The sequence below is a fragment of the Streptomyces sp. BRA346 genome (assembly GCF_052851135.1).
Genome location: NZ_JAIWIH010000017.1, coordinates 54,874 through 108,975 on the forward strand (window position 1 = coordinate 54,874; position 54,102 = coordinate 108,975).

Sequence of the window (54,102 nt, forward strand, 5' to 3'; positions counted from 1 at the left end):
GACGAGTGCGATGGCCGAGCGCAGCCAGTCGGTGCGCAGGGTGGGCAGGTCGGTGCCGCCGAGCCGGACCGTGCCGCGCTCCGGGTGCTCCAGCCCCGCGAGGACGCCCACCAGCGTGGACTTGCCGATGCCGCTGGCCCCGACGAGGGTGAGGTGCTGCCCGTACGGGACGGTCACGGTGGCGCGGTCGAGGACGGGCGCGGAGTGCGGCCCGTAGCGGAACGTCACCTCCTCCAGGGCGAGGTCGAAGCGGTCCGTGGTGTGCGGGCCGCCCGGGTCGGGCGGGGCGGGGGCGGTGTGGCGGGTGAGCCGCGCGAGCACGGTGGCCAGTTCGAGGCCCATGTTGCCGACGGAGTGGACCAGGGCGCGCAGCGCCGGTTCGAGGCTGGTGACCAGATAGGTGGCCGCGCCCAGCAGCTCACCCGGGGTCAGCGCGCCGCCCGCCACCAGCCGGGGCCCCAGCAGGAGCAGCAGCACCAGCGGGGTGCGGGCGGCGAGGCCGATGAGTCCGGTGCGGACGCCGCCGACGGTGGCGACGGCCTCGGCGGCGCGCGCGTTCGCCCGTAGCCGGTCCTCCAGGTCGGCGGTCGCCCGGCCCACGGCGCCGCAGGCCAGGACGTCGCGCAGGGCGCCGATGACGCGGCCGGACTCCTCGGCGACGGTCTCCTCGCTGTCGAGGGAGGCGTCGTAGCGGCGCCGCCAGGTGCGCGAGAGCCGCAGCAGCGCCAGGCCCGTCACGCACAGCACCGGGAGGAGCAGCAGCCCGACGGCGGGGGCGAGCGCGGTCAGCCCGGCGACGGCGGCGAGGAAGGTGAACCCGGAGGTGCAGGCGGTCATCAGCAGGTTGGAGAGCAGTTGCCGGGCGCGCTCGGTCTGGTCCGTGATCCGGGACACGGCGCTGGTCCGCGGCGGCCGACCGGCCGCCACCGCACCGTGCAGACCGCCGCGCACGGTGACGGTCACCAGGTGGTCGCGCATCGCCTCCACGACGGTGGCCATACGGGGCACGGCCTGCCGGGTGCCGTACGCGCCCGCCACCATGACCAGCCCGTAGACGGCGAGCGTGGCGAGACCCGTGCGGGCGTCGTCGGCGAGGAACCCGTGGTCGAGGGCGGTCGCGACGAGCCGCCCCGACAGCAGCGCGGGCGCGGTGCCGAGCAGTGACCAGCCGATGAGCAGGCCCAGGTCGCGGCGGTGCGCGGCGAGGACCGGGCGCAGCGGATGACGCCCGGTGCGGGAGGGCTTGCGGTGGGCTCCGGTGGGGGGCATGCCGCTCACCACCCCAACCGCAGCCGCATGGTGGGGTGTTCGGCGCCCGGGAGCCGCAGCCGGAGGGTCTCGTCGGGGGCGGGGGCCTCCGGGGCGGGGCGCGGGTCGGGCGGCTGGAAGACGGCGCGGTACGCCGGGTCCTTCAGCAGCGCCTGGTGGGGCGCGAGCGCGCGCAGTGTGCCCCGGTCGAGCCAGGCGACCAGATCGGCCCCGGCGGCGGTGGACATGCGGTGGGCGACGATCAGCCGGGTCGTCCCGGACAGCACCCGGTCGAGCGCGGCGGTGATCTCGGACTCCGTCGCGGTGTCGACGCTGGAGGTGGCGTCGTCGAGCACCACGAGCCGGGCCTGCCGGGCGGCGACCCGGGCCAGGCCGAGGCGCTGGAGTTCGCCGCCGGAGAGCCGGAGCCGGTGCAGCGGGGTGGCCAGTCCGTCCGGCAGCCGGGTGACGAAGGCGTCGGCGGAGCCCGCCCGCAGGGCGGAGGCGACCCGGTGCGGGGGCGGGGGATCGTCGGCGTAGGCGAGCGCGTCGCCGAGGGTGTCGCCGAGCAGCGTGGGGCGTTCGAAGGCGTAGCCGACCGCGCGGCGCCGCTCGTCGGGGCGGATGTCGCGCAGCGGCACCCCGTCGAGGAGGACGTCACCGGAGTCGGGCGCGAGCAGCCCGCCCGCGACCTCGGTGAGCGTGGACTTGCCCGCGCCGGACGCGCCGATGACGGCGACGCTGTGCCCGGCGGGCACGTCGAGGTCGACGCCCTGCAGCAGCGGGGTCCCGGACCGCGCCACGCGGACGCCGCGCAGCGTGAGCCGCCCGGGCCCGTCGGGCAGCGGGCGGGTCCCCTCGGGCGGCGCGGGGACGTCGAGGAGTTCGCCGATCCGGGCGGCCGAGCCGCGGCACCGGGCGAGCTGGGCGAGCATCGCGGTCTGCTTGAGCAGCCCGAGCGCGTAGCCGAGATACGCCTGGGAGGCGAGGAGTTCGCCCGGGGTTATCCGGCCGTGCAGCACCCCGAGCCCGGCGACGGCGAGGACGCCGATCTGGACCAGCGGCGTCACCAGCCCGGCCTGCCAGGTCGCCTTCCGCTGGGTCTGCCAGAAGTCGAGCCCGGCGGCGCGCAGCCGGGGCAGCGGCGCGAGTACCCGAGCGGTCTCCTGCTCCGCCGTCCCGGCCGCCCGGATCGTCCGGGCGCCGCGCAGCGCGTCCACGAACCGCTCCGCCAGCTCCCCGTGGATCTCCTGGTACGTGTGGGTGGCGGAGCCGACCCTGCTCATCAGCCAGCGGCCGAGCCACCCCATCAGCGGCGCCCCGAGCAGGAAGAACAGCCCGAGCCTGACGTCGATGAGGAACAGCGCGACCAGCCCGCCGAGTGAGGTGAGGAGCGACGCGGCGAGCCCGACGAGGTACTGGGCGGCGGGCGCGGTCCCGGCGCTCGCCCCCAGCAGCCGGCTGAGGACGTCGCCCGTGCCGAACGCGTCCTGCCCGGCCCGGCCGAGGGCCAGCACCTGGTGCAGCACCCGGCGGCGCAGCGCCAGGGTGGCCCGGGCCGCCGAGCGCTTCTCCAGGATTTCCCGGGCGGCCTCGGTGGCGGTGGTGAGGGCGAGCAGCGCGACGACGAGGATGACGGCCCGGCCCTGCGGTGCCTTCCCGATCGCCGCGTCCAGCGCGCTCGCCAGGGCGGCCGGGAGCAGCAGCCGGGTGGCCGGGTCCAGCACCGCCACGGCGAGCAGACCGGGCGCGTGCCCGCCGCTCGCGCGCAGCGCGTCGCGCACGATGCCGTTGCTCGATGGCATGGGGTACTCCCTTGGCGCCCTGGGCGGGTCGGACGGCTCCCCGGAGGGGACGGCGGCGGTCAGGCCGCCAGCGGCGGCGGGCCGACGGGCCCGGTAGGCCCGGCAGGGCCGATCGGCGGCGGGCCGACGCGGCGGCGGACCTCGGGGAACACCTCGGTGGCGAGGCGTTCGAGGTTCCGCAGCGAGCCGTGCCGCTCGCCGGACACCTCCACCTGGCACAGCACCCGCCGCGCCCCGCACGTCGTGATGGCGTGGACGAGCCGTTCGACGCAGGTGTCGACGGTCCCCACCGGATGCTCCGCGAGCATCTTCCGCGCCATCCGTTCGACGGTCTCCTCGTCCTCCTCGGGCGTGGCCTGCCGGGGCCCGTCCGCGCCGCCGATGATGATCTGCGAGTCCTGGTTGGCCCGGAGCGAGCGCTTGGCCCGGTCCCGCATGAGGGCGTGGGCCTGCTCCTCGGTGTCGGTGACCTGGGCGTAGACGGCGAACGCGTGGTCACCGGCCGCCGGATCGCGGTGGCCGCGTTCACCGGCGAGGGCGGTGTGACGGGCGATCATGTCGGCCTTCGCGGCCGCGTCCTTGTCGAAGTACAGCAGCATCGGGATGCCGCGCTCGGCGGCGAGGGCGACCGAGTCGGGGGAGCTGGCCGCGACGTACACCGGTGGGCCCTCGGGGGTGCGCGGGGTGGGCGAGACCGTCACGGGCCGGAAGCGGTGGAGCGCGGAGTCGGCCGACACCTTCCCGGTCCACGCCCGGAGCGTGAGGTCGAGCGCCTCGCCGAGGCCGTCCTGCCAGTGCGCCGGGCCGCCGCCGATCACCTCGTACTCGACGACCGGCAGCCCGCGCCCCACGCCGAGGACGAACCGCCCCTGTCCCACGTGGTCCATGAACGCGGCCTGTTCGGCGATGTGCACGGGGGAGTGCAGCGGGAGCAGGGCGACGGCCGTGCCGACCCGCACCCGGCTGGTGGTGCCGAGCAGGAACGAGGCGAACGACATCGCCGAGGGCGCCACCACCGACGGCAGGAAGTGGTGCTCGGTCACCCACACGTCGTCAAGACCGAGTTCCTCCGTCTTACGGGCCACGGCCACCGAACGCGCGAGCACATCGGCGTCGCTCTGCCCCTCGTGGCGGTTGGCCGATATCAGCGTGCCGAAGCGGAGCGATTCGCGGACCGATTCGCGGACCGGTTCAGCGGCGGTCATGGGCGCGCACCTCCATCATCGTGCGGTAGAGCGTCACGTCCTCGCGCTCGCCGACGGCCTGCCCGTCGGCCTCCACCCAGGCGTGCGCCCGGAACGGCTGGGTCCGGACCCCGGTGCACCAGTCGGGCCACACCCCCCACATCCGGCACAGCAGCGCCGTGGCGACGGAGCGCTGAAGACACTGCTGGGCGGCGCACCGCCTGCTGACGGCGACGACGGCGGCGCGGGCGGCGCCGGCGGTGGCCGCGTCCGCGGGGCGGGCGCCGCGCCGCGCCGACTCCAGCACCCGGCGCAGCCGCCGTGGGCGCAGCCGTACGAGCAGCCGGGCGGCACCGACGGCGAGCCGCGCCGCCGCGCGGTGGTGCCACGGGACCCGGGTCCGGTTCTCCAGCGTGACCGGCATGCTCATGCGGTCACCAGCTTCGACCGGCGCAGCGAGGCGAGCAGCTTCTCCACGTCCTCCGCGGCCCGCTCGGACCCCTCGGGGGTGCGGGCGCGGAGGGTGTCCACCACCTCGGGGACCCCGTTGCCCTCCAGGAGCAGCCGCAGCACCAGCGACGCCGTGCGGTTGAGCTGCCAGTAGCGGCCCTGCTCCTCGTCCAGCAGGACCAGGCCGTCCTCGGTCTCGGACGCGGTGACATGAGGGGCGAGCGCGATGGTCATCGGGAACCTCCAACGGGCTGCGGGCGCGGGGCGGCGGTGGCGGTGGCAGTGGCCGCGGGCTTGCCGAGCGCGGCCACCGAGCGCAGCCAGGACTCGGTGCCCAGGGTGTTGAGCAGGGGCAGCATCGTCATCGACTTCGGGTGCGGGGCCAGGAGCGCTTCGCGCAGCCGCGCCGGGTCGATGAGCCCGAGCCGGGCCAGGTGCGAGTCCTCGCAGAGCGCGAGCAGCTCGGCCCGGTGGTGGCGCAGCCCCGCGTACACGTCGGCGCTGAACTCGCCCTTGGTCGGCCGGTCCAGGATGGCGTCGGGCACGACCCCGCGCATCGCCGTGGCCAGCGCGTTCTTGTACGTGTTCGGGGCGGCGCGGTCGGCGAAGCGGATCGACAGCGCCGCCTCCAGCACCCGGTCGTCGGCGTAGGGGCTGTGCCAGGGCACCCCGTACCGGGCGCAGAGGCGGCTCGCCCGGCGCAGCGCGTTCCCGCCGCGCCGGGCGGCCTGGAGCGCCATGTGCTGGGCGCGCAGCGGATGCAGCGGCGCGGCGTCGGCGCAGCCGCGCAGCCGCCGGGCCGTCTCGGCGACCGCGTCACCGGTCGCCCAGGGCGGCATCCGCACCTCGAAGCCCCAGCTGACGGATGGTTCGGAGGGCGGCGGCGGGGGCGTGTCGAGGCGCTGCGCCTGGGCCGCGATCCAGGACCCGTACGACTGGTTGTCGGCCAGCGCGCGCAGCAGCGGCGCCAGCTTCCATCGGCGGTGGGCGCGGCCGACGCGGACGATGTGGGCGGCGCGCAGCGGATGGGAGCGCACCAGCGTGTGGTCGTAGGCGGGCGCCGCGTAGAACAGCTCGTCCCCGTTGTGGCCGCTCAAGTGCCCCCGGGAGCCGCCCGTGGCGAGGTGGCGCGCCTGGTCGGCGAGGCGGGTGCGGGTCCTGATCCAGGGGAACGGGCCCTCCAGATCGGGGTCCGGTTCGAGCAGCCCGGCGAAGTTGAGGGGCATCTCGTCCCGGGGGATGATCCGGTGCTCCGCGCCCGCCATGGCCCGGGCCGCCCGCGCCGCCCACACCTCGTCGTCGTTGGCCGCGTCGGCGGCCTCGAAGCGGTAGGTCAGCAGGTCGGGCGTGAGCGACGCGGCAAGGAAGCACACACTGGTGGAGTCCATACCGCCCGAGAGGTCGGCGCTGAGACGTCCCCCGTCGTCCCAGGACGCCGACATACGGGCCTCCACCGCGTCGCGCAGGGCCTCACGGATCGCCTCCGCGCCCTCGGCCAGCGGCACTTCGGGTTCCGGCACGGTCCACCAGCGCGCGGTGCCGCAGCCGCCGTCCGGCGCGAGCGTCAGGTAGTGGTCGGCGGGCAGGCGCTCCACGCCCTCCCACAGACTGCCCTCCTCCAGCGGCCCGGGCGGCGCCGCGTGCAACAGCAGGTCCGCGAGCCGCTGTTCCGCCACCCCGGCACCGGTCAGGGCGGCGAGGGTGTCGGGCCGGTCGGCCGCGACGGTGACGCCCTCCACGGCGGCCGTGTAGATCTGGCACGAGGCCCCGGCGCTGCCCTGCGCCCTGACGACGCCGTCGACGGCCGCGACCAGATGGAAGTTCCCCGCGGTCGTACGGGCCAGCCGGTCGAAGTCGGCCGGGCGGCGGGCGTCCGCGAGCGCCGTGGTGAGCGTGGTGGGCGTCGCCCCGCTGGGGCCGAGCAGGGCGACGCGCCGGGTCCCGGCGGCGGCGTGGACGATCTCGTCCGCGCGCCACCGGCCGACCACCCACGGGCGCCCGGACGCATGCGGAAGCACCGTGAGCGGGGCGTCCGTCTCCCCGGCCGCCGCGGCCGTGATCCGGTCCGCGATACGGCTCCCCGCGGGGGAATCCGGAAGAATCACGAATTCCATGTCGTCCTTCGTCCTCGGCTTTCGCTGCTGGGGGCTGGTGGGAGGGGACCGGGCCGGTCCGGCGTATCGCGTTCACGCCGTACCGGCCCGGCCGCACATTCCGGGAAGGTTCAGCCGGAAGGGTTCAGCAGAACATCGCGCATTCCTGCACGGCGTCCCAGCCGTGGCCCTCGCCGCCGAGCGTGACCTCGGCGAAGTCGCCGATCTCCTCGATGACGGCGGGCTCGTAGACGGCCGTCTCCTGGTGCATGGTGTTCATTTCCTTCTCGCTTTCCTCGCTGTGTGGAAAAGGGGTTCAGCGTGCGCCGGTCAGCAGAAGATCCAGCAAAGGCCCTCCCAGTCGGCGCCACCGCCGCCACCGCCGAGGGTGACCTCGGTGAAGTCCCCGGCGTCGACAATGGCCGGTGCCTCGTACGTGATCGTCTCGTCGTTCATGAGAACAATCCCTCTCTCTATTGCCGTCGTATGCAGAATCGACCGGGGAATCGGAGGCCACCGCTTTCCCGGCTCATCCCTTACGCTGCCAGCCGACGGTGGTACGTCAGTGGTACGGGCGTGGTACGGGGCCCGTTCCGGCGGGCCGCCGCCCATTCCCTGGCGAAAAGACAGGTCAGTGCGGGCAGGCGATAGCGGAATCGGTCCAGCGGCTCCACGAGATGGAGCGCGGCGAGGCTTTCCAGGTCCCGGTACGCCCGCCGCCATTCCGCACCCGTGTACGAGGCGGCCTCATCGACCGTCATGTCCGGCATCGGATGGGTGCCGAGCAGCTCGAACAGCGCCCGCGCCCCCGGCTCCAGGTGCAGTACGGAGCCGCGCCACGCCTCGCGCAGACCGGGATCCCGGCCGTCGCCGGAGTCCAGCAGATCCAGCCGGAGGCGGTCGTCGCGCAGCAGGGCGGCGAGTTCGGCGGCCGGGGTGCCCGGACATCGCCGCGCGTACTCGGCCAGCAGCCGGACCGCGAGCGGCAGCCCGTCGGTGAGCCGGGCGAGTTCGGCCATGACGGTCCGGTCCGGGTCCGCCACGGCGTCCCCCAGCAGCTCGGCGACCTCCGCGTCGTCCAGCGGGCCCAGGCCGACGCGCCGCGCGCCCCAGCGCACCACCAGACCGCCCAGCCGCCGCCTGCTGGTGACCACCACCAGACAGCTCTGCGCGGGCAGCAGCTCGGTGACCTGCTCGGCGTCGCGCGCGTTGTCCAGCAGCACCAGCAGCCGCGCATCCGCGGTACGGCTGCGGAAGAGCGCCGCCCGGTCGGCGGTGTCGTCCGGGATACCGGCGTCGGGCACACCGATGCCGCGCAGCAGCGACGCCAGCGCGTCGTACGGCTCCACGGCGGGCCGCGCCTCGTAACCACGCAGGTCCAGGTAGAGCTGGCCGTCCGGGAAGTGGTCCGCGGCGCGGTGCGCCCAGTGCACGGCCAGCGCGCTCTTCCCCATTCCCGCGGCCCCCTCGATGACGACGGGCGGCGCGGTGTCGGCCCCGGCGCGGAGGAGGGAGTCGAGCGTGGCCAGGGCGGACGCGCGGCCGGTGAAGCCGGGGATGCCGAGCGGAACCTGACGCGGGACCGCACCGGCCGGGCGCGCCGCACCGCCCTCCGGCCCCGGTACGGCATCGGCTTCGGCCACCGGGGCGCACCCCGCACCCGGCTCCGGTTCCGCGTCCGGCTCGGCGTCGGTCAGCAGCCGCCGGTACAGCCGCTGGAGCCCGGCCCCCGGGCTGACGCCCAGTTCGTCGGCGAGCAGCACCCGGGCCCGCTCGTACTCGTTGAGCGCCTCCGGCCTGCGTCCCGCCCCCTCCAGCGCCCGCACCAGCTGCTCCCGGAAGCGCTCCTGCAAGGGGTGTTCGGCGATCAGCCGCCGTGCCGCGGTGATGACCCGCTCGTACTGCCCGGCGTGCGTCTCCAGCTCCATCAGCCGCTGTGTCGTCTGGATGCGTTCCTCCTCGACGGCGGCGGTCAGGTCGCCGCGCAGGGCGTCCGACGCGACGTCGCACAGCGCCTCGCCGCGCCACAGCCCGAGGGCCCGCCGGAGCAGTTCCGGCTCCCGCCCGGTGCCCCGGGCGTCCGCGGCCTCGGCCCGCAGCCGCCGGAAGAGGTGCAGATCGACGGCGTCGGCGTCGAGGTCGAGCTGATAGCCGTTCGGCGTCGACCGCACCGCGCACGCCGCATCGGCCCGCGGCTGCCCCAGGGCGCGGCGCAGCCGCCGCACGGTGCCGCGCAGCGTGGTGCGCGCGGACGGCGGCGGGTCCCCGTCCCACAGCGTGTCGATGAGGACGTCGGTGGAGACCGGACGCCCGCAGCGCACGGCGAGCGCGGCCAGCAGCGTGCGCTGCTTGCCCGTCGGCACGAGCGGCCGTCCGTCGTCCGCCACCGCCTCGAACGCGCCGAGCAGGTTGATCCGTATGGTGCTCATGAACGTGCTTCCCCCTGTGTTCGAGCTGGGGTGACCAGCCCTGTTGACCGTAGGGAAGCGCGGCGGGAAGCACAGACGGCCGAACGACCGACAATCTCTCAGGACGGGCCGAGCTGGACCGTGGGGTGGGCGCCGGTGTCCGTCAGGGAGCCGTTCTGGGAGCCGTGGAGGCGGGCGTAGGCGCCGCCGAGGGCGAGCAGTTCGTGGTGGGTGCCGGTCTCCACCAGGCGGCCGTGGTCGAGGACCAGGATGCGGTCGGCGTCCGGGGCGAGGTTGAGGTCGTGAATCCTCATCTCCGCAGCATATGGAGGATTACGGCCGCTTTCCGAAGCCCATCTGCGTACCGGTGAGGTCGGCCACGATCCCGTCCGGCTCCACACCGATGTTCTGGATCTTGATGTCCTTGGCCTTCTCCGGCAGCTGGAAGGAGAGCGACAGCTTCTCCGACAGCTCCGGCAGCTTGTACTTGGTCAGCGCGGCCGCCACCGTCGGGTCGATGCCGAGCTTCTTGATCAGCTCGGGGTGCTCGTTCGTCACGTCGACGAGGTTGACCTTCGTCAGCGCGGGCACGAACGACGGAGACCCGGTGATCTTGTCCAGCTGCTGGTCGTCCTGACGCGCCCGCCCGGCCGGTTCGGGAGCGATCCCCAGTCGCTCCGCCACCGACGGCACCTCCAGCAGTGCCCGCGCCTTCGCGGTGTCGTCGCTGATCTGCTTGGCCGCCTTGGGGTGCAGCCGCAGCCCGGCGTTCTTGCCCGGCCGGTAGGTGGCGATCCCGGGTATCTCCAGCCGCATGCCCGTCACCTCGGTGGAGATCCCCCGGTCTCCCTGGCGCTGTATGTGGGCCATCGCGTGCAGCGACACGTTCTGCCCGGCCACCGGCAGCTTGCCGTCCGCGCGCACCGAGTTGGGGCCGAAGGCCCGGAACCGCACCTGGGAGGCGCCCAGTTCCCGGTCGAGGTCCTCGAAGGCCAGCAGGACGTCGCCCTTCATGCGGTCCACCACGGCGCCCTTGATGGAGGTGGGCAGGTCGGCGTTCAGCCGGATGTCCTGGGCCTGGACGTTCACCTCGGCGAGCGAGACGCGGTCGGCCGCCACGTCGGGCACCGCCACGTCGACCTGCTTCAGCTTCTTGTCCACCACCTGGGTGAGGAACGGGAAGCCGTGGATGGTCACGTTGGGGGCGGTGGCCAGCTTGAGCTTCTTCTGGAGCGCGGTCTCCGCCTTGCGCTCCACGTACATCACGGCGACCCGATCGGCCAGCACCGCGATCACCGCGAGCACCAGCACGCCGATGACCAGCTTCGCGGTGAGCGGCACCGCCTTGAAGCGCCCGCGCCCGCGCCGCCGCCCGCGCCGGGAGCGGCCGTGGTCGGGCGGCGACCACGGCTCGCCGTCCTCCCCGTTCACGCCGTCCTTGCCGCCGGCGCTCCCGAGGTCGGAGGTGTCGTCGTCGTCCGGCTTCAGCCCGAGGCCGAGCGGGTCGTCCGGGTCGTACGGATCGGCCAACTCGGCGAGTTCCTCGTACGGGTTGTTGTACGGGGCGCTGGGCGCGTCGCGGTCCGCGTCGGGCGACGCGTCGTGCTGCGCGGCGGCGTCATCCGCGTCGTGCTGCGCGGCGCCGCGCGAGTCGTCGGGGTGCGAGCCGCGGTGCGAATTGTGGGGACGAGGTGAAGATATGCGTGTGGGGGATCGCATCATCCAATACCACCACGCCATACTGGTCCACCCGCAAGTCCTAGCGGCGATACGTGGCGAACGGCACGCTCATGCGGCGGTCCGCGCCGTGCCGTCCGGTCACCGTCCCCTCACCGCTTTCACCCGCGTTCACCGCCCGCCGCGCGAAACCGCCCGTGCCTCGGTGACGGTGACGCACCGCCCGTTCATCTCCTGTCCATCCAGCTGGGCCATGGCCTTCTCGGCGTCCATGTCCGCCATCTCCACGAACCCGAACCCCCGGGAGCGCCCGGTGTCCCGGTCGGTGATGACGGTCGCGTCCATCACCGCCCCGAACTGCGCGAACAGCTTCTCCAGGTCGTCCTTCGTGGTCTGGTAGCTCAGATTGCCCACGTGCAGCCGCTTCGACATGACCCGCTCTCCCTGCCTGATCCGCGACGCCGTCAAGGTGGCGCCAATCGGGTCAATCGTCGCAGCGAGGGAGGAAGCGGGCCATCGTGATTGGGCTGAACCGGTTACGGGCCCCGGAAGTGCCAGTGCCGTCACCGGACGACGCCGACACCTCCCGGAAGGCTGTGGTGGCAGCGAGTAACCTGGTGTGATGGTAGACGTGGGGGTTGGCGAGTTGCGGCGAAGTTGTGAGCGCCTCGTCAAGCAGGGAGAAGCCGCCGAGAAGGCGGGGGACAACGCGGTCAGCGGATTACTGTTCTTCTACGCTGCTGAGTGCCGGTTGAAGGCTGAGGTGCTGCACTGGATTCTGCGCCGTGAAGACACATCCGCCTTACCCAGTGATCTGCGGACGCACCATCTGCGGCGCTTGGCCAAGGCGCTCAACCTCCAGGATCCGGGACCCGGGCCGGACCCGTTGAGGTGCCATCGGCACAAGGGCGGCGCTTGGATCGAGAGTCATGAATTGCATGAGGCGTGGCGCTATGGTGCCGAACTGCGAGCGGATGATCAGAAAGCGGCTGTGGAAGCGTTGAAGACACTGGTGAAAGACGCCAGGAAGGGATCTTGAACGTTATGGCTGGCAAGCTCTTCACCTGGGTCGACATCGATTCACAACTTGCGGAAGCTGCCGTCGAGGGCCAGTGGCCGCAATGGCTGCTGGAGGTGGATGCCTGGTGGGACGGGCTGGAGTTGACGGTTCGCCCAGGGACTGAGGCCACGGACGTTCGCGAGTGGCTGGACAGTCAGTTCGGCCTCGGTTCGACTGCCGAGCACGAGGTGGGCCTGGAACTCGCCCTGGACCGCCCGACGGCTCACGCTTCCGAGGCGCTTCCGGTGCGTCTGGTCGAATCACCTGACCTTGGGGCGGCTCCACGCCGCCCCAAGCTCAGCGAACGCCGTGTCACCTCAGCTTTGGGCGATGCCTTGCCTCGTCCGGAATCCGCCCAGTTCGCCGAGGGTAAGCAGCTCATTGCATTCCACTCGTTCAAGGGTGGGGTGGGGCGCACGTTGCATGCCGTGGCATTGGCCGATCTCCTCGCTTCCCAAGGTCAGCATGTCCTCCTCGTCGATGCGGACCTGGAAGCGCCCGGCATCACCTGGATGTACCAGGCGCAAGGGGGGCGCTGTGACATCGCGTACGAGGACGTCGTCGCACTTCTCCACTCCTCTCAGCGGGGCGACCCCACTCAGGCTGTCGAAATCGCCGCCGCTTACCTGCCCAACCAGCGGGTCTCTCGCTATCCAGGAGCGGGGCGGGTGACCGTCTTGCCGGCCAGCAGGCGTACGCGGCTCGGGCCACCCCGTATCAGCCCCGCCGACCTGCTGACCGAGGACCGCTCGCCGTACTTCCTCAGCGAGTCCCTGGCGGCTCTGGCCGTCGCGGCCCAGGCCGACACCGTCGTGCTGGATCTCCGGGCCGGGGCTTCGGAACTGGCGGCGCCGATCCTGCTGGATCCCCGGGTGATGCGGGTTTTCGTCACCACGATCAGCAGTCAGTCGCTCCAAGGAACCGAAACCATGATCCGGCAGTTGGGGGCTCAGTCCCCAGCGGTGGCGGGGGTGGATCCCACTCCCGGAGCGATCGTGACGCAGTACCGGCCTGACGTCCACGACGGTCATGCCGAAGAGGCACGTAGGGGGCTGTCGGCGGCACTGTCGTCCACGATCGCCCTTGCGGGGACGACTGCTGACGAGTACGCACCGGACGACTTGGCGGTCGATGAGCAAGTCCTGACGGAGCCGGTGCTGAGCCGGTTCCGCGAGGAACTGCTGGCACTTCCGCAAAGTTGGGACGCGGTGGTGGAAGTCGTTCGGCGCTGCGCTCTGCCCGGCCTACTCGTCGAATTCGGCGCGAGCCTGGCACCGCCGGTCTCGACGCGGCCGGAGGAACCGGCCACGCTGGACAGCCGTCGGCGTGCACTGGAGAGCACTGCTCGTCGTCTCGTCTTCGCCGAGAGGAGGGGCATGGACTCCGGTCTCGGGTTCCTTACCACCGAGCCGGTACGCCGACTGATCGCAGATCACAGCACCGACCTGCCGGTGGCAGTCGTGGTGGGCGCGAAGGGCGCGGGCAAGACGTTCACCTTCGCCAGGATGTGTGCTCAGGGGACATGGGAGGACTTCGCCCGGGAGAACGGACAGAACGTCGAACGGGCCGCGATGGTCATCCCGGTCCTGGATCCGGCCAATATCGCGGAGCCGCAGGCGGGAGGGGCGTCGCCGCAGAAGCTCAGAGACCGTGCGGCAACTGGGCCAGGCGTCACAGCCGACGAAATCCGGAGCCACCTCAACACCGGCCTGCGGGACGAACGGGCTGATGACCCGGAGTTCTGGCGGTTGCGCTGGCTTGAATGTCTGGCTTGGTCGGCGGGTGCCAGGAGGGAGGAACGCGCTGAGGACTTCCTCATCAAGCGGACCCTGGACGCGTCGGGGGCTTGTCTCTTTGTCATCGACGGCTTGGAGGACTGGCTGGAGTCAGTGGAGGGGGAACGAAAGCGCATCGCGCTGCGGACGCTTCTGATCGAGGTTCCGGCCTGGCTTCGTCGGCTTCGCAATCGCTTGCTCGGCCTTGTGATCTTCGTGCGTCAGGACCTTGTGCGTGCGGCGATCAGACAGAACCTCGGGCAGTTCATGGACCGCTACGCTCCCTACGAGCTGCGCTGGGACACGGAGGACGCGCTCCGGCTCGCACTATGGGTCGCGACGAACGCCGACGCGGTGGCGAAGCCGGAGCCGCTGATCGCCGACATGGCCTACGAGGAGATCGTCCAAGCCCTGCTGCCCCTCTGGGGCGCGAAGCTCGGGACCGACAACTCGCGCGAGGCATGGACCGAGCGGTGGGTCCCCGCGGCCCTCGCGGACTTCAACGAGCAGATCCAGGCGCGGGATGTCGTCCGTTTCCTCTGTGAGGCGGCCGCCGCCTCCGTGGGAGACGAGCGTTGGCCGGACAGAGTGCTGATTCCGGCGGCCATGCGCCACGCCTTGGGCTCGTGCAGCCAAGCGAAGGTGCAAGAGATCAATCAGGAGAACCCCCGCCTCGGGAAACTCCTGCAGCACATGATGACCTTCTCGGACTCCGTCAGGATGCCCTTCGACGCAGCGGATGTGGGGCTGACGGCCGAGGACAGCGAAGCCCTGAAGCAGTGGGGCGCTCTGGCGAGGGACACCGATGGGCGCTACCGCATGCCCGAGATCTACCGCCACGCTCTCGGATTCCGTACGCAAGGCAGGGCGCGGGTGGTCCGGAGTCTGTGAGCCAGGCCGAAGCAAGCCGTCATAGACGCCCTGGTAGCTCAGGGCGTGAGGTACAGGATCGCCCTCGTACGGGGCGGATCCGGACCGCTCCGAGAACGCGCCCCCAGCGGTAGCTGGGGGCGCTGGGCGGGTGCCATGAGTTCGCGGCGATCAGCGGTAGAGGCCCGGCGAGTGCTCCGTATGTCCCCTTAGTGGAGGGTCTGGAGCTGGTCGGCGGCGAACGGGACGAGCGCCTCCGTGTCCCCGCTGAGCACCTTCCGGACCCACTCCGGGTCGGCGATCAGGGCGCGGCCGATCGCGATGAGGTCGAACTCGTCCCGCTCCAGCCGGTCCAGCAGCTTCTCGATGTTGGCCGCCACCCCGACCCGGGTCCCGCTCTGGAACGCCGAGGGATCGAACTCCTTGTCCAGGCCGACGGAGCCGACGCTGATGGTGGCCTTGCCGGTGAGCTTCTTCGTCCAGCCCGCCAGGTTCAGATCCGAGCCCTCGAACTCCGGCAGCCAGTACCGGCGGGTGGAGGAGTGGAAGGCGTCCACCCCGGCCTCCGCGAGCGGGGTGAGGATCGCCTCCAGCTCCTGCGGGGTCGTGGCGAGCTTCGCGTCGTAGTTGGTCGACTTCCACTGCGAGGTGCGGAAGACGATCGGGAAGTCCGCGGAGACGGCCTTGCGGCACGCGGCCACGATCTCGGCGGCGAAGCGGGTACGGGCGACCGGGTCGCCGCCGTAGCCGTCGGTGCGCTGGTTGGTGCGCTCCCACAGGAACGCGTCGATCAGATAGCCATGGGCGCCGTGCAGTTCGATCCCGTCGAAGCCGGTCCGCTCGGCGGCCGCCGCGGCGTCGGCGAAGGCGGCGATCACCGCGTCCAGGTCGTCCTGGGTCATGGCCCGGCCCGCGGGGTTGCCGTCAAGGCCGATGCCCGACGGGCCGACCGTCGGGGCGTCGGGGACCGGCCCCGAGCCCTCGGCGCGCGTCACCCCGACGTGCCAGAGCTGCGGCATGATCCGGCCCCCGGCCTGGTGCACCTCCGCCACCACGTTCTTCCAGCCCGCCAGCGCGTCCTCCCCGTGGAAGCGCGGCACCCGGTCGCTGTCCCCCGCCGCGTCGTGGCCGACGTACGTCCCCTCGGTGATGACCAGCCCGACCCCACCGGCCGCCCGGCGCGCGTAGTACTGCGCCACATCGGCGCCGGGGACGCCGCCCGGCGAGAACTGGCGCGTCATGGGCGCCATGGCGATCCGGTTCGGCACGGTGAGCCCGCCCAGGGTGAACGGGCGGGACAGGATCTGAGCCGCGCGGTCGGCGGCAGCGCTGCTGGCAGGCACGTGAAGGCTCCTCGAAGCAGGATGGTGTTTCGCGGAGCTAAGCTAAAACCTGACGTTGACGTCAGGGGCAAATGTCGCAGGGAGGAGACCTGAGTGCGCATCGGTGAACTCGCCGCGCGGGCAGGAGTGAGCGTACGGGCGCTGCGCTACTACGAGGAGCAGCGCCTGCTCCACCCGGAGCGCAGCGCCAGCGGCCAGCGGCACTACCCCGAGAGCGCGGTCGACCGCGTCCATCTGATCCAGCAGCTGTACGCGGCGGGGCTGTCGAGCCGGACCATCGTGCAGCTGATGCCGTGCGTCGACACCGGTGAGGCGACCCCGGCGATGCTGGAACTGCTGCTCGCCGAGCGCGACCGCATCGAACGTCAGATGGGCGAGCTGGCCGAGGCCCGCGACCGGCTCGACACCGTGATCGCCTCCACGAAGGTGCGCACCTGCGTGCACCAGCCGCCCCGGCGCCAGCAGTCCCGGCACCAGCCGCCCCGGCTCACAGCGGCAGCGGGCGGTCCACGACGACGTCCTTCATGACCAGGGTGGAGCTCAGCCGCTGCACGCCGGGGAGCGTGGCGAGGCGGTCGTCGTACAGCTCCTGAAAGGCGGGCAGGTCGCGGGTGACGACGCGCAGCAGGTAGTCGGGGTCGCCGAAGAGCCGCTGCGCCTGGAGGACGTTGGGGATGGCGGCGACGGCCTGCTCGAAGGCGGCGACGGTGTCCCGGGACGCGTCGTGCATCGTGATGAAGACGAGGGCGTCGAAGGTGAGCCCGAGGGTGTGGGCGTCGAGGTGCGCGCGATAGCCGCTGATCGCGCCGGACCGCTCCAGGGCGCGCAGCCGCCGGTGGCACGGCGACAGGCTGAGGCGTACGCGCTCGGCAAGTTCCGTGACGGTGAGGCGCCCGTCCTTCTGGAGCTCGGCAAGGATTTTCCGGTCCACGTCGTCCATGAGGAAGATTCTCCCTCACCCTTACGGTGGTGTCGTCAACACCTGCCAAGGAGAAACCTGTTGGACAACTACTTCGAGCGCACCGCCGAACACCGCTACAAGCCCACCCCCCACGTGGGCGGCGCGTGGGCCTCCGACGAACAGCACTTCAGCCCGCTCGGCGGTCTGATCGTGCACGCCATCGACCGCCATCTGGCCGGGCGTCCGGAGACCGGCATGGTCCTCAGCCGCATCAGCTTCGACATCCTCGGACGCCTCGCCCTCGACGAGTGCGAGATCCGGGTGGAGACACTCCGGCCCGGCCGCACCATCGAACTCGTCGAAGCCACCGTGCTCATAGCGGACCGCGCGGTGGTCCGGGCCCGCGCCTGGCTCCTGACCACCCTCGACACCGGCGCCGTCGCGGGCGGTGGCCCCGACCGTCTCACCCCGCCCGACGCGCTCGCACCCTGGGACATGTCCACCGTCTGGCCCGGCGGATACATCGCCACCCTGGACACCCGGCCGCTCGCCCCGCCGCAGCCCGGCCGCGCCACCGTCTGGGTCTCCACCGGAGTGGACCTCGTCGCCGGAGAGACCGCGAGCCCGCTGGCGTCCTACGTCGCCCTGGTCGACACCGCCAACGGCATCGCCGTCCGCCGGCCGCCCACCGCGTGGATGTTCCCCAACGTGGACCTGACCCTCCACCTCCACCGGCAGCCCGAGGGCCGCTGGACCGGACTGGACACCAGCGTCGCCTTCGGCCCGACCGGCCAGGGCATCACCAGCACCGTCCTGCACGACCTCGACGGACCCGTGGGTCACGCCCAGCAGATCCTCACGGTCCGCCCCCAGCCCGGTGAAGCGCCTTGACCATGACCTGCTCCCCGGTCGCGCCGTCGGACGACAGATACACGAACCCGTTGCGCCGGTAGAGGGCGATGGCCGCGTCGTTGCCCGGGAGCACGCCGAGCGTCAGCGTCGTACCACCCGAACGGCGCGCCCATCCCTCGACCGCCCCGATCAGCCGGTCGCCGACCCCGTGGCCCCGCGCCTCGGGGCCGACCCACACCGACCGCAACTCCCGCACCCCGCCCTCGCCGGGCACCCCGCCCGCCACGCCGACGGCCCGGCCGTCCCGGAGGGCGACGACGGGATACGCGCCCGGCATCTCCAGGCGGGCCCGCCACCGTTCCTCCCCGCCCCGGTGCCAGTCGGCGAGCGTGGTCTTGAACGCGTGCGGCGCGTCGGTCAGCGCGGCGAGCCGTACGTTCCGCCACAGCGGCCAGTCGTCGGGCGTGAGCACCCGTAGCCTCACCACTTGGTCGCGCGCACCGAATACATCAGCGGCAGCCGAGGATGCCCCTCGGGGAAACGGAAGACGGGCTGCTCGGCGGGCCCGGTGCGCTCCAGCACCGGATAGCGCTGGAAGAGCGTGGTGGCGTGCTCGTGCAGGAACTCGATCCGCAGCCCGGCCTGTGCGAGGGCCGTCACCACGTCCCCCAGCGGGTGCTGCCACTGCACGGAGACGGTGTGGGCGAGCGGCGGCCCGTCGGTGTACGTGTGCGGCTCGTCCCACGTCTCGCCCTGATCGTCGAAGTAGTCCACCTCGACGCTCTTCCCGTCGTCCCCCAGCACCTCGGTGAACGGATGGAACTCCGCGAGGTACAGCACCCCGCCGTCGTTCAGCAGCCCGCCCACGACGTCCGCCCAGCGCGGGATGTCGGGCAGCCAGCACAGCGCGCCGAGCCCGGTGTACACGACGTCGAACCGCTCGCCGTCCAGCGCTTGTGCCGCGTCGTACACGTCCGCCGCGACGAACCGCGCCTGCTTGGCGAGCCCAAGGTCGTCGGCCAACTCGCGCGCGGTACGGATGGCCTCCCCGGAGAAGTCCAGCCCGGTGACGTGCGCCGCCCCGCGGCGCGCCCAGGACAGCGTGTCCTGCCCCATGTGGCACTGGAGATGGACGAGCCGCTTCCCGCTGACGTCCCCGAGTTCGTCCAGCTCGAAGCCGCGCAGCGTGCAGGCGCCGCCGCGGAACCCGGGCAGATCGTAGAAGTCGCTCCGGGCGTGGACCCGGACCCGGTCGTCCCAGTTCGCGCGGTTGCGCCGCAGCCAGTCGTCGTCCGTCATGGCGGGGACGCTAGTGGGTGCTCCTTCTGGTGTTCATCCGGTTTTCGGGCGGTGCGCGGTGGGTCCGGTGGTGGGTGCGGGGGCGGGGCCTCCGGGGCAGGGCCCTGGACCGTCTATTTACGGCGCCGTTGCTCGGAAGCGTGAAGTGAACGTCGGGCGATTGGCGCCACAAATACACGTGGCGTCCAGGACCCCACCCCTGCGACCCCACCCCCTTCCATCTCGTCGGCGGCCACCGGCCGGTGGCTCGGACAGCCGATCGACGCGCCTGGTCGACCTGGCTCTCGCGGCACGCTGGTCACGAACCCTCAGCCGCGCGGGGCGGCGAGCCGGCCAGCGGCGAGGTGTCTTCGTATCGGACCTCGTAGACGCGCTCGGCGAACTTCCAGCCGTCGCCGGTGCGCTGGTAACGGTCGTGGTAGATCGCGTAGTTCAGCCCTCCACGGCCGTCGCGGGTACGCCCGACCTCTGACATATACGCGCGGCCGGACGCGTGTCGCCGTCAAGCCGGATGATGCCGGGGTGGGTGTTCTGCACGAGGAAGTCCACGAAGTCCGGCACCCGCCTGCCCCAGGCACGGATGGCCTCCTGGCCTTCGAGCTCAGCGGGGAGTACGACGAGACGGCCCTCCGGAATGTGACATCGACACCACAATCACCAGTTCAGGTCCATGACAACGTGGCTAATGTGAGCAGATGACAGAAATCAGTGTCGTCGGTGACAGCACGGAATGGCAGAAGGACTTCGAGCGGCGATTACACGCCTCGTACACGACGGCAGGACTCGGTGCCGACGCGGCGGAGCGCAGGCTCGAGGACGTACGCGCCGGCATCGGCGACTGGACCGTCGCCGAGATCACGGACGCCGGGGCCCGAGTCGGATACGTCGCCGTGACCGTGGCTGACGACAACGGCACGCTCGCGGGCCTTATCGGAGACCTCCGCGTCGATGCGCTCCACGCCGGACAGGGGCACGAGCAGGCCGCCCGGGACTGGGCCGAGGCATGGTGCGCGGAGCGCGGCGCACGCCGGCTGGACATACGGCTCACCGAGCCCGTCGGCGAGCTGTTCGGCGGCTACCACGTCCGTGGCCAGCTCAGGATGCGGCGCGTCAGCTCCCCGCCGGAACTCGTCGACGGCGTCACCGCACGGACGATGACACAGGACGAATATCCCGAGTGGCTCGCATCCGAGAAGGCCGCCTACGTCGGCGACATCGTCCGGGCCGGAGCCCTGAGCCCCGAGGAGGCCGTACGCAAGGCCGATCGCGACTTCGCGAAGGTGATTCCCGAGGGCCTGTCGACGCCCGACAACACGTTCCTGGTGCTCGAGACGGCGGGCGGACGGATCGGCACCGGCTGGGTGAAGCACGGGTACCTTCCGGGGGTCACCTACGGCTACTCGCTGTTCATTCAGGAGGAACACCGAGGCAGGGGGTACGGCCGGGCCGCGATGGCAGCCGGCGAACAGGCAACGCTCGCGGCCGGCGACTCTGCGCTGATGTTCACCGTGTGGGGCGGCAACGAGGCGGCCATGCGCTTGTACACGCGCGTCGGCTACCGAGTCATGGAGGAAAACCGTTGGATCGGCCTTCCCCGCTCCGCGACCTGAGGCGACTCACCCGCGGTCGAGGCACCCCGCCTTGGCGGCCCGTATGAAGGCGCGGAGAGCTGCCGGGTTGGTATGGATCACGTCGTCGGGCTCGTCGCTTTCACGTATGCGTATGCCGTCGTGGGCGGCGGCGAGTTCCACGCAGTTGGCCGCACCTGCTTCGCTGAAGGTGGACTTCTGCCAGTTGAGGTCGGACATGCTGCCTTCTCTAGTGGGTGTAAAGGATGTGTTGGAGGAGGCCCCATGAATCAGGCTTCTCGTGCAGCTCGGGCGCCTCATTGGCGATTACCGGTGGCAGCGCACTCTGGCTCAGATCGCTGAAGGTTGACTCGTATCGGGCGATGGAATCGGGGTCACCCAGGCGCAGAATCGCGGACGGATGATCCGCGACCACGGTCTCCAGACCCGGAACTCCGACGCCCAGGATGAGGAACGGCGTGCTCTGCCAGAAACGCACGCCGACCTTGAACGGCAACACTTGGATCGTCACGTGAGGGCGCATCGACGCCCGGATGAGGTGTGTCAGCTGCTCCCGCATGACGTGTGGACCACCCACCTCCATACGGAGAGCTGCCTCGTGGATGACAGCCTCAAGCGATACAGAGGGATCGGCTTCCATGATGCGTTGGCGGGCTCGTCGGAAGCGGACGAGATCCTCGATCTCCTCGGGGGAGGCATCGGGAAGTCCGCTGCGGAATAGCGCGCGCATGTACGAGGCGGTCTGCAGCAGTCCTGGGATCAGCAAGGTTTCATACGTCCGGATCGCCGTCGCGCGCGATTCCAGCTCCGCGAGGTCGAGCGTGGACTGCGGCAAGGACTTCCGGTGGGTCGACCACCAGCCTTTGCCGCTGCTCTCGGCCATGCTGACGAGTTCGTCAACGTAGGGAACATTCTTGCACCCGTAGGCGTCAACCAGTAGGCGCAGCCTGTCGGTGGGGATGGCTGTCCGCCCCGCTTCGATGTGGCTCAGGTGTGGCGCGCCCATGTCGATCAGCTTGCCGCCGTCGGCGATCGATAACCCTGCCTGGAGCCGCAACTTCTTGAGCTCGGCGCCGAGTCGGCGTTGTCGTTCGGTGATGAGCGTTCGCAGCGCCACGGACAGTCCTCCAGGGGATTCGTCGACAGTGTGCCCCGGGTCAGGGGAGCGGTCCAATCATCCTTACGGAAGTGGTTGCAACATTGCTGAGCTTTCCCGTACTTTGGGTGTCGTCTTGGTCACACAAGGTATTGAGCCACGGAACTGCCACGGAGGCGCCGCATGGGCGTACACGCCGAACTTCCGCTCCACTACACCCTCACCGCCCCCGCCCTCCCCACGGCCCCGCGCCTGTGCCGCGACTTCGTACGCGCCGTTCTCACGGCCTCCGGCCTGGACCTACTCGCCGAGACGGCGGCCATGTGCACGTCGGAGTTAGTCACCAACGTCCATCGGCATGGCAAGGGGGACGTGCGGCTCGCCGCCACCATTGAGCGCACCTGGGTGCGGGTGACCGTTCATGACGACGGGCCCGCCCTCCCCTCGCCCCGACGCGCGGCCAGCGATGAGCCCAACGGGCGCGGGCTGTTCCTGGTCACGGCCCTGTCGGATGTCGTCGGCCTGACCATTGACGAGCCGTCCGAGGGCACGGGCAAGGCCGTCTGGTTCGAGCTGAACATCCCGCCCGAGAGCGCCGCATGAGCCCCGCGCCCGCCGAGCGGGTCGCCGAAATCCTCCGCGACGAGCTGGCCGAGCACGGCGTACGGCTGCCCGAGATACGGGCGGACCTCGCGGACCCGCAGCAACCGCAGCTGCTGATCGGCGCCGTCCCCCTCGGCACCGGTTTCGCGCTGCTGCGGCTGCTCACGGACTACCAACGCCTGCTGAAGGCCGAGCGCGCCCGTCATTCCCCCAGGACGTGGCGGACCTGAGCCGTTTCAGTCGTTTGCCATCAGGGGGTCACCCGAGTAGTAGCCGCAGCGGCTGGCTTTCTCGGCGTCAGTGATCCTCGATGATTGACTCGTGCAGGCGCCGAGTGAGGTCGTCGCACCAGTCCCTGGCCCAGGAGCGCAGGGCGACCGTTGCCGCATCGGTGAGGCCGTAGGCGGCGAACTCCTCGTCCTCGTACCACTCCGCACCATCCAGGCGGGCGTGGAGGTCCTCAAGACAGAACTCATCCCGTGCATGGCGGCGGCCGAGCGTTTCCAGGTCGACGGTAGTGCGGTGCTGGGAGGCGGCGTGGACGTCGATGAGATCGCGGACGGCTCCCCGGTCGGCCAGAGCGCGCACCTTCGTACCGATGACGTCGTCCAGGGCAAGTACCGGACCGTACTGGGTAACGGCCGGTGGCCCCCAGAACGCCTCTTTGAGGATGTCGACCTCGCACTGTTCGCCGCTTGCTGGATCCGTGACGACAAGTCGGCCGGACAGCGGGTCCACTCCGATCTCCCGCACCTGCCAGCCGTGCTCAGCCAGACCCAGGGTCAGAGTGCGGGCGATCTCCGCCATGGGAGCGGGGTTCTCGGTGGCGAGGTCGAGATCCTGGCTGAGGCGGTCGACGAGGCCATGCGCCTGCACGGCGTACCCGCCCGTGATGACCAGCGGGTAGGAGCTGCCGATGGACAGGACGTCTGAAAGCACCCGACGATGCAGGTCGCTGAGGTTTACGCCGCAGCTGCCGGACGGGCGGCTGCCAGTTCGGGGAACGCGGACTCCCAGACGTCACGGATGGCGCGGCTGACCAGTGTGCGGAGAACGGGCCACTGAGAGAGCAGGAGTTCCGGGTTCAACAGGGTGACAAGATCATCGTGCTGCCCTTCGGCCAGCACCGTGCGGTACATGCTCATGCGCAGCCGCGGTCGGTCGAGATCGAACCGCGTCAGCCCGGACCAGGCCACGTGCAACGGCAGCTGCACGCTGCCGTGTGCCGGGCCGGTCAGCTCACTGAGGGAGCTGGGCAGCCGGCGCGCGTACCGCTCCCGTAGCAGCTCGGCGGCGGACGGCAACGGCTCGTCGGAGAGCATGGCGCACATACAGACAAGTATGGCGCACGGCGAGGACCTCGCGAACCCGCAGCAGTCACCATCGGTGACGGGCGTCGGCCCCCTCGGCACCGGCTTCGCGCTGCTGCGCCTGCTTACGGATTACCAGCGCCTGCTGAAGGCGGAGCGCGCCCGGGTCAGGGGCCGGACGCCGTCACCGTGACACCCGGGAGCGCGACAGGGTAGTCGACGGGCACGTTGACGGTGACGGTCTCCAAGTCGCGTAGGGCGGCGAGCGGGGACAGATCGACGGGCTCGTCGGAGGGGAAGGCGAACACGAGGTTCAGATGACGGAGCCGGGGGCATGCGGCGGCGAGCCAGAAGGTGTCCATCGCATCTCCCCTGACATGGAGGTCCAGCCAGGTGATCCCAATGGGGCCCAACGACCGTGGGTACCCACTGATGGTGATCTTCAGCCGGTCCAGTGTCCCCAACGTGTCCAGGCCCCCGGGGAAGTGCGTAACTACGGGCGGGTCGTAGACCAAGGTGCGGAGGTGGAGTTCGGAGAGCGGGCTCAGGTCGCGGGCTTCGGCGCAGCCGTTCAGATACAGCGTTTCCAGGTGCGTCAGGTGGCCGAGGGCGCCGAGGTCGGCGAGCACGTCGTTGCGCTCCAGCCGCAGCCGGGTGACCTCCTCGGTGCGGAGGCGGTCCCTGATCTGATCCTCGGTGAAGTCGCCGCGCAGGATCAGATACGGACGCGGCCCGGTGTCCTGGAGCAGGCGAAGGTGCTCCATGGACTCGGCCACGAAGTACAGCTCCTCGCGGTCGAGGCGCAGGATCACCTCGGTGAAGTAGCGCTCGGTGTCGAACCGTCCCCAGCTGGAGGCCAGCTGTGCGCGCACGGCGATCGCGGGGTGGTCGGCGAACCGTGCAAGGTAGGGGATGGCCGCGTCTACGGGGATGCGTGAGGCCGTCACGACGCAGTATTCCGCTTGCTCGTCGGTCAGGTCTTCGGGCGGCGGAAGGAGTTCCAGCACGAGGGGGCCCACCGTGGCGAGTTCCCGGGCGCGTCGGACGTCCAGGGGCGGGATGAATCCCATGGCGTGCCGGGTGACCTCCTCGCGTATCTCCGGATCCAGGTCCGGTGCGTGGTCGAGGCAGGCCATGGCCAGGAGGAACAGCCGTAGCGAGGACTGGGAATTCTTGCGGGCCAGATCGAGCAGCTTGCCCAGCAGCTCGGCACGTTCGCGTGGCCGTGCATGGGCGACGGCCATGCGGATCACGTCTTCCCACTGGGAGTCGTGGGCGTTCTTGACCAGCAGGCCCACATCCCACGCCTCCACCGCCGCCTTCGCGCCCAGGTAGTCCTGGAAGGTGCGGTGGACGAACTCCACGGTGCCCGCCGAAGGCTCGCGCAGGAGGCCGCTGCGCAGCAGCAGATGCCGCAAAATCGCCGACGCGTCGCCCAGCACCTGCGCGGCCGGGACCGACGGAAGGGCCTCGGCGACGATGGCCTCCGCCCGGTCGCGGTCCAGCTCGGCCTCGCCGTTGCGGATCAGGTAGTAGGCGAGCCGCTGGAGGAGCTGGATCTGCGGCTCCTCTTCCAACTGGATGTCGCCCGGCGCGTAGACGTGGCGCTCGGTGTCGCGGCGGGTGAGCAGCATGGACAGCGCCGCGTCGTACAGGGCCTTGCGGCCGGGTGGGAGGTAGCCGCGGCGGGCGCGGTGGAGGGCGCAGATGAGGCCGCACATCAGGGGGTTGGTGGCGAGTCGGCTGAGGTCCTGCTTGGTGCGGACGGCCGTATGCAGCGCGCTCTGGTACGCGTCGAGGGCTGTGCGCTCGTCGTCCGTACGGCACGTCCGGCGCGCCGCGTCGTGCCAGCGGTCGATGAAGGCGGCCATGTCGTCGCGGCTCATGGGGGACAGCGCGAACTCGCTGAAGTCCTGGGCGGCGAGCCAGTCGTCGGCGACGGCGGAGGGGCGGGAGGTGACGAGCCACAGGTTGCCGGGGTAGGCGAGGAGCAGGTCGGCCAGCCAGGCGCGGGTGCGTTCCCGGTCGCGTTCGGGGATCTCGTCGATGCCGTCGATCAGCAGCAGTCCGCGCCCGGCGGTGAGGACGCGGTCGGCCCAGCCGGCGGGCTGGGCGGCGTCCAGGGGGTTGTGGACGGAGGCGAGGAAGCGCGCCGGGGAGGGCAGGGCGTCCTGGCGGGCGATGGTGCGCAGGGGCAGGACGAAGGGGACGCGGCCGATCAGCTGCTCCAGCCCGCGCGGCGGTTCCTGCCGGGCGGCGGAGACGGCGAGCCACTGGACGAGGGTCGTCTTGCCGGAGCCCGCGACCCCGCGCAGCAGGACGCGCTCGTGGCCGGAGAGGGCCCGGTCGGCGGGGAGGGCGGTGAGTTGGGCGCCGTCGACGCCGGGGGAGTGGTCGTCCTGGGAGACGGCCTCCAGGCTGAGGTACGCGGCGTCCAGCGGCCAGGTGGCCTCGGAGTGGCTGAGGTCGATGCCGACGATGGTCAGCGTGTCGTGCTTCAGAGCCGTGTAGTCGGCGTACCGGCGCTCGAACGCGGCGTCCTGCACGGACTGGGACGGGAGCCGCTCGATCAGGATGTCGATCTTGGTGATGAGTTCGCTGAGCTGACCGCTCTGCTCGACCAGGGTGCGGGCGACGAAGGTCGAGCGCTGGGTGAAGAAGTGCAGGATGTGCAGGCAGGCGGTGTCGAGGAGGTTTCGGTAGAGCCGGGACGCGTTCAGCGAGAGCTGGGCGTCGGGAAGCTCGGCCTTGTAGTGGAGGTCCTTGGCCAGCACCCGGTGGCCGAACCGCACGGCCTGTACGTCGTCCATGGTCAGGTCGCCCAGTGAGTGCAACGACTTGGCCAGCGCGTCGGTCAACGGCTCGGCCTCGTCGGCCGGGATCGGCCGCTCGCCGGGACCCGCCCCCGCCATGGCGCGTTCGACCAGTTCGGCGGCGAGCTTGCGCAGGTCCTTGTCGGTCAGCGTGCTCTTCTCGCCCCGGAAGGAGACGAGGGACGAGATACGGACGGGCCGGTCCACCAGCCCGGCGCCCGGCCCCTCCTGCACGAACAGCTTCTTGACGAGCGGCGCGACGGCGCTGGACGCCAGGCGCGCGCCGATGACTGCGGGATCCACGTCCCATTCCCCCCGGTAGTGGTGGCTCCTGGCCGGACAGCATACCGGCGGGGCCGGGACTTTGGTCCCGAAACGGACACCCGAAAGTCCCTGCGAAACGGGGGCGAGGTGATATGCGGCACAGGGCTCACCTGACCTACTACGGGAATTAGGAATTGGCCGGTTGTTGAGCGTATGCGCAGGTCAGGGGGGATGGAATTCTGCGCCGAAAAGGGTGCCCGGCGAACCCGAACTACGCATCCGCTTAGTAGAGACGCATCTTGGCCATATCGCGCGAACGGGATAACAAGGGGCGTCGTCTTCACGCATTCCCGGAGGTAGTCCCCTATGGCCCCGCGCGCCACCACCCGTCGTTATCCGCATTCGCATTCGTCCCTCGCGCGGGCCCGCGCCGCCGTGATCGCCGTGGGTGTGGGCGCCTCGCTCGCGCTCGGCGCCGGCGTGACGTTCGCCGCAGACGCGACGGCCGCCGGCGCCCCCGCGAAGGTCGCCGAGGCCAAGAAGAAGGCCGACGTCTGGGAGACCCCGGTCGCCAAGTACACCCTGGGTGCCGTCTTCGGCCTGGCGGGCAACCTGTGGTCGCACAACCACAGCGGCCAGGACTTCGTGGTGCCCTCCGGCACCCCGGTGCGGGCCGTGCACACCGGTGTCGTCGTCAAGGCGGGCCCGTACGGCGCCGGTGACGGCCCCGCGTACGGCAACGCCATCGTGATCAAGCACGACAACGACACGTACACGCAGTACGCGCACCTCTCCCGGATCGACGTGCGGATAGGGCAGAGCGTGACCACCGGCCAGCAGATCGGGCTGTCCGGCAGCACCGGCAACTCCACCGGCCCGCACCTGCACTTCGAGGTCCGTACGACCCCGAACTACGGCTCGGCCGTGGGGCCGCTGACCTTCCTGCGGGAGCACGGCGTCAAGATCTGACCACCGGTCTGACCGCCGGGTCGAAAAGCGGCCGGTGGCGCCCCGTCTCCCTCGGGCGTCACCGGTCGCCCAGGCGCTCCGCTGGCGCGTGCGCCTGGGTCAGTAGGTCGAGGGCGACTTCGAGGACGGCTTGCCGCTTCGCCTCGGGGTCGCCCTCGATCGTCTGCATCGCGAAGAGGCTCGCGTGGATGCTGAAGAGCGCGGTCGTGCAGCGGACCTGGTCGGTCAGCCCGGCGTCGGGGTCGCGGATCAGGCCGGACATCGCGATCATCCGGTCCTTGAAGAACTGGCCGATGCTCAGCTCGCGCACCGTCGCCTGGTTCTCCTGCATGAAGCGCAGCAGCGGTTCGACTCCCCTCAGGGCCGCGCTGTAGCGGCGCAGCAGCTCCTGCTTGGTGTCCAGGGTGCGGGGCTGCCGCTCGCCCCAGGCGATCAGCTCGTCGAGCGGCTCGCTCAGGTCCCGGAAGAGGCTGAGGACGATGTCTTCCTTGGTCTTGAAGTGGTAGTAGAGCGCGGCCTTGGTGACGTCGAGCTGTTCGGCGATCTCGCGCAGCGAGGTCTTCTCGTACCCCTGCTTGGCGAAGAGGTCCAGGGCCACGTCCTGGATGCGCTGACGGGTGTCGCCCCGGCGCGGTGTGCTGCCCAAGATGCTCTCCTGTGGGGGTGGGGCCAGCCCTCTGAGCAGGCCGAACAAAACTTACTTGACGCCCGGCTAGTAGACGTCTTACCTTTCCTACTGTACTCAACTAGCCGGGCGGCAAGTAAGTGGCGCGTCACCGGAGCTCGTCGTAACCAGGGGGAGTGGAGATCATGTCCCAGAAGAAACAAGAAGGTGAAGCGCCACCCGCTTCCCTGCCCGCACAGGGCACCGCCCGGCCCGCTCCAGGCAAGCAGGGCAAGGAGCCGAAGACCCACAGCACCGGCGTGGTGATCCTGGCCCTCATGATCGCGATGCTGCTCGCGATGCTCGACAACATGATCGTCGGCACCGCGATGCCGACCATCGTCGGCGAGCTGGGCGGGCTCGAGCACCTCTCGTGGGTGGTGACCGCGTACACCCTGGCGACCGCCGCCTCGACCCCCATCTGGGGCAAGCTCGGCGACATGTACGGCCGCAAGGGCATCTTCCTCTCCTCCATCGCCCTCTTCCTCGTCGGCTCGGCCCTGTCCGGCATGGCCCAGACGATGGGTCAGCTGATCGGCTTCCGGGCCCTCCAGGGCCTGGGCGCGGGCGGTCTGATGGTCGGCGTGATGGCGATCATCGGCGATCTGGTGCCGCCGCGGGAGCGCGGTCGCTACCAGGGCATGATGGCCGGTGTGATGGCCGTGGCCATGATCGGTGGCCCGCTGGTCGGCGGCACCCTCACCGACCACCTCGGCTGGCGCTGGATCTTCTACATCAACATCCCGCTCGGCGCGATCGCCCTGTTCGCGATCAGCGCGGTCCTGCACCTGCCCAAGAAGCGCTACGAAGGACGGATCGACTACACCGGCGCGGCCCTGCTGACCGTGGGCATCACCGCGCTCGTGCTGCTCACCACCTGGGGCGGCAACGAGTACGCCTGGGGCTCGCCCCAGATCTTCGGGCTCGGCGCGGTCGGCGTCGTGGCGCTCGTGGCGTTCGTGTTCGTCGAGAAGCGGGTCGCCGAACCCGTGCTGCCGCTGCACATCTTCCGGATCGGCAACTTCTCGCTGGTCACGATCATCGGCTTCCTCACCGGTTTCGTGATGTTCGGCTCGATGACCTTCCTGCCGCTCTACCAGCAGACCGTCCAGGGCGCCAGCGCCACCAACTCCGGTCTGCTGCTGCTCCCGATGCTGCTCGGCATGATGGTCGTCTCGCTGGTCGCGGGCCGGGTCACCACCCAGACCGGCAAGTACAAGATCTTCCCGATCCTCGGCGGCATCCTGATCACCACGGGCATGTTCCTGCTGGCGCAGATGGACACCGGGACCACCCGCACCACCTCCGGCATCTACATGACGGTGCTCGGCGCGGGCATGGGCTTCCTCATGCAGACGACCATGCTGATCGCGCAGAACAGCGTCGAGATGAAGGACATGGGCGTCGGCAGCTCCTCCGCCACCCTCTTCCGCACCCTGGGCGGCTCCTTCGGCGTCGCGATCCTCGGCGCCCTGTTCACCAACCAGGTGAACGACACCATGGCCGAGCGGGGCGGCGCGAAGGCGGCGGCCGCCACCTCCGGCGGCGCCCAGCTCGACCCGGAGAGCATCAAGCACCTGCCCCCGCCCATCAAGGACGCCTACACCCACGCCGTGGCCAGCGGCGCGCACCAGGTGTTCCTGTGGGGCGCGGTGATCAGCATCGTCGGCTTCCTCGCGGCCTGGTTCATCAAGGAGGTGCCGCTGCGCGCCGCCCCCAAGTCCGCCGACGGCGAGACCCCGGCCGATGTGACGCCGGTGGCCGAACCCGTCTGACCAACGGCTTCCGTACGACTCGCACGGCTCTGACGGCCCCGGCGCACCGAGCGCCGGGGCCGTCGCCGTGGGCAGCGAGGAGTCAGGGCGGGGACCGGCACCTGGTGTGCGATGATCTCGCCCACTGAACGGGCGACTTCGGGGGACTCATGCCGCACCGTGACGACGATGACTACGAGCCGGTCTTCAAGAAGAGCAACTGGGGCACCAACCGGTACGTCTACAACCTCAACAACCCCGTGGGGATGGCCCTGACCATCGTGAGCATCGCCTTCATGCTCGTGATGATGTTCCTGATGCAGGAGCGGAAGGGCCCCTTCGAGCGCCCGGAGGAGACGCCCTGGAGCCCGCGTATCGAGCAGGATCCCACCCTCCCGTGGGACGAGGACACGAACGCGACGCCTTCCGGCAGCACGACGCCTCCCGGCAGCACGACGCCTTCCGGCAGCACCACGCCTCCCGGCAGCGCGACGTCGGTGCCGAGCCCTGCCCCCTGAGCACTCAGCGGGGCGGACATGCCTCAGTCCGGGACCTCGATGACGGGGAAGCTGCCGGTGTTGGTGGGCGCCGACTCCGGCAGCCACAGCACCGCCACCGCTCCGTCCTCGCCCTCCACCGCCGGGTCCGCGTTACGGAACGTCAGCCGCGCGCCCAGCACCCGGGCCTGGCCCGCGGCGATGGTCAGGCCCAGCCCGTGGCCCTTGCCCGCCCGGTCCTTGCTGCCGGTGCGGAACCGGCTCGGCCCGTCCTTCAGCAGCGACTCCGGGAAGCCGGGTCCGTGGTCGCGGACCCGCAGCACCCGGCCCTCCACGGTGACCTCGAACGGCGGCTTGCCGTGCCGGGCGGCGTTGGCCAGCAGATTGCCGAGTATGCGTTCCAGCCGCCGGGGATCGGTGGAGACGTGGGCGTCCCGGGACACCACCGTGACCTGGGCGTCCGGGGACACCACGCGCACCCGGCGGGTGATGAACTCGGCGAGGTCGATCTCCTGGAGTTCGGCCCGCTCGGCGAAGCCGTCCAGCCGGGCCACCTCCAGCACGTCCTCGACCAGCGTGCGCATCGCCTGCGCCCGGTCCCGTACCAGCTCGGTGGGGCGGCCCGGGGGCAGCAGCTCGGCGGCGGTGAGCAGCCCGGTGACCGGGGTGCGCAGCTCGTGCGCGATGTCGGCGGTGACCCGGCGCTCCGCCTCAAGACGCTCCTGGAGCGCCTCGGCCATGCCGTCGACGGCGCGCGCCAGGTCGTCGGTCTCGTCGCGCACCCGGCCGCCGATGGCGTCCCGTACCCGCACCTCGGAGTCGCCCTCGGCGAGCTTGCGGGCCGCGGTGGCGGCCTTGCGCAGCCGCCGCGAGAGCTGGTCGCCGATGAGCACGCCGAGCGCGATCCCGCCCAGCACCACCGAGACCGAGCCCAGGATCAGCACCCGGTCCAGGTCGTCCAGGACGGCGAAGCGGTCCTGGAAACGGGTGTGGACCGACAGCACCTTGCCGTCGCGCAGCGGCACCGACGCCCACACCTCGGGGCTGCCGGTGCCGGAGTCCTCCAGATAGGTGGCGCGCTGCCCGCGCGCCGCGAACTTCCGCAGGTCCTCGGGCAGCCGCGGGTCGTCCAGCTTGGCGCCGAAGCCCAGCACCCGGGACTCCTCGTACCACTTCTGCGCGACCTTCACCCGCTCGTCCATCACCGTGCGGCTGTTGTCGAGCATCGAGACCCGGGCCGCGTTGTGGACGACGAGGCTCAGCGCGACCGCGACCAGCGCGCTCACCGCGGCGATCGCCAGGCTGACCTTCCAGCGCAGTCCGGAGCGGAGCGCGAGTCTCACCATGGTCCTGCTTCAGCCCCTGAGCTTGTAGCCGAAGCCGCGGACCGTCTCGATGCGGTCCTGGCCTATCTTGCCGCGCAGCCGCTGGACGTGGACGTCCACGACCCGGGTGTCCCCGCCCCAGCCGTACTCCCACACCCGCTCCAGCAGCCGGTCGCGGGAGAGCACGGTGCCGGGCGCGGCGGAGAACTCCAGCAGCAGCCGCATCTCGGTCGGCGTCAGCGCGACCTGCTCACCGCCCTTGCGGACCTCCATGCCCTCCGGGTTCACCTCCAGGTCGCCGAAGCGCAGCACCCCGCCCTCGGGCTCCTCGGGTCCCGGCGGCTCGCCGCCGCGGCCGCCGGGGCCGCTGGCGTGGCCGAAGCGGCGCAGCACGGCCCGGATGCGGGCGACCAGCACGGCGCCGTCGAAGGGCTTGGTGACGTAGTCGTCGGCCCCGGCCTCCAGGCCCAGCACCACGTCGATCGAGTCGGCGCGGGCCGACAGCATGATCACGGGCACGGTGGACTCGTCGCGGATCCGGCGGCACAGGCTGACCCCGTCCAGGCCCGGAACCATCACGTCCAGCAGGGCGATGTCGGGCCGGTCGGCCCGGAACCGCTCAAGCCCGGTCAGTCCGTCGGGCGCGGCGGTCACCAGGAAGCCGTCGCGCTCCAGGGCGAGCTGGGTGGCCTCGCGGATGACGTCGTCGTCCTCGACGAAGAGCACATGGGTTTCGGCCACAGCCTCGGTTCAGCCTTCCGTTCCGTCGTCCTCGCCGCCGTCCTTCGCGGCGGCGCTGGGGGCGGGGTCGTCCGTGGGGCTGCTCTTGCTGTAGTCGGTGTGCCGGTGCCGGACCACGGTGAACGCCTGCCTGCTTTCCGCCCAACGGTAGGTGATGACGTCCTCGCGCGAGGGACAGCAGACGGTGTCCCCGGAGGCGTAACTGAGCTTGGTGACGCTCAGATCGCCCTTGACGACGTCGGCGTAGACGGGCGGCTGCTCGTCCGTGAAGACGTTCTCGTACCGCTGTCCCACCTTGCGGTACACATACGAGCCGATGCCGAAGCCGTCATCGCAGCTCGTGACGTTGATGACGAGATCGGGCGCGGTGGGTCCGGTCAGCTTCCCCCGGGACACCTCCACCGGGTAGCCCTTGACCGGCTGTCCCTTCGCGGCCGTCGCCGTGCACGGCTGGAGGTGCGACTTCAGGTTCCGGCCGACCTTCGGGTCCTCCTTGATCAGCCGCACCGCGTCGGCCTTCTGCACGGCGGGCGGCTTGGTCGTCGACCCGCTCGCGTACGAGCCCTTGTCCTGCGCGGAGGGCGAGGTCCACTGGGTGCGTGCGGGGCCCTCCGTCCGCACGCCCTGGCTGCCGGCGCCGCATCCGGCCAGCATCCAGCCCCCGGCTGCCGCGAGGCCCACGACCGCGCCGCCGGTGATCATGGCAGTCCTGCCGGGAGTGGCCTTGATCAGGCCGCGCACCGTTCCTGCCCCCGCTCCTGGCGGTCACGCCGGACCTGGTTCCCCGCCCGGAGCGGCTTCGCGGCGGCGGGCTCGCCCGCCGGCTCGCGGCCGAGCGCGCGGGCATCCAGCTCGCGGCTCTCCAGCTCCTGCCGCAGCCGCGCGAGCGCCCGGTGCAGCGTGCTCTTGACCGTGCCGGTCGACATACCGAGCGCCTCCGCCGTCTCCTCCGTCGTCATCTGCTCCCAGTGTCGCAGCACCACGACACTGCGCTGCTTGGGAGCCAGCACCCCGAGGATGTCCATCAGCAGGGCCCGGTCGGCGTGCTGCTCGGTGCCGTCGTCGACGCTGGCCTCCGGCAGCTGCTCGGTGGGCACCTCGTCCAGCTTGCGGGCGCGCCACCACTCGGTACGGGTGTTGATCATGACGCGGCGGAGATACGCGTCGGCGAGGGACTTGTCGGCTATCCCGTCCCAGCGGCCGTAGGTGCGCACGAGCGCGGTCTGGAGGAGGTCCTGTGCCTCGATCGGGTCCGGGATCAGCCGACGGGCGCTGCGCAGCAGCGCGTCCTGCCGGTTGCGCACGTACTCCTCGAAGTCCAGAACCTTGCCGCTGCTGCCGTTCATCGTGCAGCCCTCCATCCCGCTGTCTTCCCCACGTTGAATGCCTGCCGTTCGGCGGCACGGGAAGGACGCTACGGAGGCGCTGTTGCGGAGCCATGTGCGTCAGCACGTCGGCAAACGCACAGCTACCCATAGGTTGTGTAACAGCGGAACCCGGTTCGACGGAGTGTCAGAACCGGGTCCTGGAAGTGTCACAGCCCTGTCACAGGATGCCTGGTGAGGCCGGGAAAGAACGGCTGTGGGTCAGGTCAGCGGCAGCCGGTAGAGGCCGCCCGCGAGCGGTTCGACGAGGCCGTCGGAGACCAGCCCGTCGAGCGCCCGGGCCCGCTGCACCGGCTCGTTCCACACCTGGTCCAGCGCCGCCTGTGGCACCGGCGCGACCGCCTCCCGCAGCACCGCCAGCAGCTTGCCCCGCACCTGACGGTCCGTCCCCGCGTAACTCTGGCCGCGCCGCGGCGGGCCGTCGTGCTCCGGCGCACCGGCCCCGCGCCAGGCGCAGGACGCCGCGATGGGGCAGCGCGCGCAGTCGGGGGTGCGGGCCGTGCAGACCAGGGCGCCCAGCTCCATCGTGGCCGCCGCCCAGCGCGCCGCCGTCCGCTCGTCGTCCGGCAGCAGGGCACGGGCGAGCTTGCGCTCGGCGGCGGTCGTGGCGTTCGGCGGGTACTGGACGCCGCCGACCGCCCGCGCGAACACCCGGCGGACGTTGGTGTCCAGCACCGGGTGGCGCTGGCCGTACGCGAACGAGGCCACGGCCGCCGCCGTGTACTCGCCGACCCCCGGCAGCGCGAGCAGCTGCGCATGGTCCTCCGGTACGTCACCGCCGTGCCGCTCCCTTATGGCCGCCGCCGCGCCGTGCAGCCGCAGCGCGCGGCGCGGATAGCCGAGCCGCCCCCAGGCGCGGACCGCCTCACCGGGCGGCTCGGCGGCCAGGTCGGCCGGGCGCGGCCAGCGGGCGAGCCACTGCTCGTACACCGGCAGCACACGGCTCACCGGCGTCTGCTGGAGCATGAACTCGCTCACCATCACACCCCACGCTCCGGCCTCCGGGCGGCGCCAGGGGAGGTCGCGGGCGTGGGCGTCGAACCAGTCGATGACGGGCCGGTGGAGCTCGGCACCATCGGGGGTCGGGGTTGCGGCGGCCGGGGCGGCGGAAATGGCAGTCATCACATCCGATCCTGACACGGCGGAACGCCCGATGGGGGCCGAGGGCGCGGGCGTTCGGGTCGAGCCGGGGCAGATCCGAGCGAAACGGTGCAATTCAGGTGAGGGTGCGCGGTGGGCGGCCGGGAACCGCCCGCGCCGTTGTCGCCCAGGTGGCCGATCCGGTCGGATGATGAGAAAAGTAGGGAGACCGACGGCGGTTATTGGCGGGTCATGGCGTCGATCTCCCATAGAGTTTCCGCGTGGGATCTCTGCGCAATCCGATCGGGCCGCTTCCCTCCTCCATCTACTGGCGGCGGAGGGCTGTTGCGCTGGCCCTGCTCGCCGTCATCGTGCTGCTCGTCATCTGGGCCTTCGGCTGGGGTGGTTCGGGCGGCGGCGGAAGCGACGAGGGCAAGGGGCCGGGCGGCGGCGGACCCGCGCGTACGATCACCCCCGGACCGACCACCTCCGGGCCGGTGAACAGCGAACGCCCCGGTGGGCGCGACGAGTCGGACACCGGCGGCACGGGCCCCGGCTCGGGTTCCGGATCCGGCTCCGGCTCCGGTGACTCCGGCGACGGCGGCACGGGCACCGGGTCCGGCGGCGCGGGGGACGACGGCACCTCCGGCGGCACCGGCGGCACCGGCGACGGACTCGGCGAGGGCGACGGCCAGGGGCTGCCCGTCGGGTCGAGCCTGCCGGAGTGCAAGCGCGGCGACATCGACCTGACGGTGCGCAGTGTCAAGGACGCGAAGGTGAAGAACACGTACGAGCCGGATGAGAAGCCGACGTTCGAAATCACCGTGAAGAACTCCTCGAACAGCTCCTGCGCGGTGGACTTCGGCCGGGCGGCCGCCTCACTGACCATCACGGACGCGGACAACAAGCACGTCTGGGCCTCGGACGACTGCCCCGAGGGCACCGCCGCCGCCCTGATCGAGGTGCCCGCCTCCGGCGAGACCAAGCGCACCGTGGAGTGGGACCGCAAGCGCACCGCCGCCCACTGCGCGAAGCCGACCGGCAGCAGGACCGCCGCGCCCGGCACCTACCTGGTCGAGGCGAAGCTGGACGGCCTCGGCACGGCCAAGGTGTCGTTCGTCCTCGACAAGGACTGATGCCGCACGGCAGAGGGGGCCGGATCCGCCGACGCGGATCCGGCCCCCTCTGCCGTGTCTGTCGCTACACGTACCGCTCCAGGATCGACGACTCCGCCAGCCGTGACAGGCCCTCGCGGACCGAGCGGGCCCGGGCCTCGCCCACGCCGTCGACCATCTGGAGATCGTCCACACTCGCGGCCAGCAGCTTCTGTAGCCCGCCGAAGTGCTCCACCAGCCGCTCGATGATCGCCCCCGGCAGCCTCGGCACCTTGGCCAGCAGCCGGAAGCCGCGCGGGGAGACCGCCGAGTCCAGGGTCTCGGGGGAGCCCGTGTACCCGAGGGCGCGGGCCACGATGGGGAGTTCGAGCAGCTCGGTGTGGGTGAGCCGGTCCAGCTCGGCGAGCGCGTCGGCGACGGTGCGGGTGCGCTTGGCCGTCGGCTCGGGCACGTAGTCCCGTACGACCAGCTCCCGCTCCGGCTCGACGCCCGCGATCAGCTCGTCCAGCTGGAGCGACAGCAGCCGGCCGTCCGTGCCCAGCTCCACCACGTACTCGGCGATCTCGGTGGCGATGCGCCGCACCATCTCCAGCCGCTGCGCGACCGCGCTGACGTCCCGGACGGTGACCAGGTCCTCGATCTCCAGCGCGGAGAGGGTGCCCGCGACCTCGTCCAGCCGCAGTTTGTACCGCTCCAGCGTGGCCAGCGCCTGATTGGCGCGGGACAGGATGGCCGCGGAATCCTCCAGGACCCGCCGCAGCCCGTCCACGTACAGCGCGATCAGCCGCATGGACTGGCTGACGGACACGACCGGGAACCCGGTCTGGATGGAGACGCGCTGCGCGGTGCGGTGCCGGGTGCCGGTCTCCTCGGTGGTGATCGCCGCGTCCGGGACGAGCTGCACCCCCGCCCGCACGATCTTGCTGATGTCCTTGTCGAGTACCAGCGCCCCGTCCAGCTTGCACAGTTCGCGCAGCCGGGTGGCGGTGAACTCGACGTCGATGACGAAGCCGCCGGTACACAGCGACTCGACGGTCTTGTCGGTGCCGAGCACGATGAGCCCGCCCGTGTTTCCACGGAGGACGCGCTCAAGGCCGTCGCGCAGGGCCGTGCCCGGCGCGACAGCGCTCAGAGTGGCACGCATCAGACTGTCGGCTTTGCCGGGATTCGATGCCCGGTCGCCTGCTGCCACTGCACTCCTCCGTCACAAGGTCTGAATCGGTGCCGCGAGTCGCCCCTCCGCGCCCCTGTACGAGGCCACGTACGGCGAGACCAGGGCAAAGTCTACCGGCGGTCCCCGGCCTCCCGTGGGGTCTCCCGGCGTACGCCCGTGGGCGGGAACCGGAGTGCGGCTCCCCCTGCGGTCCGGATCGCCCCGCTCACCACCGCGTTCGCCCCCGTCATCACCCCTGCTCGGGGGCGTCCCCGCGGGACCGGTCGGTGCGCTCCCGGCGGGGCAGTACGCGCAGTGCGTCCCCTATGTCCGCCACCTCCAGCACCCGCATGCCGTCGGGGATGCGCCCCGGATCGGTGGGCACCAGGGCGTGGGTGAAGCCCAGCCGGGCGGCCTCGGACAGCCGCCGCTGCACGCCCGTGACCCGCCGGACCTCGCCCGCGAGCCCCACCTCGCCGATCGCCACCAGGTTCTTCGGCAGCGGGGTGTCGCTCGCCGCGCTCGCCAGCGCGAGCGCCACCGCGAGGTCCGCCGCGGGCTCCGACAGCTTCACCCCGCCCACCGTGGCGCTGTAGATGTCGCGCTTGCCGAGCGCGCTGATCCGGCCCCGCTGCTCCAGCACGGCCAGCATCATCGAGACGCGGGAGGTCTCCAGCCCTGAGGTGGTGCGGCGGGGGGAGGGGATCTGCGAGTCGACCGTCAGCGCCTGCACCTCGGCGACCAGCGGGCGGCGGCCCTCCAGGGTGACGGTCAGGCAGGTGCCGGGCACCGGCTCGGCGCGCCGGGTGAGGAACAGCCCCGACGGGTCGGCGAGGCCGGTGATGCCCTCGTCGTGCAGCTCGAAGCAGCCCACCTCGTCCGTCGCCCCGTAACGGTTCTTGACGCCGCGCACCAGCCGCAGCCGGGCGTGCCGGTCGCCCTCGAAGTGCAGCACCACGTCGACCAGGTGCTCCAGCAGCCGCGGGCCCGCGATCGCCCCGTCCTTCGTCACATGGCCGACCAGCAGCGTGGACATGCCGCGCTCCTTGGACGCCCGGATCAGCGCCCCGGCCACCTCGCGCACCTGGGCCATGCCGCCGGGCGCGCCGTCGATCTCGGGGGAGGCGACGGTCTGGACGGAGTCCAGGATCAGCAGCGACGGCTTGACCGAGTCGAGATGGCCGAGCACGGCGGACAGATCGGTCTCGGCCGCGAGGTAGAGATGCTCGCTCAGCGCCCCGATGCGGTCGGCGCGCAGCCGGACCTGACCGGCCGACTCCTCCCCGGTCACGTACAGCGTCCGGTGGTCGTCGGTGGCCGCCTTGGCCGCGACGTCCAGCAGCAGCGTCGACTTGCCGACGCCCGGCTCCCCGGCCAGCAGCGCCACGGCGCCGGGGACCAGGCCGCCGCCGAGCACCCGGTCCAGCTCGTCCACTCCGGTGGAACGGGCGGTGGCCTGGCGGCCGTCGACCTGGCCGATGGGCAGCGCGGCCGAGGTGACCCGGCCGGGCGCGGTCGTGCGCACGGCGGGCGCGCCGAACTCCTCGACCGTGCCCCAGGCCTGGCACTCCGGGCAGCGGCCGAGCCACTTGGCGGTGGTCCAGCCGCATTCGGTGCAGCGGTAGGAGGGCCGGTCCTTGGCGGATGAACGGGAGGAGCTACGGGCAGCCATGACGCCAACGCTAGCGTCGGCCACCGACAGCGCGGCGCCCAGGATGCTTGTGGGCTCATAGCAGTTCTGCGGCACGGAAGAGGGACACCTGTCCCCTTATGAGGGAGATGGTCACCCGTAAGGGTTAAAACTGCCCAAGTAAGGCGAGCGGGTCTGCATCATCCGCCTACGGTCGCCGGGTGATGAGCAGCAGGTCCGAGCACTCGACACACGCCACCGGCGCACACCGGGCGCAGCGCCGCGCGCCCCGCGTCACCACCACGCGCCCTCAGCGGCCCCCCGCGCGCTACGAGCCGTATCTGGACGGTCTGTTCACCTACTGCCTGTCGGTCCTCTGCGAGCACGACGCCGCGGCCGTCACGCTCGGCGATGTGCTGGCCGTCGCCGAGCGGCGGCTCGGCCGGGGGCGCGGGCGCGCGGAGGCCGAGGAGGAGCCGAGCCGTCCGTGGCTCTACGCGGTCGCCCGCTGGGCCTGTCTGCGCAAGCTCACCGAACTGCGGGAGCGGCGCGAACCGAGGGACCCGGCGGGCGGGCGGGGCGGTCCGGACACCGCACTGCCCGAGCCCGTCGCCGACCGCCGCCGCCGCGAACTCGCCGCGCTCGCCTGGCCCGAGGCCGCCGGGACCACCGCCGCCCAGCGCGAGGCGCTCGAACTCCACGTCCGCCACCAGCTCACCCCCGCCGAGGTCGCCGCCGCGCTCGGCAAGGAGCCCGACGAGACCCGCGCCCTGCTCTCCAGCGCCGCCTGCGAGGTGGAGCGCACCCGCGCCGCGCTCGCCGTCGTGGAGCTGGGCCACTGTCCCGTCGTCGCCCGGCTCGCGGGCGACACCCAGGTGCTGCTCTCCGCCGCGCTCCGCCGTGAGCTGGTGCGCCACGTCGACGACTGCCGCGAATGCCGCCGGATGGCGGAGCGGGCCACGGCGGACGGCCCCTGGCCCGGCACCGCCGCCGCGCCCGCCGCGCTGCCGCTGGTGGAGGCGGACCGCTCCGCCGTGCACGCCGCGATGCTGTGCGCCCTGAGCGCCCGCCCGGTGCGCGCCGCGGCCGGTCCGCGCTTCGACCGGCGCGGCTTCCCGCTCGCCCCCCAGGACCGGGCCGCCCGCCGGAGCAGGCTGCGCAGCCGCGCCCTGACCACGACCGTGGTCGCCACGGTCGTGGCCGCCCCGGTGCTCGCCCTGTGGGCCGCGTACCGGGGTGCGCCGCTCGCCGGTGACCAGCACGACACGGACTCGGTGGCCGCCGCCGCCGACGGCGCGGGTGAGGCTCCGGCCGGTGAGCAGGATCGGTCCGCCGGGCGCGCGTACGAGCAGGCGGGCAGCGCGCAGGACCGTTCCGGCGCGCCCCGGCTGCGCGGCCGGGAACCCGAAGTGTCGGTCGAGGTCATCGGCGTGGACGGCAAGCCGGAGCGCCATGCCAAGGACGTCGGCCGCTCCCGTGGCGGCTCCCGCCCCGAGGGCGGCGGCCGCCACGGCGGCGGCTCCGCCCCGTCCCGCCCGGCCCCCGGGCCCGGGCGGCTCACCGTGGAGGCCCAGCCGAGCGGTGATGTGACGGTCATCACTCTGTCCGCCTCCGGCGGCGCCCCGGTGCGCTGGTCGGCCTCGGCGTCGGGCGGCGCGTCCTGGCTCCGGCTGCACCACACCGCCGGCGAGCTGCGGCCCGGTGAGACGACGACGATCACGGTGTCGGTCGACCACGACCGCGAGCCGCCGGGCCGCTGGCGGGCGCGGGTGACGGTGGCGCCGTCGGGCGCCGTTGTGGTGATCGAGGGCCGAGGCACACCCGCCCCGACCCCCACCCCATCAGCGCCGTCCCCCGACCCCACCTCGCCGCCGTCCACCCCACCTCCGTCGGACTCGCCGACGCCCAAGGGGTAGGAGGCGCCCGGTAACGGTGCGCCCTCAGCCCACCACGGCCGCGGGCGCCGGGCCCCGGGGCGGAGCCCGGAAGGGGCGGGGCCCAGGGGCGCAGGCCCCTGGATTCAGCCCGCCGGGTCCGCCGGGTGCGGCGCCACCAGCGGCAACGACGCCGCCAACCGCGCCTCGCACAGCTCCACCAGCCGGTCATACCCGGCCTTACCCATCAGCTCCGTCAGCTCCGGCCGGTACGACACGTACACCGGATCCCCGGCACCGTGCGCCGACACCGCCGACGTGCACCACCAGTGCAGGTCGTGCCCGCCCGGGCCCCACCCCCGGCGGTCGTATTCGCCGATCGTGATCTGGAGCACCTGGGTGTCGTCCGGGCGGTCGATCCACTCGTACGACCGCCGCACCGGCAGCTGCCAGCACACGTCCGGCTTGGTCTCCAGCGGTTCGCGCCCCTCCCGCAGCGCGAGGATGTGCAGCGCACAGCCCGCGCCGCCCGCGAAACCGGGGCGGTTCTGGAAGATGCACGAGCCGTCGTAACGGCGCGTCTGGCGGTCGCCGTCCTCGTCCTCCTGCACCCAACCCCGGGCGTGGCCCTCGTCGTGGAACTGCCAGACCTCCGGGGTCAGCCGGGCCATATGGCGGGCGACCCGCTCCTCGTCCTCCTCGTCCGAGAAGTGCGCGCCCAGGGTGCAGCAGCCGTCGCTCGCGCGCCCGCCCTGGATGCCCTGGCAGCCCTGGCCGAAAATGCAGCTCCAGCGCGAGGTCAGCCAGGTCAGGTCGCAGCGGAAGACCTGCTCCTCGTCGGCGGGGTCGGGGAATTCCACCCAGGCGCGGGCGAAGTCCAGGCCGACCTCGTCCGCGGGCGGGGCCGCCACGGGCGGGGCAGCCGGGGAAGGGGCGGCATCGTCGGCCCGCTGGTCCTGCTCCGGCCCCGGGGCGTTCTTCCGGGCTTTGTCCTGCTTCGCCTTTTTCGTCGTTGCCACGGTGCAAGGGTATGCCCCCGACATGACGGCAACGGGGACGGGGATCCTGTGAGAGCGGGAGGGATCCCGTGCATGACCACGCCAGGCGCACAGTAGCGTTCTGGCCATGAGACTCGGTGTCCTCGACGTGGGTTCGAATACGGTCCATCTGCTGGTGGTGGACGCGCATCCGGGTGCCCGCCCGCTGCCCGCCCACTCCCACAAGGCGGAACTCCGGCTGGCCGAACTCCTCGACGGCGACGGAGCCATCGGCTCCGAAGGCGTCGACCGGCTGATCGCGGTGGTGAAGGAGGCGCTGGAGGCGGCCGAGGACAAGGGCGTCGAGGAGGTGCTGCCGTTCGCGACCTCCGCGGTCCGGGAGGCCGCCAACGCCGACGAGGTCCTCGCCCGGGTGGCCGAGGAGACCGGCGTACAGCTGCGCGTGCTCAGCGGCGAGGACGAGGCCCGGCTCACCTTCCTGGCCGCCCGCCGCTGGTGCGGCTGGTCGTCGGGGCGGCTGCTGCTCCTGGACATCGGCGGCGGTTCGCTGGAGATCGCGTACGGGCTCGACGAGGAGCCCGACGCGGCCGTCTCGCTGCCGCTGGGCGCGGGTCGGCTGACCGCGGGCTGGCTGCCGGGCGACCCGCCCGATCCGGCCGATGTCCGGGCCCTGCGGCGCCATGTGCGGGCCGAGATCGCCCGCGTCGTGGGCGACTTCAGCCGCCACAGCACCCCGGACCAGGTGGTCGCCACCTCCAAGACGTTCAAGCAGCTGGCCCGGATCGCGGGCGCGGCGCGCTCCGCCGAGGGCCTGTACGTGGAGCGCAGGCTGACCGCCAAGGCGCTGGAGGAGTGGGTGCCCCGGCTGACCGCCATGCCCACCGAGGAGCGGGCCGAGCTGCCGGGGGTGTCCGAGGGACGGGCCCCGCAGCTGCTGGCGGGGGCGCTGGTGGCCGAGGCCGCCATGGATCTGTTCGCGGTCGACGTGCTGGAGATCTGCCCGTGGGCGCTGCGCGAGGGGGTCATTCTGCGCCGCCTGGACCACCTGCCCACATGACGTGATCGGCAGTCGCGGTTTAGTCGCACAGAGCAGCGGCCGTACGCTGTCCCTCGTGACAGAGCCAGTGGTGCGCATCCCGGATGCGAAGGTCGCCCTGTCCACCGCCTCGGTCTATCCGGAGTCGACGGCGACGGCCTTCGAGATCGCCGCGCGGCTGGGCTACGACGGTGTCGAGGTCATGGTGTGGACCGATCCGGTCAGCCAGGACATCGAGTCGCTGCGCCGCCTCTCGGATTATCACGGGGTGCCGATCCTTGCCGTGCACGCGCCATGTCTGCTGATCACTCAGCGGGTGTGGTCGACCGACCCGTGGGTCAAGCTCCAGCGGGCCAAGGCGGCGGCCGAGCGGCTGGGCGCGTCCACCGTCGTCGTCCACCCGCCGTTCCGATGGCAGCGGTCGTACGCCCGCGAGTTCGTACGCGGAATCTGGCGGATGGCGGACGAGACCGATGTGCGGTTCGCGGTGGAGAACATGTTCCCGTGGCGCTATCGCGACCGCGAGATGCTCGCGTACGCGCCGGACTGGGACGTCACCAAGGACGACTACCGGCACTTCACGATCGACCTCTCGCACACCGCGACCTCCCGCACGGACGCCCTGGACATGGTGGACCGGATGGGCGACCGGCTCGCCCATCTCCACCTCGCCGACGGCCAGGGCTCCAACAAGGACGAGCACCTGGTGCCGGGGCGCGGCACCCAGCCCTGCGCCGAGCTGCTGGAACGTCTCGCCAGGACCGGCTTCGACGGCCACGTGGTGGTCGAGGTGAACACCCGGCGGGCCATGTCCCAGGCCGAGCGCGAGGCCGACCTCGCGGAGGCGCTGGCCTTCACCCGCCTCCATCTGGCCTCCCCGACCCCGGCCTCCCGGACGGGCAGGGCGGTGCGCCGGAAGTGACCCCCGCCACGCCCCAGCCGCCCGCCACGGGGCCCCGGCGCGGCCGCGGCCGCCCGGCCCGCGGCAGCGCGGCCGACGGACCCGGGGCCCGCGACCGGATCCTGACCGCGGCGCGCAACGAGTTCGCCGAGCGCGGCTACGACAAGGCCTCGATCCGCGGCATCGCCAAGGCCGCCGAGGTGGACCCGGCGCTGGTGCACCACTACTTCGGCACCAAGGAGCAGGTCTTCGGCGCGGCGATCGAACTGATCCTGGCGCCCGCCATGGGCGCCCCGGACGCGGTGCACGGCGGCAGCCCGGAGGGCGCTGGGGAGCGGATGGCCCGCTACTTCTTCGCCACCTGGGAGAACCCGGTCTCCCGGCTGCCCCTGCTGGCGGTGATGCGCTCCGCGCTCACGAACGAGGCGGCCGCCGCCGTACTGCGCGGGCTGATCGAGCGGCGCCTGCTGATGCGGATGGCGCGCGACCTGGACGTGCCGGACCCGAAGTTCCGGGCCCAGCTCGCGGCCGCCCAGATCATCGGGGTCGCGATGCTGCGGTACGTGATCAAGATGGAGCCGGTGGCCTCGGCGACCGTGGACGAGATCGTCGCCATGGTGGGGCCGACGCTCCAGCGGTACCTCACCGAGAAGTAGCCCGTGATTCCGCACTGTGAGCCACCTGTCTCTGGATCCGGACACCACATCGGGATTCGCGCCGCACAGGCGTAGAGTCAGAAGACTCCGATCCGATTCTCAAGGTCCGATCGGTCCGATTTCGCAGGACGCACTTACGAGGGAGCCGAGTACCGTGCCCGAGCTGAGGTCTCGCACCGTCACCCACGGCCGCAACATGGCGGGCGCCCGCGCCCTAATGCAGGCTTCCGGCGTAGCGCGTGAGGACTTCGGCAAGCCGATCGTCGCCGTGGCCAACAGCTTCACCGAGTTCGTGCCGGGCCACACCCACCTCCAGCCGGTCGGCCGGATCGTCAGCGAGGCGGTCCACGCGGCGGGCGGCATCCCGCGCGAGTTCAACACCATCGCCGTCGACGACGGCATCGCGATGGGCCACGGCGGGATGCTCTACAGCCTCCCCTCCCGCGATCTGATCGCCGACTCCGTCGAGTACATGGTCGAGGCGCACTGCGCGGACGCGCTGATCTGCATCTCCAACTGCGACAAGATCACGCCCGGGATGCTGATGGCCGCGATGCGGCTCAACATCCCGACCGTCTTCGTCTCCGGCGGCCCCATGGAGTCCGGCCGCGCGACCCTGGTCGACGGCACGGTCCGCAAGCTCGACCTGATCACCGCGATCTCCGAGGCCGTCAACGACAAGGTCTCGGACGAGGACATCGCCCTCATCGAGGACAACGCCTGTCCGACCTGCGGCTCCTGCTCCGGCATGTTCACCGCCAACTCGATGAACTGCCTCACCGAGGCGATCGGCCTCGCCCTGCCGGGCAACGGCTCGGTGCTGGCCACCCACACCGCCCGCAAGGAGCTGTACGAGACGGCCGGGCGCACGGTCGTGGAGATCACCAAGCGCCACTACGAGCAGGACGACCAGACCGTCCTGCCGCGCGCCATCGGCTCCCGCGCCGCCTTCGAGAACGCCATGGCCCTCGACATCGCCATGGGCGGCTCCACCAACACGATCCTCCACCTGCTGGCCGCCGCCCAGGAGGCCGCCCTCGACTTCGACATGCAGGACATCGACGGGATCTCCCGCCGGGTGCCCTGCCTGTCCAAGGTCGCGCCCAACATCGCCCCCGGCGGCGTGTACTACATGGAGGACGTCCACCGGGCGGGCGGCATCCCCGCCATCCTCGGCGAGCTGTACCGCGGCGGCCTCCTCAACGAGGACGTGCACTCCGTGCACTCCGACTCGCTCGCCGACTGGCTCAAGCAGTGGGACATCCGCGGCGGTTCGCCGTCCACCGAGGCCGTCGAACTGTTCCACGCCGCCCCCGGCTGCGTCCGCTCCGCGACCGCCTTCTCCCAGTCCGAGCGCTGGGACACGCTGGACACCGATGCCGAAGGCGGCTGCATCCGCGACGTCGCGCACGCCTACTCCACCGAGGGCGGCCTCGCCGTCCTCTACGGCAACCTCGCCGAGGACGGCTGCGTCGTGAAGACCGCGGGCGTCGACGAGTCGATCTGGACCTTCGAAGGCCCGGCCGTCGTCTGCGAGTCGCAGGAGGAGGCCGTCGAGCGGATCCTGAACAAGCAGGTCAAGGAGGGCGACGTCGTCGTCATCCGCTACGAGGGCCCCAAGGGCGGCCCCGGCATGCAGGAAATGCTCTACCCCACCTCCTTCCTCAAGGGCCGGGGCCTGGGCAAGGCCTGCGCGCTGATCACCGACGGCCGCTTCTCCGGCGGCACCTCGGGCCTGTCCATCGGCCACGCCTCCCCCGAGGCGGCCTCGGGCGGCACCATCGCCCTGGTCGAGGACGGCGACCGGATCCGCATCGACATCCCGGCCCGCACGATGGAACTCCTCGTCCCCGAGGAGGAGTTGGCCACCCGCCGCGAGGCCCTGGGCGGCGTCTACGCCCCGAAGAACCGCGAGCGCAAGGTCTCCACGGCCCTGCGCGCCTACGCGGCGATGGCCCTCAGCGCGGACAAGGGCGCCGTGCGGGACGTCACCAAGCTGGGATAGTTCACCAACGCGCCGGGTCCCGGGCGTCCACGCCGAACACCGTGCCGTCCGGGGCCGTCGCGAACACCTTGCCCGCCGCCGTCACCGGCGCGGGCATCAGGGCCAGGAAACCCTGGCCGCCGGGGCGGTCCGCCCGGGGGCGGGTCTGGCCGAGCAGGCGGGCGCGCCGCGTGTCCACGGCCAGCAGCCGGCCGTCCGCCGACGAGAAGTACAGCCGCTCGCCCGAGGCCACCAGCGGTGAGGCGTTGGAGACCGAGGTCTCCAGCCGCCACCGCTGGGCGCCGCGCGCGGTGTCGACGGCCACCAACCCGCCGTCCTCGCCCAGCAGATACGCCCAATCGCCCCGCACGGTGGCGCTGCTCAGGGACACCGGAGCGGTCAGGTCGGACCGCCGCTCCGCCCGCCGCGCCGGGTCGTAGCGGACGACGGCCACGGTACGGCTCCGGTCGTCGGCCTCGGTCAGCTGGAGGACGCCGTCCGGGCCCGCCCCGACGGGGGTGAGGGTGCCGGAGAGCGAGCGGTGCCAGCGCGTCGTACCGCGCACCGTGTCGACGGCCGTGACCAGGGTGTGCCCACCGTCCGGGGCGGTGGTGAGGGCGTACGCGGTGCGGCCGTCGCCGTAACTGAAGAAGCTCGGCTCCGCGTGCCCGGACAGCGGATGGCTCCAACGCTCCCGGTTCGTGGCCCCGTTCACCCCCGTGACGGTGCCGTCCGCCGCGACCAGCAGCACCGTGTCACCCGCCGAGTACACCCGGCCGCCGTACGCGGACACCTCCCGGCTCCACCGCACCCGGTGCGTCCGCGGATCCAGCGCCTCCAGCCGCGTCCCGTCCGGCGACATCACCCGCACCAGCCCGCCCGCCGGGACCGGCGCCGCGGGGGTGCCCTCGCCGGGGCGGCTCGTGGCGGCCGGGCGCGACCACACCACCCGGCCGTCGGCGGGGTCGATCCGGGCGGCCTGGACGCCGCGCGCCGCGCAGTACAGCGCGCCGTCCCCGTACGAACAGGACGCGGGCCGCGCCCCCTTGGCCGCCGCCCCGGCCGCGCCGCCGCGCAGCTCCCGGTCCCACGGCCGCCACGCGGTGGCGGCGGCGCTGTTCTGCGGCTGCCGCTCCGCGTCGGATTCCCGCTCGGTCAGCTGACGCAGCCCCACGACGGTGCCCGCGCCCAGCAGGACCAGCGCGGCGAGCGCCGCCGGGACCCACCGCCGCACACCCCGACGCCCCCGCGGCGCGGGCGCGGCCTCGGGCCCGGACGTCGCCTCGGGCTCGGGTATCTCCTCGGGCTCGGGCGGCACGACCGACTCGGGCGCCACCTCGGGCTCGGGCGCCACCTCGGGCTCAGGCGCAACCACCGGCTCCGCCACCCGCTGCGCCGGGAGAGCCACGGGGGCGGCGGGCCCCCGCGCCTCCGGCGGCTGGGGCCCCCGGACCGCCCGCAACACGGTCATCAGGGCATCCGGGGAGGGCCGTTCCGCCGGGTTCTTGGCCAGACAGCGCTCGATCAGCGGCAGCAGTTCGTCCGGCACCCCCGCCAGATCCGCCTCGTCGTGGACCACTTGGTACGCCATGATGTACGGGCTCTCGGACTCGAACGGCCCCCGCCCGGTCGCCGCGTGCACCAGCAGCGACCCCAGCGCGAACACATCCGCCGCCGGACCCACCGCCCGCGGCCGCTGGAACTGCTCGGGCGCCATGAACGGCGGCGTGCCGATCAACTTGCCCGTCTCGGTGCGCAGTTCGCTGTCGGACGGCCGGGAGATCCCGAAGTCGATGACCTTCGGGCCGTCCGCCGCGAGCAGCACGTTGCTCGGCTTCAGATCGCGGTGGACGACGCCCACCCGATGGATGTCGCGCAGCGCCTCCGCGAGCCCGGCGGCCAGCGCCACCACCTCGACCGGGCTCAACGAGCCGTTCCGCTTGACGTGTTCGGCGAGGGTCGGGCCGGGGATGTACGTGGTGGCCATCCAGGGCCGCACCCCCTCCGGGTCGGCGTCCACGACGGGCGCCGTGAACGCCCCGCTGACCCGCCGCGCGGCCGCCACCTCCTGCCGGAACCGCGCCCTGAACTCGGGGTCTTCGGCGAACTCGGCATGCACGACCTTCACCGCGAGCCGTCGCCCCGACGCCGAACGGGCCAGGTGGACGACGCCCATGCCTCCGGAGCCGAGGCGTGCTTCCAGCCGATACTGCCCGGCGTACTCGGGATCTTCCGTTTCCGGCCCCGTCCCGGCTCCGCGCCCCGGCGGCATGCCCCACCCCCGTGTATTCGGACCGCTAAGCGACCCGGCGAGCCTAGTCGATGATGCGTACGAAGCTTGTTAACCTCCGCATGTCGTGTCACTTAATCCGACATGTGCACTACGTCGGAACGTAGTTCAACGGGGGAGAGGCCACATGGCCATCGAAGACACTGTCGCGCAAGCGGTCACGTACCCGACCGCGCCCGGCTACCAGGTCAACGTCCGCAGCGGTCCCGGCACGGGCTACACGCTGGTCAAGAAGCTGCCGGTCAACACCCGTGTGTCGATCCGCTGTCAGACGCACGGTCAGCGGGTGTCCGGTCCGTACGGCTCGACGGACATCTGGGACTGCATCGCGCCGGGGCAGTACGTCTCCGACGCGTACGTGAAGACGGGAAGCGACGGCTTCGTCGCCGTCGCCTGCGGCTGAACCGCGGCATCGGGTGACCCGCACGCCCGGCGAAAAGCCCCGGGCCCCCGGCGCGAGAAGCGCCGAGGGCCCGGGGCTGGGCTGTGCCGGTCAGGCGTTACGCCGGTACTTTCGCGTCCTCGTCGGTGGTCTCCGCGTGGCTCACCACCGCGTTGTGCCGCTCGGTCCAGGTGGCCAGCGCCATCTCGCAGGCGTGGTCCACATGGCGCAGACCCCTCAGGTCCAGCTCCACGACCCGCTCACGGGGCAGCGCCTCCAGCTCGTCCAGCAGCTTGGGCAGCCGGAGGAAGGTCGCGTTGCCGAGCACCCGCACCTTGATGGGCTGGTCCTCGGCGTCGTCGCGGCCCTTGACGTCGATGTGGACGTGCGAGGTCTCCCAGGCGGTCTTGGCGACCGACATCAGCAGACCGATGATGACGCCCTCGAACATGTTGGTGATCACGATGGCCCCGGCGGTCACGATCAGGATGATCGCCTCGCCCCGGCGCTCCCGCCACAGCGGCAGCAGCTCCTTGGTCGGGATCAGCTTCCAGCCCGCGTGCACCAGCACACCGGCGAGCGTGGCGACCGGGATGATGCCCAGCGCGGAGGGGAAGAGGACCGCGAAGACCAGCAGCCACACACCGTGCAGGACGCGCGAGAGCTTCGTCTTGGCACCGGCGAACACATTGGCCGAGCTGCGCACGATCACCGCGGTCATCGGCAGCGCGCCGAGCGCACCGCACACCGCGTTACCGGCGCCCTGCGCCATGAGCTCCTTGTCGTAGTCGGTGCGCGGGCCGTCGTGCAGCCGGTCCACGGCCGCGGCACTGAACAGGCTCTCCGCCGAAGCGATCAGGGTGAACGCGAGAATGGTCCCGATCACACCCACTTCGGCCATCTGGGTGAGCTGATCGACGCCGGGGGGCTGGATGGCCTCCAGCAGACCCTTGACCTCGACCCGGGCGACCGGCAGATCGAAGCTGACCGTCGCGATCGTCGCGAGGGCGACCGCGGCCAGCGGGGCGGGCAGCACCTTGGCGCCCTGGCGGAAGCGCGGCCAGAGGACCAGGACCAGGATGGTTCCGACGCCGATGGCCACGGCCGTGAGCGAGTCGCTCGACCCGGCCACGTCGCCGATCAGCCCGGGAATCCCGAAGATCTTGTCGAGCCCGCTGCTCGGGGCCTTGATGTCGCCGAGCGCGTAGAGCTGCCCGGCGATCAGTACGAGGCCGATACCGGCCAGCATGCCCTGCACCACGGCGAGCGAGATCGCCCGGAACCAGCGGCCGAGACCCAGGGCGCCCATCGCCAGCTGGAGCAGTCCGGACACCAGGACGAGCACACCCAGCGCCGCGACGCCGTATTCCTGGACCGCCTCGTAGACCAGCACCGTCAGACCGGCGGCGGGGCCCGACACCTGGAGGCTGCTGCCCGGCAGGAGGCCGGTGACCAGGCCGCCGATGATGCCGGTGATCAGGCCCAGCTCGGCCGGGACGCCGGAGGCGACGGCCACGCCCACACACAGGGGCACGGCCACCAGGAAGACGACGAGAGAAGCGGTGAAGTCGGCGCGGAACGTCCCGGCGCCGGGGGGAGAGCCCGCGGCGTCATCGGCGCCGCGCATTCGGGCAAGAAGGGAATTTCGCATGAGGGTTGCCTCCAGTGCGCCCCGTCACCGGCTCTGGGCAGGCGGGGGCACGGCGTAGCACATCGTCAGTGGGATCGATGGAATCGGTCGCTGGCGGTGAAGCTCGCTTGCTCACACAAGGCGTGAGGAAGCGTGAAACGAGGCGCGCGAGGGCGCGCAGAATGAGCCGTCATCAGCCGTCATGAGCCGTCGGCATATGACGGTGCAGCCCTCAGCAGCGGAAAATCTGGTGAACGACGGGCAACTCGCCCGATCTCGAGACCGGCACGGCCTGGCGTCCCGTCAGAGGTGTGCTGATCGCGGTGCGCGGCATTCGCACACCCGCGTCGCACCCGCACACACATCCGTATTTGCCGCTCGGTGTGGGTGCGGTCAGCGGCGCCCGTCCGTTACGGAGCCCCTTGCAGTCCTCCACCCCGCTGTCATGGTGGGTGGAGAGCGCCTTGATGATCGGCTTGGGATCGGCGGACGCCGTCGAGCTGATCGTTTCAGGATGGGTGACCTGCGCGGACGAGGTGTCCGCGGCGATGAAGAGGGCGAGCAGTACGGATACCACGGCTAGCAGCCCACGAGCGGTATGCCGGACCGTCCTCACCATCGCCTCCCTCCTGTACGTATCGACACTCAACTCCATTGTGTCCAGAAGCCCGTGACCATTTGCAAGTCGATATGTAACCAACTTGTGAATGGAGAGGTGTCGAACAGGACGGATTCCTTCCGGTCGCCCCGGCGGACGCCAGCGCTCGCAGGCGATCGCGTCACGCCGGGCTGTCCGAAGGGGCCGAAAAAATATTTATTCATCGAACAATGAATAATTGGGCGGTGGGCTTCATGGGGACGGTTCCTTCGGTTCGTGGCGCGGGGCGGTTCTGTCGGCGGGCTCTGTCGTGCCCTTCCGACCCCCACTACGTTGCCGAACCGAACCTGAACGCAGCCTGAAGTCCTGAAGCGCTTTTAAGGAAGCCGCTCCTGTGGTTCCCGTCGGCAGGTGATCGCCGTAGGGCGCGGCGCGTCGCCCGGCCCCCGGTGCGAGGATGAGAGACGTCCATTCATCGCAGCGACGCACGAGGTGAGCCGCACTATGACGGAGACGGTCGCCGTACTCGGCACGGGAAAGATCGGCGAAGCCCTGCTCAGCGGGATGATCCGCGGTGGCCGGAAACCGACCGATCTACTGGTCACCGCCCGCCGCCCGGAGCGCGCCCAGGAGCTGCGGTCCCGCTACGGCGTCGAGGCCGTCACCAACGCCGAGGCCGCCAAGGCCGCCGACACCCTCATCCTCACCGTCAAGCCGCAGGACATGGGCACGCTGCTGGACGAGCTGGCCCCGCACGTGCCCGCCGACCGGCTGGTCATCTCCGGCGCCGCGGGCATTCCCACCGCCTTCTTCGAGGCGCGCCTGGCCGTCGGCACCCCCGTGGTGCGCGTCATGACCAACACCCCCGCCCTCGTCGACGAGGCCATGTCCGTCATCTCGGCGGGCAGCCACGCCGGTGAGGAGCACCTCGTCCACGCCGAGGCGATCTTCGGCGGCGTCGGCAAGACGCTCCGCGTCCCGGAGAGCCAGCAGGACGCCGCGACCGCCCTCTCCGGCTCCGGTCCGGCGTACTTCTACTTTCTCGTCGAGGCCATGACGGACGCCGGAATTCTGCTCGGGCTGCCCCGCGACAAGGCCCACGACCTGATCGTCCAGGCGGCGATCGGCGCCGCGACGATGCTGCGCGACAGCGGCCAGCACCCGGTCGCGCTGCGCGAGGCCGTGACCTCCCCCGCGGGCACCACCATCAGCGCCATCCGCGAACTGGAGAGCCACGGCGTACGCGCCGCCCTCATCGCCGCCCTGGAGGCGGCCCGCGACCGCAGCCGCGAGCTGGCCTCCGGCAACGGCTGACCCCGCCCGGGCCCCGGTGCCGAACCGGGGCCCGTAGGCCCTGTCCGGCTCAGGCCGGCGGCAGCAACCCCACCGCCGCATAGGCGGCGTCGACCCGCGGCCGGGCCAGCGACCGGGCGCGCTCGGCACCGGCCCGCAGCACCCCGTCCACGTACGCCGGGTCCGCGCTCAACTCGGCGTGCCGGGCCCGCAGCGGCCGCAACGCCTCCACCACCGCCTCGGCCACAGCGCCCTTCAGCGCCCCGTACGAGGTGTACTCCTCGGCCAGCACCTCCGGCTTGCCCCCGGTGCACGCCGCGAGCACATCCAGCAGGTTCGACACCCCCGGCCGCTCCTCCCGGTCGTAGCGGACGTCGCTGCCGCTGTCCGTGACCGCCCGCATGATCTTCTTGCGCACGACATCCGCCTCGTCCAGCAGATAGACGATGCCCCGGCCCTCGGCGTGCGACTTCCCCATCTTCGACAGCGGGTCCTGAAGGTCCATCACCCGCGCCGCCACCGGCGGCGGCGTCGCCCGCGGCACGGTGAAGACCGGCCCGTACCGCTGGTTGAACCGCCGCGCCAGATCCCGGGTCAGCTCCACGTGCTGCGTCTGGTCGTCGCCGACCGGCACCTCGTTCGTCCCGTACGCCAGGATGTCGGCCGCCATCAGCGCCGGATAGGTGAGGAGCGACAGCCGTACGCTCCTGCCCCGCGCCGACTCCCGCGCGACCTTCTCCTTGTACTGGATCATCCGCCGCATCTCGCCGTCCGCGGCCGTGCACTCCATCAGATAGGAGAGCCGCGCGTGTTCGTCCACATGACTCTGGACGAACAGGGTGCAGTGCGCCGGATCCAGTCCGGCCGCCAGGAACAGCGTGGCCGCCTGCCGGGTCAGCCGCCGCACCCGCGCCGGATCGTGCTCAACGGTCAGCGCGTGCAGATCGACGACGCAGAACAGCGCGTCGGCCCGGTACTGGTCCTCCTCGACCCACTGGCGCAGGGCGCCGAGGTAGTTGCCGAGGGTCAGATGCCCGGTCGGCTTGACCCCGCTGAAGATCCGGGGGCGTGCCGTCGTGGTGTGTGCCATGGGTGTGCTCTCTCCCGCTGTCTCGGGACCGCCGGGCCGGACGGCCGGCTCCGCGAGGGGGAGCAGATACGGAAACGGCCGCCGGAGCGGCGGCCGTGGAAGTGCATGCGCTGGGGGCGGCCGCCGTCAGGCGGGCCACCACTGGGCAAGGTGCGCATGCTTCGTCATGCCACAGACAGTACCCCCACGGGGGCGCCCCGGCACGGGTTTGAAGGCCGTCGGGGCGTCGTGTAGTGTTCTTCGAGTTGTCACGGAGCCCGCAGGGAAACGGGACAGCCACTCGAGCCGCACCAGCGGCAAACCACTTCGCACGACCCCCAATCGGGAACGACTTCGGCATGCCGAAATCCGGACCGAAAAGCTCGATTATGAGCATCCGGGGGAATCCGCTAAAGTGGTGGACACGCCGGAAGGCGC

At 71.7% G+C, this 54,102-nt stretch carries 53 protein-coding genes and 1 pseudogene (1 of these 54 only partly in view); 19 read left to right on the forward strand and 35 right to left on the reverse strand.

The genetic code is table 11. The features are described 5' to 3' along the window. From LCH29_RS20965 to LCH29_RS21020, 12 genes and pseudogenes are all read right to left on the reverse strand, one after another. A protein-coding gene (locus LCH29_RS20965; RefSeq protein ID WP_446463273.1) for an ABC transporter ATP-binding protein crosses the window boundary here: on the reverse strand, positions 1-1,269 show its 5' portion. 606 nt of this gene lie to the left of the window's left edge; the window shows 1,269 of its 1,875 coding nt (coding positions 1-1,269); it begins with the start codon at positions 1,267-1,269; its stop codon lies off the left edge, out of view. A gap of 5 nt (positions 1,270-1,274) precedes the next feature. After that, on the reverse strand, positions 1,275-3,053 hold the full coding sequence (locus LCH29_RS20970) for an ABC transporter ATP-binding protein (RefSeq protein WP_446463274.1): 1,779 nt from the start codon (positions 3,051-3,053) through the stop codon (positions 1,275-1,277). A 59-nt stretch (positions 3,054-3,112) separates the two neighbouring features. Next, the gene (locus LCH29_RS20975) at positions 3,113-4,258 is read right to left on the reverse strand and encodes an LLM class flavin-dependent oxidoreductase (protein ID WP_446463275.1); all 1,146 of its coding nucleotides are present in this window, start codon (positions 4,256-4,258) and stop codon (positions 3,113-3,115) included. Then, a complete protein-coding gene (locus LCH29_RS20980) occupies positions 4,245-4,667 on the reverse strand; it encodes a lasso peptide biosynthesis B2 protein (RefSeq protein WP_446463276.1) in 423 nt (140 codons plus the stop codon). Before LCH29_RS20980 ends, LCH29_RS20975 begins: the two co-directional genes overlap by 14 nt. Continuing rightward, on the reverse strand, positions 4,664-4,921 hold the full coding sequence (locus LCH29_RS20985) for a lasso peptide biosynthesis PqqD family chaperone (protein WP_446463277.1): 258 nt from the start codon (positions 4,919-4,921) through the stop codon (positions 4,664-4,666). The genes LCH29_RS20980 and LCH29_RS20985 overlap by 4 nt, the downstream gene beginning before the upstream one ends. After that, complete coding sequence (locus tag LCH29_RS20990; RefSeq protein WP_446463278.1) at positions 4,918-6,801, reverse strand: asparagine synthase-related protein; 1,884 nt, start codon at positions 6,799-6,801, stop codon at positions 4,918-4,920. Before LCH29_RS20990 ends, LCH29_RS20985 begins: the two co-directional genes overlap by 4 nt. 124 nt (positions 6,802-6,925) lie before the next feature. Further along, complete coding sequence (locus tag LCH29_RS20995) at positions 6,926-7,060, reverse strand: lasso RiPP family leader peptide-containing protein (protein ID WP_446463279.1); 135 nt, start codon at positions 7,058-7,060, stop codon at positions 6,926-6,928. 50 nt (positions 7,061-7,110) lie between these two features. Further along, complete coding sequence (locus LCH29_RS21000; RefSeq protein ID WP_179935780.1) at positions 7,111-7,236, reverse strand: lasso RiPP family leader peptide-containing protein; 126 nt, start codon at positions 7,234-7,236, stop codon at positions 7,111-7,113. Between the two features lie 80 nt (positions 7,237-7,316). Next, the gene (locus tag LCH29_RS21005) at positions 7,317-9,209 is read right to left on the reverse strand and encodes a BTAD domain-containing putative transcriptional regulator (RefSeq protein WP_446463280.1); all 1,893 of its coding nucleotides are present in this window, start codon (positions 9,207-9,209) and stop codon (positions 7,317-7,319) included. A gap of 98 nt (positions 9,210-9,307) precedes the next feature. Next, positions 9,308-9,502: pseudogene (locus tag LCH29_RS21010) on the reverse strand (hypothetical protein); the annotation flags it as partial. A gap of 19 nt (positions 9,503-9,521) precedes the next feature. Further along, complete coding sequence (locus tag LCH29_RS21015) at positions 9,522-10,910, reverse strand: LmeA family phospholipid-binding protein (protein WP_446463281.1); 1,389 nt, start codon at positions 10,908-10,910, stop codon at positions 9,522-9,524. 126 nt (positions 10,911-11,036) lie between these two features. Next, positions 11,037-11,297 (reverse strand): RNA recognition motif domain-containing protein, encoded by a 261-nt coding sequence (locus LCH29_RS21020; RefSeq protein WP_179935782.1) that lies wholly within the window; start codon positions 11,295-11,297, stop codon positions 11,037-11,039. 190 nt (positions 11,298-11,487) lie between these two features. Between LCH29_RS21020 and LCH29_RS21025 the strand changes: the two genes are divergently transcribed. Next, complete coding sequence (locus LCH29_RS21025) at positions 11,488-11,904, forward strand: hypothetical protein (RefSeq protein WP_446463282.1); 417 nt, start codon at positions 11,488-11,490, stop codon at positions 11,902-11,904. Positions 11,905-11,909: 5 nt separating this feature from the next. Further along, the gene (locus LCH29_RS21030; protein ID WP_446463283.1) at positions 11,910-14,591 is read left to right on the forward strand and encodes a KGGVGR-motif variant AAA ATPase; all 2,682 of its coding nucleotides are present in this window, start codon (positions 11,910-11,912) and stop codon (positions 14,589-14,591) included. Between the two features lie 188 nt (positions 14,592-14,779). Here the strand turns inward: LCH29_RS21030 and LCH29_RS21035 are convergent, their stop codons facing one another. Next, positions 14,780-15,913 carry an NADH:flavin oxidoreductase gene (locus LCH29_RS21035; protein WP_446463284.1) on the reverse strand — a complete coding sequence of 378 codons (1,134 nt, stop codon included), beginning with the start codon at positions 15,911-15,913 and terminating at the stop codon, positions 14,780-14,782. Positions 15,914-16,006: 93 nt separating this feature from the next. On the opposite strand from LCH29_RS21035, the gene LCH29_RS21040 reads away from it, so the two are divergent. Next, complete coding sequence (locus LCH29_RS21040) at positions 16,007-16,441, forward strand: MerR family transcriptional regulator (RefSeq protein ID WP_446463285.1); 435 nt, start codon at positions 16,007-16,009, stop codon at positions 16,439-16,441. On the opposite strand, the gene LCH29_RS21045 is transcribed toward LCH29_RS21040, so the two are convergent. After that, positions 16,401-16,853 (reverse strand): Lrp/AsnC family transcriptional regulator, encoded by a 453-nt coding sequence (locus LCH29_RS21045; protein ID WP_063736770.1) that lies wholly within the window; start codon positions 16,851-16,853, stop codon positions 16,401-16,403. The genes LCH29_RS21040 and LCH29_RS21045 overlap by 41 nt on opposite strands. A gap of 60 nt (positions 16,854-16,913) precedes the next feature. Between LCH29_RS21045 and LCH29_RS21050 the strand changes: the two genes are divergently transcribed. Continuing rightward, entirely contained in the window at positions 16,914-17,705 is a 792-nt protein-coding gene (locus tag LCH29_RS21050; RefSeq protein ID WP_446463286.1) for a thioesterase family protein, read from the forward strand. Here LCH29_RS21050 and LCH29_RS21055 read toward each other — a convergent pair. From LCH29_RS21055 to LCH29_RS21065, 3 genes are all read right to left on the reverse strand, one after another. Continuing rightward, entirely contained in the window at positions 17,671-18,153 is a 483-nt protein-coding gene (locus tag LCH29_RS21055) for an N-acetyltransferase family protein (RefSeq protein WP_446463287.1), read from the reverse strand. The genes LCH29_RS21050 and LCH29_RS21055 overlap by 35 nt on opposite strands. Next, on the reverse strand, positions 18,147-18,965 hold the full coding sequence (locus LCH29_RS21060) for a class I SAM-dependent methyltransferase (protein ID WP_446463288.1): 819 nt from the start codon (positions 18,963-18,965) through the stop codon (positions 18,147-18,149). The genes LCH29_RS21055 and LCH29_RS21060 overlap by 7 nt, the downstream gene beginning before the upstream one ends. Positions 18,966-19,263: 298 nt before the next feature. After that, complete coding sequence (locus LCH29_RS21065) at positions 19,264-19,440, reverse strand: hypothetical protein (RefSeq protein ID WP_446463289.1); 177 nt, start codon at positions 19,438-19,440, stop codon at positions 19,264-19,266. A gap of 220 nt (positions 19,441-19,660) precedes the next feature. Here LCH29_RS21065 and LCH29_RS21070 point away from each other — a divergent pair, with 220 nt between their 5' ends. After that, complete coding sequence (locus LCH29_RS21070) at positions 19,661-20,575, forward strand: GNAT family N-acetyltransferase (protein WP_446463290.1); 915 nt, start codon at positions 19,661-19,663, stop codon at positions 20,573-20,575. 6 nt (positions 20,576-20,581) lie between these two features. Here LCH29_RS21070 and LCH29_RS21075 read toward each other — a convergent pair whose 3' ends face one another. Both LCH29_RS21075 and LCH29_RS21080 read right to left on the reverse strand, forming a co-directional pair. Next, positions 20,582-20,773 (reverse strand): DUF397 domain-containing protein, encoded by a 192-nt coding sequence (locus tag LCH29_RS21075; protein WP_446463291.1) that lies wholly within the window; start codon positions 20,771-20,773, stop codon positions 20,582-20,584. A 10-nt stretch (positions 20,774-20,783) separates the two neighbouring features. After that, entirely contained in the window at positions 20,784-21,671 is an 888-nt protein-coding gene (locus tag LCH29_RS21080; protein ID WP_446463292.1) for a helix-turn-helix domain-containing protein, read from the reverse strand. 162 nt (positions 21,672-21,833) lie between these two features. Between LCH29_RS21080 and LCH29_RS21085 the strand changes: the two genes are divergently transcribed. Together LCH29_RS21085 and LCH29_RS21090 are read left to right on the forward strand one after the other, a co-directional pair. Next, entirely contained in the window at positions 21,834-22,253 is a 420-nt protein-coding gene (locus tag LCH29_RS21085; protein WP_446463293.1) for an ATP-binding protein, read from the forward strand. Then, positions 22,250-22,483, forward strand: a complete 234-nt coding sequence (locus LCH29_RS21090) for a hypothetical protein (protein WP_446463294.1) — start codon at positions 22,250-22,252, stop codon at positions 22,481-22,483. Before LCH29_RS21085 ends, LCH29_RS21090 begins: the two co-directional genes overlap by 4 nt. Positions 22,484-22,550: 67 nt before the next feature. Here LCH29_RS21090 and LCH29_RS21095 read toward each other — a convergent pair whose 3' ends face one another. Continuing rightward, a complete protein-coding gene (locus LCH29_RS21095) occupies positions 22,551-23,192 on the reverse strand; it encodes a nucleotidyl transferase AbiEii/AbiGii toxin family protein (protein WP_446463295.1) in 642 nt (213 codons plus the stop codon). Positions 23,193-23,215: 23 nt separating this feature from the next. Further along, positions 23,216-23,575 carry a hypothetical protein gene (locus LCH29_RS21100; RefSeq protein ID WP_446463325.1) on the reverse strand — a complete coding sequence of 120 codons (360 nt, stop codon included), beginning with the start codon at positions 23,573-23,575 and terminating at the stop codon, positions 23,216-23,218. Positions 23,576-23,594: 19 nt separating this feature from the next. Here LCH29_RS21100 and LCH29_RS21105 point away from each other — a divergent pair, with 19 nt between their 5' ends. After that, positions 23,595-23,756, forward strand: a complete 162-nt coding sequence (locus tag LCH29_RS21105) for a hypothetical protein (protein ID WP_446463296.1) — start codon at positions 23,595-23,597, stop codon at positions 23,754-23,756. Here LCH29_RS21105 and LCH29_RS21110 read toward each other — a convergent pair. After that, on the reverse strand, positions 23,731-26,679 hold the full coding sequence (locus tag LCH29_RS21110) for an NACHT domain-containing protein (protein ID WP_446463297.1): 2,949 nt from the start codon (positions 26,677-26,679) through the stop codon (positions 23,731-23,733). The genes LCH29_RS21105 and LCH29_RS21110 overlap by 26 nt on opposite strands. Positions 26,680-27,006: 327 nt before the next feature. Between LCH29_RS21110 and LCH29_RS21115 the strand changes: the two genes are divergently transcribed. Continuing rightward, positions 27,007-27,609, forward strand: a complete 603-nt coding sequence (locus LCH29_RS21115; RefSeq protein WP_446463298.1) for a M23 family metallopeptidase — start codon at positions 27,007-27,009, stop codon at positions 27,607-27,609. Positions 27,610-27,667: 58 nt separating this feature from the next. Here the strand turns inward: LCH29_RS21115 and LCH29_RS21120 are convergent, their stop codons facing one another. Beyond that, positions 27,668-28,255 carry a TetR/AcrR family transcriptional regulator gene (locus LCH29_RS21120; protein ID WP_446463299.1) on the reverse strand — a complete coding sequence of 196 codons (588 nt, stop codon included), beginning with the start codon at positions 28,253-28,255 and terminating at the stop codon, positions 27,668-27,670. Positions 28,256-28,419: 164 nt separating this feature from the next. Here LCH29_RS21120 and LCH29_RS21125 point away from each other — a divergent pair, with 164 nt between their 5' ends. Together LCH29_RS21125 and LCH29_RS21130 are read left to right on the forward strand one after the other, a co-directional pair. Further along, on the forward strand, positions 28,420-30,048 hold the full coding sequence (locus LCH29_RS21125; RefSeq protein ID WP_446463300.1) for an MDR family MFS transporter: 1,629 nt from the start codon (positions 28,420-28,422) through the stop codon (positions 30,046-30,048). 149 nt (positions 30,049-30,197) lie between these two features. Then, positions 30,198-30,545 (forward strand): hypothetical protein, encoded by a 348-nt coding sequence (locus LCH29_RS21130; RefSeq protein ID WP_446463301.1) that lies wholly within the window; start codon positions 30,198-30,200, stop codon positions 30,543-30,545. A 23-nt stretch (positions 30,546-30,568) separates the two neighbouring features. Here LCH29_RS21130 and cseC read toward each other — a convergent pair whose 3' ends face one another. The 5 genes from cseC to LCH29_RS21155 form a co-directional block, all read right to left on the reverse strand. Further along, positions 30,569-31,870, reverse strand: a complete 1,302-nt coding sequence (cseC, locus tag LCH29_RS21135; protein WP_446463302.1) for a two-component system sensor histidine kinase CseC — start codon at positions 31,868-31,870, stop codon at positions 30,569-30,571. 9 nt (positions 31,871-31,879) lie between these two features. Next, on the reverse strand, positions 31,880-32,590 hold the full coding sequence (gene cseB / locus LCH29_RS21140; protein WP_446463303.1) for a two-component system response regulator CseB: 711 nt from the start codon (positions 32,588-32,590) through the stop codon (positions 31,880-31,882). Positions 32,591-32,599: 9 nt separating this feature from the next. Further along, on the reverse strand, positions 32,600-33,331 hold the full coding sequence (locus tag LCH29_RS21145) for a hypothetical protein (RefSeq protein ID WP_446463304.1): 732 nt from the start codon (positions 33,329-33,331) through the stop codon (positions 32,600-32,602). Then, a complete protein-coding gene (locus LCH29_RS21150; RefSeq protein WP_446463305.1) occupies positions 33,319-33,936 on the reverse strand; it encodes a SigE family RNA polymerase sigma factor in 618 nt (205 codons plus the stop codon). The genes LCH29_RS21145 and LCH29_RS21150 overlap by 13 nt, the downstream gene beginning before the upstream one ends. A gap of 240 nt (positions 33,937-34,176) precedes the next feature. Continuing rightward, positions 34,177-35,097, reverse strand: a complete 921-nt coding sequence (locus tag LCH29_RS21155; protein ID WP_446463306.1) for an A/G-specific adenine glycosylase — start codon at positions 35,095-35,097, stop codon at positions 34,177-34,179. Between the two features lie 239 nt (positions 35,098-35,336). Between LCH29_RS21155 and LCH29_RS21160 the strand changes: the two genes are divergently transcribed. Then, a complete protein-coding gene (locus tag LCH29_RS21160) occupies positions 35,337-36,191 on the forward strand; it encodes a hypothetical protein (RefSeq protein WP_446463307.1) in 855 nt (284 codons plus the stop codon). 64 nt (positions 36,192-36,255) lie between these two features. Here the strand turns inward: LCH29_RS21160 and disA are convergent, their stop codons facing one another. Both disA and radA read right to left on the reverse strand, forming a co-directional pair. Further along, on the reverse strand, positions 36,256-37,314 hold the full coding sequence (gene disA, locus LCH29_RS21165; RefSeq protein WP_446463308.1) for a DNA integrity scanning diadenylate cyclase DisA: 1,059 nt from the start codon (positions 37,312-37,314) through the stop codon (positions 36,256-36,258). A 259-nt stretch (positions 37,315-37,573) separates the two neighbouring features. Next, positions 37,574-38,995, reverse strand: a complete 1,422-nt coding sequence (radA, locus tag LCH29_RS21170; protein WP_446463309.1) for a DNA repair protein RadA — start codon at positions 38,993-38,995, stop codon at positions 37,574-37,576. Positions 38,996-39,177: 182 nt separating this feature from the next. On the opposite strand from radA, the gene LCH29_RS21175 reads away from it, so the two are divergent. Continuing rightward, on the forward strand, positions 39,178-40,869 hold the full coding sequence (locus tag LCH29_RS21175; protein ID WP_446463310.1) for a BACON domain-containing protein: 1,692 nt from the start codon (positions 39,178-39,180) through the stop codon (positions 40,867-40,869). A gap of 104 nt (positions 40,870-40,973) precedes the next feature. On the opposite strand, the gene LCH29_RS21180 is transcribed toward LCH29_RS21175, so the two are convergent. Continuing rightward, entirely contained in the window at positions 40,974-41,846 is an 873-nt protein-coding gene (locus LCH29_RS21180) for a hypothetical protein (RefSeq protein WP_446463311.1), read from the reverse strand. Between the two features lie 106 nt (positions 41,847-41,952). On the opposite strand from LCH29_RS21180, the gene LCH29_RS21185 reads away from it, so the two are divergent. The 4 genes from LCH29_RS21185 (at position 41,953) to ilvD (ending at position 46,423) form a co-directional block, all read left to right on the forward strand. Beyond that, positions 41,953-42,882 (forward strand): Ppx/GppA phosphatase family protein, encoded by a 930-nt coding sequence (locus tag LCH29_RS21185; protein WP_446463312.1) that lies wholly within the window; start codon positions 41,953-41,955, stop codon positions 42,880-42,882. A gap of 55 nt (positions 42,883-42,937) precedes the next feature. Further along, positions 42,938-43,783, forward strand: coding sequence for a sugar phosphate isomerase/epimerase family protein (locus tag LCH29_RS21190; protein WP_123105647.1), 846 nt, complete (start codon positions 42,938-42,940; stop codon positions 43,781-43,783). Beyond that, on the forward strand, positions 43,780-44,418 hold the full coding sequence (locus LCH29_RS21195) for a TetR/AcrR family transcriptional regulator (protein ID WP_446463313.1): 639 nt from the start codon (positions 43,780-43,782) through the stop codon (positions 44,416-44,418). The genes LCH29_RS21190 and LCH29_RS21195 overlap by 4 nt, the downstream gene beginning before the upstream one ends. 154 nt (positions 44,419-44,572) lie before the next feature. Beyond that, a complete protein-coding gene (gene ilvD, locus LCH29_RS21200; RefSeq protein WP_446463314.1) occupies positions 44,573-46,423 on the forward strand; it encodes a dihydroxy-acid dehydratase in 1,851 nt (616 codons plus the stop codon). Between the two features lies 1 nt (position 46,424). Here ilvD and LCH29_RS21205 read toward each other — a convergent pair whose 3' ends face one another. After that, positions 46,425-48,674: a protein kinase domain-containing protein gene (locus tag LCH29_RS21205; RefSeq protein WP_446463315.1), complete on the reverse strand. Its 2,250-nt coding sequence runs from the start codon at positions 48,672-48,674 to the stop codon at positions 46,425-46,427. Between the two features lie 145 nt (positions 48,675-48,819). Here LCH29_RS21205 and LCH29_RS21210 point away from each other — a divergent pair, with 145 nt between their 5' ends. Next, positions 48,820-49,095 (forward strand): SH3 domain-containing protein, encoded by a 276-nt coding sequence (locus LCH29_RS21210; RefSeq protein ID WP_446463316.1) that lies wholly within the window; start codon positions 48,820-48,822, stop codon positions 49,093-49,095. A gap of 97 nt (positions 49,096-49,192) precedes the next feature. Here LCH29_RS21210 and LCH29_RS21215 read toward each other — a convergent pair whose 3' ends face one another. Further along, a complete protein-coding gene (locus LCH29_RS21215; protein ID WP_446463317.1) occupies positions 49,193-50,701 on the reverse strand; it encodes a SulP family inorganic anion transporter in 1,509 nt (502 codons plus the stop codon). A gap of 235 nt (positions 50,702-50,936) precedes the next feature. Further along, on the reverse strand, positions 50,937-51,323 hold the full coding sequence (locus LCH29_RS21220) for a hypothetical protein (protein WP_446463318.1): 387 nt from the start codon (positions 51,321-51,323) through the stop codon (positions 50,937-50,939). 483 nt (positions 51,324-51,806) lie between these two features. On the opposite strand from LCH29_RS21220, the gene proC reads away from it, so the two are divergent. Continuing rightward, positions 51,807-52,616 (forward strand): pyrroline-5-carboxylate reductase, encoded by an 810-nt coding sequence (gene proC, locus LCH29_RS21225; RefSeq protein WP_446463319.1) that lies wholly within the window; start codon positions 51,807-51,809, stop codon positions 52,614-52,616. Positions 52,617-52,665: 49 nt separating this feature from the next. Here the strand turns inward: proC and trpS are convergent, their stop codons facing one another. Then, entirely contained in the window at positions 52,666-53,685 is a 1,020-nt protein-coding gene (gene trpS, locus LCH29_RS21230) for a tryptophan--tRNA ligase (protein WP_446463320.1), read from the reverse strand. Positions 53,686-54,102 lie beyond the last annotated feature (417 nt).

What these genes read in the sequence shown, in the direction of transcription:
- LCH29_RS20970 (WP_446463274.1), bottom strand. Translation starts at nt 3,053, where the DNA reads ATGCCATCGAGCAACGGCATCGTGCGCGACGCGCTGCGCGCGAGCGGC.
- LCH29_RS20975 (WP_446463275.1), bottom strand. Translation starts at nt 4,258, where the DNA reads ATGACCGCCGCTGAACCGGTCCGCGAATCGGTCCGCGAATCGCTCCGC.
- LCH29_RS20980 (WP_446463276.1), bottom strand. Translation starts at nt 4,667, where the DNA reads ATGAGCATGCCGGTCACGCTGGAGAACCGGACCCGGGTCCCGTGGCAC.
- LCH29_RS20985 (WP_446463277.1), bottom strand. Translation starts at nt 4,921, where the DNA reads ATGACCATCGCGCTCGCCCCTCATGTCACCGCGTCCGAGACCGAGGAC.
- LCH29_RS20990 (WP_446463278.1), bottom strand. Translation starts at nt 6,801, where the DNA reads ATGGAATTCGTGATTCTTCCGGATTCCCCCGCGGGGAGCCGTATCGCG.
- LCH29_RS20995 (WP_446463279.1), bottom strand. Translation starts at nt 7,060, where the DNA reads ATGAACACCATGCACCAGGAGACGGCCGTCTACGAGCCCGCCGTCATC.
- LCH29_RS21000 (WP_179935780.1), bottom strand. Translation starts at nt 7,236, where the DNA reads ATGAACGACGAGACGATCACGTACGAGGCACCGGCCATTGTCGACGCC.
- LCH29_RS21005 (WP_446463280.1), bottom strand. Translation starts at nt 9,209, where the DNA reads ATGAGCACCATACGGATCAACCTGCTCGGCGCGTTCGAGGCGGTGGCG.
- LCH29_RS21015 (WP_446463281.1), bottom strand. Translation starts at nt 10,910, where the DNA reads ATGATGCGATCCCCCACACGCATATCTTCACCTCGTCCCCACAATTCG.
- LCH29_RS21020 (WP_179935782.1), bottom strand. Translation starts at nt 11,297, where the DNA reads ATGTCGAAGCGGCTGCACGTGGGCAATCTGAGCTACCAGACCACGAAG.
- LCH29_RS21025 (WP_446463282.1), top strand. Translation starts at nt 11,488, where the DNA reads ATGGTAGACGTGGGGGTTGGCGAGTTGCGGCGAAGTTGTGAGCGCCTC.
- LCH29_RS21030 (WP_446463283.1), top strand. Translation starts at nt 11,910, where the DNA reads ATGGCTGGCAAGCTCTTCACCTGGGTCGACATCGATTCACAACTTGCG.
- LCH29_RS21045 (WP_063736770.1), bottom strand. Translation starts at nt 16,853, where the DNA reads ATGGACGACGTGGACCGGAAAATCCTTGCCGAGCTCCAGAAGGACGGG.
- LCH29_RS21060 (WP_446463288.1), bottom strand. Translation starts at nt 18,965, where the DNA reads ATGACGGACGACGACTGGCTGCGGCGCAACCGCGCGAACTGGGACGAC.
- LCH29_RS21065 (WP_446463289.1), bottom strand. Translation starts at nt 19,440, where the DNA reads ATGTCAGAGGTCGGGCGTACCCGCGACGGCCGTGGAGGGCTGAACTAC.
- LCH29_RS21070 (WP_446463290.1), top strand. Translation starts at nt 19,661, where the DNA reads ATGACAGAAATCAGTGTCGTCGGTGACAGCACGGAATGGCAGAAGGAC.
- LCH29_RS21075 (WP_446463291.1), bottom strand. Translation starts at nt 20,773, where the DNA reads ATGTCCGACCTCAACTGGCAGAAGTCCACCTTCAGCGAAGCAGGTGCG.
- LCH29_RS21085 (WP_446463293.1), top strand. Translation starts at nt 21,834, where the DNA reads ATGGGCGTACACGCCGAACTTCCGCTCCACTACACCCTCACCGCCCCC.
- LCH29_RS21090 (WP_446463294.1), top strand. Translation starts at nt 22,250, where the DNA reads ATGAGCCCCGCGCCCGCCGAGCGGGTCGCCGAAATCCTCCGCGACGAG.
- LCH29_RS21100 (WP_446463325.1), bottom strand. Translation starts at nt 23,575, where the DNA reads ATGCTCTCCGACGAGCCGTTGCCGTCCGCCGCCGAGCTGCTACGGGAG.
- LCH29_RS21105 (WP_446463296.1), top strand. Translation starts at nt 23,595, where the DNA reads ATGGCGCACGGCGAGGACCTCGCGAACCCGCAGCAGTCACCATCGGTG.
- LCH29_RS21115 (WP_446463298.1), top strand. Translation starts at nt 27,007, where the DNA reads ATGGCCCCGCGCGCCACCACCCGTCGTTATCCGCATTCGCATTCGTCC.
- LCH29_RS21125 (WP_446463300.1), top strand. Translation starts at nt 28,420, where the DNA reads ATGTCCCAGAAGAAACAAGAAGGTGAAGCGCCACCCGCTTCCCTGCCC.
- LCH29_RS21130 (WP_446463301.1), top strand. Translation starts at nt 30,198, where the DNA reads ATGCCGCACCGTGACGACGATGACTACGAGCCGGTCTTCAAGAAGAGC.
- cseC (WP_446463302.1), bottom strand. Translation starts at nt 31,870, where the DNA reads ATGGTGAGACTCGCGCTCCGCTCCGGACTGCGCTGGAAGGTCAGCCTG.
- LCH29_RS21150 (WP_446463305.1), bottom strand. Translation starts at nt 33,936, where the DNA reads ATGAACGGCAGCAGCGGCAAGGTTCTGGACTTCGAGGAGTACGTGCGC.
- LCH29_RS21155 (WP_446463306.1), bottom strand. Translation starts at nt 35,097, where the DNA reads ATGACTGCCATTTCCGCCGCCCCGGCCGCCGCAACCCCGACCCCCGAT.
- disA (WP_446463308.1), bottom strand. Translation starts at nt 37,314, where the DNA reads ATGCGTGCCACTCTGAGCGCTGTCGCGCCGGGCACGGCCCTGCGCGAC.
- radA (WP_446463309.1), bottom strand. Translation starts at nt 38,995, where the DNA reads ATGGCTGCCCGTAGCTCCTCCCGTTCATCCGCCAAGGACCGGCCCTCC.
- LCH29_RS21175 (WP_446463310.1), top strand. Translation starts at nt 39,178, where the DNA reads ATGAGCAGCAGGTCCGAGCACTCGACACACGCCACCGGCGCACACCGG.
- LCH29_RS21185 (WP_446463312.1), top strand. Translation starts at nt 41,953, where the DNA reads ATGAGACTCGGTGTCCTCGACGTGGGTTCGAATACGGTCCATCTGCTG.
- LCH29_RS21205 (WP_446463315.1), bottom strand. Translation starts at nt 48,674, where the DNA reads ATGCCGCCGGGGCGCGGAGCCGGGACGGGGCCGGAAACGGAAGATCCC.
- LCH29_RS21210 (WP_446463316.1), top strand. Translation starts at nt 48,820, where the DNA reads ATGGCCATCGAAGACACTGTCGCGCAAGCGGTCACGTACCCGACCGCG.
- LCH29_RS21215 (WP_446463317.1), bottom strand. Translation starts at nt 50,701, where the DNA reads ATGCGCGGCGCCGATGACGCCGCGGGCTCTCCCCCCGGCGCCGGGACG.
- LCH29_RS21220 (WP_446463318.1), bottom strand. Translation starts at nt 51,323, where the DNA reads ATGGTGAGGACGGTCCGGCATACCGCTCGTGGGCTGCTAGCCGTGGTA.
- proC (WP_446463319.1), top strand. Translation starts at nt 51,807, where the DNA reads ATGACGGAGACGGTCGCCGTACTCGGCACGGGAAAGATCGGCGAAGCC.
- trpS (WP_446463320.1), bottom strand. Translation starts at nt 53,685, where the DNA reads ATGGCACACACCACGACGGCACGCCCCCGGATCTTCAGCGGGGTCAAG.